44 protein-coding genes are annotated in these 56332 nt (G+C 51.7%); 12 read left to right on the top strand and 32 right to left on the bottom strand.

Annotated elements, in window-relative coordinates; translation table 11 throughout:
* The 6 genes from I2D94_RS13425 to I2D94_RS13400 form a co-directional block, all read right to left on the bottom strand.
* Positions 1 to 6707, bottom strand: a 6707-nt coding sequence (locus tag I2D94_RS13425; RefSeq protein ID WP_229056885.1) for a DUF6531 domain-containing protein, incomplete at its 3' end; no start/stop codon positions are given.
* The gene (locus tag I2D94_RS13420; RefSeq protein ID WP_072685610.1) at positions 6682 to 7092 is read right to left on the bottom strand and encodes a hypothetical protein; all 411 of its coding nucleotides are present in this window, start codon (positions 7090 to 7092) and stop codon (positions 6682 to 6684) included. The genes I2D94_RS13425 and I2D94_RS13420, both read right to left, overlap by 26 nt.
* Positions 7093 to 7529: 437 nt before the next feature.
* Positions 7530 to 8087, bottom strand: a complete 558-nt coding sequence (locus I2D94_RS13415) for an accessory gene regulator B family protein (RefSeq protein WP_072685609.1) — start codon at positions 8085 to 8087, stop codon at positions 7530 to 7532.
* On the bottom strand, positions 8080 to 9357 hold the full coding sequence (locus tag I2D94_RS13410) for a GHKL domain-containing protein (RefSeq protein WP_072685608.1): 1278 nt from the start codon (positions 9355 to 9357) through the stop codon (positions 8080 to 8082). Before I2D94_RS13410 ends, I2D94_RS13415 begins: the two co-directional genes overlap by 8 nt.
* Positions 9354 to 10055 (bottom strand): LytTR family DNA-binding domain-containing protein, encoded by a 702-nt coding sequence (locus I2D94_RS18720; RefSeq protein ID WP_072685607.1) that lies wholly within the window; start codon positions 10053 to 10055, stop codon positions 9354 to 9356. Before I2D94_RS18720 ends, I2D94_RS13410 begins: the two co-directional genes overlap by 4 nt.
* Positions 10056 to 10185: 130 nt before the next feature.
* Complete coding sequence (locus tag I2D94_RS13400) at positions 10186 to 12156, bottom strand: endonuclease/exonuclease/phosphatase family protein (RefSeq protein ID WP_072685606.1); 1971 nt, start codon at positions 12154 to 12156, stop codon at positions 10186 to 10188.
* A 166-nt stretch (positions 12157 to 12322) separates the two neighbouring features.
* Between I2D94_RS13400 and I2D94_RS13395 the strand changes: the two genes are divergently transcribed.
* Entirely contained in the window at positions 12323 to 13228 is a 906-nt protein-coding gene (locus tag I2D94_RS13395; RefSeq protein ID WP_072685605.1) for a LysR family transcriptional regulator, read from the top strand.
* 734 nt (positions 13229 to 13962) lie between these two features.
* Here the strand turns inward: I2D94_RS13395 and I2D94_RS13390 are convergent.
* The 9 genes from I2D94_RS13390 to I2D94_RS13350 all read right to left on the bottom strand — a co-directional run bounded on the left by I2D94_RS13390 (position 13963) and on the right by I2D94_RS13350 (position 24245).
* On the bottom strand, positions 13963 to 15711 hold the full coding sequence (locus tag I2D94_RS13390) for an alpha-glucosidase C-terminal domain-containing protein (RefSeq protein WP_195397287.1): 1749 nt from the start codon (positions 15709 to 15711) through the stop codon (positions 13963 to 13965).
* Positions 15712 to 15713: 2 nt separating this feature from the next.
* Positions 15714 to 16679, bottom strand: a complete 966-nt coding sequence (locus I2D94_RS13385) for a carbohydrate kinase (protein WP_195397286.1) — start codon at positions 16677 to 16679, stop codon at positions 15714 to 15716.
* A gap of 183 nt (positions 16680 to 16862) precedes the next feature.
* Positions 16863 to 18239 (bottom strand): hypothetical protein, encoded by a 1377-nt coding sequence (locus tag I2D94_RS13380; RefSeq protein WP_195397285.1) that lies wholly within the window; start codon positions 18237 to 18239, stop codon positions 16863 to 16865.
* Positions 18240 to 18461: 222 nt separating this feature from the next.
* Positions 18462 to 19563 (bottom strand): peptide chain release factor 2 gene (gene prfB / locus I2D94_RS13375; RefSeq protein WP_139248660.1). Its coding sequence is split into 2 segments (ribosomal slippage): positions 18462 to 19490 and positions 19492 to 19563, totalling 1101 coding nucleotides; the frame shifts between segments, so codons are not numbered across the junction.
* A gap of 2 nt (positions 19564 to 19565) precedes the next feature.
* The gene (gene secA / locus I2D94_RS13370) at positions 19566 to 21914 is read right to left on the bottom strand and encodes a preprotein translocase subunit SecA (RefSeq protein WP_072685600.1); all 2349 of its coding nucleotides are present in this window, start codon (positions 21912 to 21914) and stop codon (positions 19566 to 19568) included.
* An 87-nt stretch (positions 21915 to 22001) separates the two neighbouring features.
* Entirely contained in the window at positions 22002 to 22199 is a 198-nt protein-coding gene (locus I2D94_RS13365) for a cold-shock protein (protein WP_072685599.1), read from the bottom strand.
* A 26-nt stretch (positions 22200 to 22225) separates the two neighbouring features.
* Positions 22226 to 22435, bottom strand: coding sequence for a hypothetical protein (locus I2D94_RS13360; protein WP_139248659.1), 210 nt, complete (start codon positions 22433 to 22435; stop codon positions 22226 to 22228).
* Positions 22436 to 22450: 15 nt separating this feature from the next.
* Positions 22451 to 23110, bottom strand: coding sequence for a ComF family protein (locus I2D94_RS13355; RefSeq protein WP_195397284.1), 660 nt, complete (start codon positions 23108 to 23110; stop codon positions 22451 to 22453).
* On the bottom strand, positions 23097 to 24245 hold the full coding sequence (locus I2D94_RS13350) for a helicase-related protein (RefSeq protein ID WP_195397283.1): 1149 nt from the start codon (positions 24243 to 24245) through the stop codon (positions 23097 to 23099). Before I2D94_RS13350 ends, I2D94_RS13355 begins: the two co-directional genes overlap by 14 nt.
* 123 nt (positions 24246 to 24368) lie before the next feature.
* Here I2D94_RS13350 and I2D94_RS13345 point away from each other — a divergent pair, with 123 nt between their 5' ends.
* Both I2D94_RS13345 and I2D94_RS13340 read left to right on the top strand, forming a co-directional pair.
* Positions 24369 to 26147: a beta-galactosidase family protein gene (locus I2D94_RS13345; RefSeq protein WP_195397282.1), complete on the top strand. Its 1779-nt coding sequence runs from the start codon at positions 24369 to 24371 to the stop codon at positions 26145 to 26147.
* Positions 26148 to 26151: 4 nt separating this feature from the next.
* Positions 26152 to 26304, top strand: a complete 153-nt coding sequence (locus I2D94_RS13340) for a hypothetical protein (RefSeq protein WP_159432828.1) — start codon at positions 26152 to 26154, stop codon at positions 26302 to 26304.
* Positions 26305 to 26852: 548 nt separating this feature from the next.
* Here the strand turns inward: I2D94_RS13340 and I2D94_RS13335 are convergent.
* The 3 genes from I2D94_RS13335 to I2D94_RS18520 form a co-directional block, all read right to left on the bottom strand.
* On the bottom strand, positions 26853 to 27731 hold the full coding sequence (locus I2D94_RS13335; protein ID WP_195397281.1) for an MBL fold metallo-hydrolase: 879 nt from the start codon (positions 27729 to 27731) through the stop codon (positions 26853 to 26855).
* Positions 27732 to 27951: 220 nt separating this feature from the next.
* Complete coding sequence (locus I2D94_RS13330; RefSeq protein ID WP_195397280.1) at positions 27952 to 29226, bottom strand: DEAD/DEAH box helicase; 1275 nt, start codon at positions 29224 to 29226, stop codon at positions 27952 to 27954.
* A 122-nt stretch (positions 29227 to 29348) separates the two neighbouring features.
* Positions 29349 to 29471, bottom strand: coding sequence for a hypothetical protein (locus I2D94_RS18520; protein WP_255370403.1), 123 nt, complete (start codon positions 29469 to 29471; stop codon positions 29349 to 29351).
* A 60-nt stretch (positions 29472 to 29531) separates the two neighbouring features.
* Here I2D94_RS18520 and I2D94_RS13325 point away from each other — a divergent pair, with 60 nt between their 5' ends.
* The 4 genes from I2D94_RS13325 (at position 29532) to I2D94_RS13310 (ending at position 32355) form a co-directional block, all read left to right on the top strand.
* On the top strand, positions 29532 to 29738 hold the full coding sequence (locus I2D94_RS13325) for a hypothetical protein (RefSeq protein ID WP_072685591.1): 207 nt from the start codon (positions 29532 to 29534) through the stop codon (positions 29736 to 29738).
* A 26-nt stretch (positions 29739 to 29764) separates the two neighbouring features.
* On the top strand, positions 29765 to 30598 hold the full coding sequence (locus I2D94_RS13320; protein WP_195397279.1) for a bifunctional 2-polyprenyl-6-hydroxyphenol methylase/3-demethylubiquinol 3-O-methyltransferase UbiG: 834 nt from the start codon (positions 29765 to 29767) through the stop codon (positions 30596 to 30598).
* 246 nt (positions 30599 to 30844) lie between these two features.
* Positions 30845 to 31678: an RNA polymerase sigma factor gene (locus I2D94_RS13315; protein WP_195397278.1), complete on the top strand. Its 834-nt coding sequence runs from the start codon at positions 30845 to 30847 to the stop codon at positions 31676 to 31678.
* A complete protein-coding gene (locus tag I2D94_RS13310) occupies positions 31666 to 32355 on the top strand; it encodes a DUF2461 domain-containing protein (protein WP_195397277.1) in 690 nt (229 codons plus the stop codon). Before I2D94_RS13315 ends, I2D94_RS13310 begins: the two co-directional genes overlap by 13 nt.
* Before the next feature lie 132 nt (positions 32356 to 32487).
* Here I2D94_RS13310 and I2D94_RS13305 read toward each other — a convergent pair whose 3' ends face one another.
* A complete protein-coding gene (locus I2D94_RS13305) occupies positions 32488 to 33285 on the bottom strand; it encodes a Nif3-like dinuclear metal center hexameric protein (protein ID WP_195397276.1) in 798 nt (265 codons plus the stop codon).
* A gap of 199 nt (positions 33286 to 33484) precedes the next feature.
* On the opposite strand from I2D94_RS13305, the gene I2D94_RS13300 reads away from it, so the two are divergent.
* Complete coding sequence (locus tag I2D94_RS13300) at positions 33485 to 34237, top strand: GNAT family N-acetyltransferase (RefSeq protein ID WP_195397275.1); 753 nt, start codon at positions 33485 to 33487, stop codon at positions 34235 to 34237.
* A 954-nt stretch (positions 34238 to 35191) separates the two neighbouring features.
* On the opposite strand, the gene ispD is transcribed toward I2D94_RS13300, so the two are convergent.
* Positions 35192 to 35836 (bottom strand): 2-C-methyl-D-erythritol 4-phosphate cytidylyltransferase, encoded by a 645-nt coding sequence (ispD, locus tag I2D94_RS13295; RefSeq protein ID WP_072685584.1) that lies wholly within the window; start codon positions 35834 to 35836, stop codon positions 35192 to 35194.
* A gap of 109 nt (positions 35837 to 35945) precedes the next feature.
* On the bottom strand, positions 35946 to 37943 hold the full coding sequence (locus tag I2D94_RS13290; RefSeq protein WP_072685583.1) for an AAA family ATPase: 1998 nt from the start codon (positions 37941 to 37943) through the stop codon (positions 35946 to 35948).
* Between the two features lie 349 nt (positions 37944 to 38292).
* Between I2D94_RS13290 and I2D94_RS13285 the strand changes: the two genes are divergently transcribed.
* Both I2D94_RS13285 and I2D94_RS13280 read left to right on the top strand, forming a co-directional pair.
* A complete protein-coding gene (locus I2D94_RS13285; protein WP_083538658.1) occupies positions 38293 to 38799 on the top strand; it encodes an ATP:cob(I)alamin adenosyltransferase in 507 nt (168 codons plus the stop codon).
* 23 nt (positions 38800 to 38822) lie between these two features.
* On the top strand, positions 38823 to 41339 hold the full coding sequence (locus I2D94_RS13280) for a vitamin B12-dependent ribonucleotide reductase (RefSeq protein WP_195397274.1): 2517 nt from the start codon (positions 38823 to 38825) through the stop codon (positions 41337 to 41339).
* Between the two features lie 88 nt (positions 41340 to 41427).
* On the opposite strand, the gene I2D94_RS13275 is transcribed toward I2D94_RS13280, so the two are convergent.
* The 10 genes from I2D94_RS13275 to groES all read right to left on the bottom strand — a co-directional run bounded on the left by I2D94_RS13275 (position 41428) and on the right by groES (position 53317).
* Positions 41428 to 42057, bottom strand: coding sequence for a hypothetical protein (locus I2D94_RS13275; RefSeq protein WP_195397273.1), 630 nt, complete (start codon positions 42055 to 42057; stop codon positions 41428 to 41430).
* 107 nt (positions 42058 to 42164) lie between these two features.
* Positions 42165 to 42941: a hypothetical protein gene (locus I2D94_RS13270; RefSeq protein ID WP_195397271.1), complete on the bottom strand. Its 777-nt coding sequence runs from the start codon at positions 42939 to 42941 to the stop codon at positions 42165 to 42167.
* Positions 42942 to 43191: 250 nt separating this feature from the next.
* Positions 43192 to 44559 carry an MATE family efflux transporter gene (locus I2D94_RS13265; protein WP_072685578.1) on the bottom strand — a complete coding sequence of 456 codons (1368 nt, stop codon included), beginning with the start codon at positions 44557 to 44559 and terminating at the stop codon, positions 43192 to 43194.
* Positions 44532 to 45029, bottom strand: a complete 498-nt coding sequence (locus I2D94_RS13260; RefSeq protein ID WP_072685577.1) for a MarR family winged helix-turn-helix transcriptional regulator — start codon at positions 45027 to 45029, stop codon at positions 44532 to 44534. The genes I2D94_RS13265 and I2D94_RS13260 overlap by 28 nt, the downstream gene beginning before the upstream one ends.
* Positions 45030 to 45374: 345 nt before the next feature.
* On the bottom strand, positions 45375 to 47816 hold the full coding sequence (gene uvrA / locus I2D94_RS13255) for an excinuclease ABC subunit UvrA (protein ID WP_195397269.1): 2442 nt from the start codon (positions 47814 to 47816) through the stop codon (positions 45375 to 45377).
* A gap of 59 nt (positions 47817 to 47875) precedes the next feature.
* Complete coding sequence (locus I2D94_RS13250; protein WP_195397267.1) at positions 47876 to 48589, bottom strand: hypothetical protein; 714 nt, start codon at positions 48587 to 48589, stop codon at positions 47876 to 47878.
* Positions 48586 to 49728, bottom strand: a complete 1143-nt coding sequence (locus I2D94_RS13245; RefSeq protein ID WP_195397265.1) for a diaminopropionate ammonia-lyase — start codon at positions 49726 to 49728, stop codon at positions 48586 to 48588. The genes I2D94_RS13250 and I2D94_RS13245 overlap by 4 nt, the downstream gene beginning before the upstream one ends.
* A 26-nt stretch (positions 49729 to 49754) precedes the next feature.
* The gene (locus tag I2D94_RS13240; RefSeq protein WP_195397262.1) at positions 49755 to 51200 is read right to left on the bottom strand and encodes an MATE family efflux transporter; all 1446 of its coding nucleotides are present in this window, start codon (positions 51198 to 51200) and stop codon (positions 49755 to 49757) included.
* 183 nt (positions 51201 to 51383) lie between these two features.
* A complete protein-coding gene (gene groL / locus I2D94_RS13235; RefSeq protein ID WP_195397260.1) occupies positions 51384 to 53006 on the bottom strand; it encodes a chaperonin GroEL in 1623 nt (540 codons plus the stop codon).
* 29 nt (positions 53007 to 53035) lie between these two features.
* Positions 53036 to 53317 carry a co-chaperone GroES gene (gene groES / locus I2D94_RS13230; RefSeq protein WP_006057763.1) on the bottom strand — a complete coding sequence of 94 codons (282 nt, stop codon included), beginning with the start codon at positions 53315 to 53317 and terminating at the stop codon, positions 53036 to 53038.
* Positions 53318 to 53643: 326 nt separating this feature from the next.
* On the opposite strand from groES, the gene I2D94_RS13225 reads away from it, so the two are divergent.
* Positions 53644 to 54573, top strand: a complete 930-nt coding sequence (locus I2D94_RS13225) for an aldo/keto reductase (protein WP_195397258.1) — start codon at positions 53644 to 53646, stop codon at positions 54571 to 54573.
* Positions 54574 to 54968: 395 nt separating this feature from the next.
* Here I2D94_RS13225 and I2D94_RS13220 read toward each other — a convergent pair whose 3' ends face one another.
* On the bottom strand, positions 54969 to 55256 hold the full coding sequence (locus tag I2D94_RS13220) for a TetR/AcrR family transcriptional regulator (RefSeq protein WP_072685567.1): 288 nt from the start codon (positions 55254 to 55256) through the stop codon (positions 54969 to 54971).
* A 282-nt stretch (positions 55257 to 55538) separates the two neighbouring features.
* Here I2D94_RS13220 and I2D94_RS13215 point away from each other — a divergent pair, with 282 nt between their 5' ends.
* A complete protein-coding gene (locus I2D94_RS13215; protein ID WP_072685565.1) occupies positions 55539 to 56000 on the top strand; it encodes a DUF1307 domain-containing protein in 462 nt (153 codons plus the stop codon).
* Positions 56001 to 56332: the final 332 nt, after the last annotated feature.

Here is a 56332-nt window from a genome sequence, read left to right as displayed (position 1 = left end):
TCCGGATAGACAATCTTGGTACGGTTGCCATAGGCGTCATATTCATACTTGATCGTTTTGGCGTCCCGGACAACCTGTGTGGTGTTGCCTGCCGCGTCATAGGTATATTCGGTCTTGCCCTGATCATCGTTCATCGTGATAACCCGGTTGAGCGCGTCATAGGTAAATGCGGCATCCGGCTTGGAAAGCAGATTCTGATTAGCGTCGTAAGTATAGGTAATGACCGTTCCGTCTTTCTGCTTCAAGGTTAACAGATTTCCGTTTTTATCATACGTATATTCTTCCGACTTCTTATCTTCATCCGTCGCTTTGATCAGTTCGCCAGAAGTATTGTAGACGTACAGCACTTCCGTCTGATCATAATACCGCCGCGTGACCTTGCCCATCTTGTTCAACGTATAATTGATCTTAAAGCCGCGGGCGTCCTGAACGGAAGTCATGTTTCCTGCCGCATCGTAAGTATAGGTAACGATATGCTTCAGCGGATCTTTTTCCTGAATCAAGTTGTAGACTTCATCGTAAACCTTTTCATAACGCTTGCCGTTGGCGTCCACCGCTGCAATTTCATAACCGGCGGCATTGTATTCCACCGTTTGAACATGATCCAGCGCGTCAATCGTCTTAATCCGGCGCTGGTTCAGATCATATTCGTACCGGGTTGTGCTGCCCGTCGGATCGGTTTCGCTGAGCACCTGATTAAAGGCGTCATACGTCCAGCGCGTTGTCTTCGCGTTATTGACCTTTTCGCTCAGGACGTTGTCAGCCGCGTCATAGGTATAGACCGTCGTAATCCCGGCTTCATCCGTCTTGCTCAGCATCCGGTCTTCTTCGTCGTAGGTGTAGGTCTGCGTCTGGTTCAGCGCGTTCTTCTGCAGGATGACGCGGCCGGTCTTATCATACTGCCAGCTCGTCTTGTTGCGCAGCGCGTCATAGAATTCAATCTTATTGCCGATCGCGTCGTAAACGTTTTCTTCAATCAGAACATCATCCTGCCACGTTTTCAGCAGCTGATTGTAAGCATTATACGAATATTTCCAAACCGAGCCGTTGGTCTTCGTTTCACTGACCTTTTGATTTTTGGCGTTGTAGGTGAACGTTTCCACGCCGCCGTCCGGATAGGTCGTTTTCCTGACATTGCCGAAAAGATCGTATTCATAAGCTGTGACGCCGCCGATTTTCGATGTTTCCTTCACACATTGATTCAGCGCGTTGTACTGCCGCTGGATCGTATTTCCTTTGGCGTCTTTGCTGAGGGTCAGATTATCATGCTCGTCATAAGTATATTCCGTCGCGTAGCCCATCGGATCAACCGTCTTGGAAACCAGACCTGCCGGGTTATAAACCGTCTGCGTGACGCCGCCCAGTCCGTCGGTTTCCTTGATCAGCCGGCCGTCAGCGTCGTAGGCCCATTGCCGGATCGTCTGGTTATCGACCTTTTCCGTAATTTTCTGATTTACCGCATCGTAAACGGACTGTGTCGTATGGCCGTTGGCGGTCGTTGACAACAGATTGCCTTCTCCGTCATAAGTTGTTGCGGTTACATTGCCGTTGCGGTCGGTCAGCTGGGTGACATGACCGCGCAGATCATAAACGTAGAGAATTTCTGCGCCGTTGATCGTCTCGCTTGTCAGGCGGTTCAGTGCGTCATAGGCAAATACTTTGGTATTTTTCAGACTGTCTGTCTGACTCAGGCAGTTGCCGTTGGCGTCATAAGTATAATCCGTCGTTATCCCGTGACCCGTTTTCTGAAGAATCCGGCCGTCGGCGTTGATTTTATAGGTTGTCGTACTGCCGTAAGCGTCCGTTTCCGAAATCACCTGATCGTAGGTGTCATAGGTATAAGTGTGATTGATTTCGCCGTTCACTTTCACCTGCGTCAAACGATGCCGCTCATCCAGCACATTTTCCGTGACCAGACCGGTCGGCTCGGTCGTTTTGATCAGCTGGTCGTAAGCGTCGTAAACAAACGTCGTCGTTAAGCCCTGGACGGTCTGAGACGTCAGATTTCCAAACTGATCGTAGACATAGCTTTCAACGACCTTGCCATTGCGCGTCTTCTGCGTCAAACGGCCGTGGATATCATACTGGAAACCGGTTTTATTGCCAAGCGGCGTTGTCGTTAAGATTGTGCGGCCGCGGCTGTCGACAGTGGTCGTCGTCCGATTGTTCAAAGCATCCTTTTGTTCGATCAGCTGTTGATTGCCATTGTAAACGAAAGTTGTCGTCTGGCCGTTGGTATCTGTGGCGCTGAGGATATTGCCTTCGTGATCATAGCTCCAACGACGAACCTTCTTATCCGCGCTGGTTTCACTGATAACCCGGCCCAGAGCGTCATACGCGTAAATCGTTTCCTGCCCCAGGGCATCGGTCATTTTTGTTTTTAAGCCCTTGGAATACGTATACGTCGTCGTATGGCCTAGCGGATCCTTCACGCTGATCAGATGGCCCATGCCATCATAGCCCTTTTCCGTAACCTTGACCTGATTGTCGCTGGTCAGCGTCTGTTTGATTTCATGACCGAGCGCGTCATATTCATAGATGATTTTCTGCCGCGAGGTTGTCTGACTGGTCCGTTGTCCCTTCGCGTCATAGGCATACGTGGTCACGTTGCCGGCTTTGTCAGTCGTCGTCAGAACCCGGCCCAGGACATCATAAGTGGATGTGGTTTCCAGACCGTCGAAGTCCTTTGTTTTTACAATGTTGCCCAGCGCGTCATAAGTGAAGGTTTTCGTCTGATCGTGTGCATTGGTTTCCGTTGCGACGCCGTACTGATTGTACGTATAGGTACTCGTCAGTCCGTTGGCCGTCTGGGAAACTGTGCGGCCGCGGCTGTCCACCGTGCGGGTCGTCTCCGCACCGTCCGGATAAGTCGTCTTGATCAGATTCTGGTTTGAATCATAAGTATAAGTTGTGACGTTACCCAGCGGATCGGTCATTTTTACGACGTTGCCGTACAGATCATATTCGTAGACTGTGACGTTGCCGTTAAAATCGCTTTCCGACAGCTTGTTACCCGCGGCGTCATAGGTAAACGATTTTGTGCCGCCGTCCGGATTGATGATCTGCACGATTTCATTACGTGCGTTCAGCACATGCGTCGTTTTCCGGTTATCCTGATCTGTCGCGGTCAACAGATATCCGGCCGCATTATACGTATAAGTATAAAATGTACCATCCGGATAGGTGACCTTGCTTACCCGGCCCTGTTCGTTATATTCATAAGTCGTCGTATGCTTGAGCGGATCGGTTTCGCTGATCATCTGGTTGAGTTCGTTATAAGCGTAGGTTGTGGTCTGCCCCAACGCATCGGTATGACTGGTCTTGTTGCTGCGGGCATCATAGGTCCAGGCTTCGCTCTGTCCGGCAGTATTCGACTTTGTCAGCAGGTTGTTATTCGCGTCATACGTCCGGGTTTCCTTAAAACCATCGCTGCGCGCCGCTGTCAGCTGATTGCCGTTCTGGTCGTAAGTATAGCTCCAGCGAATGCCGTTTTCCAGTGTTTCTTCGGTTAACAAACCATTCACAAAGGTCTTTAATACCTGGCGGTTATCCGCGTATTCCACCTTGGTGGTCTGACCCTTGGCGTCAAACCAGGTGGTTTCCACATTACCTTTGGCATCCGTGGTTTTCGTGCGGCCTTCCAGATATTCCAGCGTCATGACATTGCCTTCGCCGTCAACCTGCTTGGTTACGCGGTGATTGGCGTCATACGTATTGGTGATGACCAGCGCTTCGTTCTGATTCTTCCACGAGGTCATGTTATGATCGGCGTCATAGGCATACTCGATCACCGCGCCGGTCTGATCGGTAAAAGAGATCAGATTCAGATTCGTGTCGTAGCCATAGCTGACCTTATCCTTTTCTCCCAGCCGGATCTCGTCAACCAGATTCTCGGCATTGTAATGGAAGGTTATCGTTTTGCCGTCTTTTAATGTAATCGTATCCGGCAAGCCCTGTTTGTAGGTATAGGTTGTTTCGCGGCCCTGCTTGTCCAGGTTCTTCGTCACAAATCCCTGTTCATTGTAAACCCAGGTCGTGTCTTGATTTTTCAAAACGAAATGATCGGTATCCCATGTCAGCTTAAAGACCGTCGTCAGGTTATTGACAAACGTGCCGTCGCTCTGCTTGGCAAAATAATACTTGGTACCGTCTTCTAAAATGACTGTGGCGCCTTGATCATCACTGGAAATCCGGGAAAGTCCGCTGAACGCCCAGCCCATGCCGAAAATACCGAAGACGCCGGCCGCGCTGCTGTTGTAGGCCCGGGAGAAAGTAAAGCTTTCCTCCAGGACGTTCATTGCGAAATCCTGACTTTCCAGAATGAAGTTGCCGGTGTTCAGGTTGATCGGCTCAAAACCGAATTCGCACTGCACATCCCGTCCGCGCAGCGCCGCGTCCACCTGCTTTTTCTGATCTGTCGATAAATCCTCTTCCACATAATCAACGTCTTTGTTTTTCTGCGGTTCGCGGATAAACAGGATATTGCCCTGGGTGACCAGCTCATCCTGCAGATTGTTATCCTGCATCAGTGTTTCCTTGGTGATGCCGTAGAATGAGGCGATCGAACTGACTAAATCAAACCCCTTGACCTCATAGGTTCTGAAATAGGTTTCTTTCACCGTGCTTTTCTGCGTTCCCTTCACCGACTGGAACTGCACGGTATATAATTTTCCCGGCTCAAAGCTGTCAAAGAACTTCCCGGTTTGGTAATTGCTGACCTTCGTTTCGTTGTAGCTCTGAGCTTTTTCAATTTCCGGATATTCCGGGTAACGGTAAAAGTTATCCACCGCTTCCATCGTTTCGGTGAATTTCACAGTTTCCCCGTCTTTGATCGTGACGGTTGTCTGGGCATGGTAAGGCGCGGTTCCGTCGAAACCCACGGCAACCAGATACGCCAGACCTTCTTTGAAATCGTACTTGACGAAAGGCCGGACATTCCAGGTAAACTGGTTGACGTCGGTCATGGTGATGTCCGGACTGTCATAGTATTCCGCTTCGACATACGGCGTGTTTTCTCCGGTACCGGTGATGTAATAGTATTCCGACGCATACATTTCCAGATAACTGGAATCCGGATCCTTCAGCGTCAGCAGCACGCCGTTATTCGGCTTGTTGTTTTCCGCGACATCCTTGACATACGGCGTAATATCCAGCGTATGCAGCCAGAAGCCTTCCCAGGTCCAGTCGCTGGTAAAGCAGTCGTAATTGGTCGGCATGTTCAGATATGTCGCTTTTGTAATATCGTAAGTACCCGGAATGCTGCAGGCGAGCAACTCATTCGTCGTGCCCGGTTTGGTTTTTCCCTGAATGATGTTCAACGTCGCTTTTTTGATGTATTTGCCTTTGAGCACTTCGTTCATCCGGTCATCGTTAATCTTATAGAAGCTGAAAGCATGGGAATAACGCGGATGATTGCCGATAAACAGGAATGCGTCGTCGTAGTTTTTCAACACCCAGTTATCGGCTTCCATATTCGGATTGCCGAGCGTCTTGGTCGGTCGGCTTTGCGATACGCTGACGTCCGTGCCGTTGTGCGCATAGCCGAAATAGTTGGGGTCGATGACGACCGGATAGACGCGGTCGTCGCTCATCAGCCAGCTCTCATCTACGCTGTATTCGATCTGATCGCCATTCAGCGCGACGCGGACTTCCGTTTCGTTGTCGGCGGCGTCTTTGGCTTTCGGCGCGCGGATCAGTAAGGCAAGCTGCCCGTTTTGATCCACGACGATTACCCCGTGTTCGTCGCCCGGTCGGACGGCGCCGTTTTCCACCGTGATCCGACTGGTAAAAGAAGCGGTCTGCGGCTTTTCATACAGAACAAGCTCCTCCTCGACCCAGGCCGGCATCACCGTATACCGCAGATTGATCTGATGCTCCATCGGATAGATCAGCTGGGCGCCCTCTGCGCTTGGTTCACCGATTTGCTTCAGCTGCGGAATCACGGTGACGCGGACATCGTCTTTTTCCAAGACAACGCCGGTTTGAGAATCCGCTGGATAATAGCTGCGGACAACGTTCGCCGTGTTCTGCACGAAAACATCGCGGCCTTCCTCTGAAAGCAGATTGACCGCCGGCGTCAGCTGGGTATCAATCGGGGCAAAGCCGTCTTCCGTTTTATAATTGCGAATGACGCCCATCACCATTTTCTTCAGATTCTGGTCTTCCTTGTTGGTATAAATAACGGTTCTTTCATCCACAATTTCCGGATCCGCAAAATCCTCTGGCTGCGGATCGGCGGGATTGGTTTCCGTCTGCGTAAATTCCAGCGGCGCGGCGCTGGCAGAGGGCGTGACCGTCGGTGCGGCAGACGGCGTGACGGCAGGCGTCATCGTCGGCTGCGGCGTCATCGTCGGAACGACCGTGGGTTCCGCAGTTGGCTCCGGAGCCGGTTCAACGGTAGGCTGAACCGTCGGCTCAGCTGTGATTTCCGGCGTCGGCTCCGGTTCGGCCGTAACTTGCGGACTTGACGAAGGCTGCGGTTCTCCATCCAGCGTCGTTTCCGGTTGGGATGGCTGTTCTTCCGACTCCTCATTGTTGACCGGATCATTCTCCGTGATATCCACATTGTAATACGGACCTGTCTGGTTGTACTTTTCAACAATTCGCCGCTCATTCACCGCCCGGATGCTGTCGGTATTCTGCACCAGCATACAAAAGCTGAACAAGCAGATCATGAGTTTCTTAATTCCACCGCTTAACGATTTCATTGACTTTTTCCCCATTCTTTCTTGCTTCGGACTTTAAGTTTTCCAATTCTTCAATCGCTTTCTCTGATTCCTGATTCTTCAAAGCTTCCGCGATAACACAAACCCTTTCACCCATCGTTTCATAGGCCTGCGCTAACGCCGCGACCTCTTCGTCGCTTCCGTTATACGATTCCTGGATCCGGCTCCACTGCCCGCCCAGGTCGCCGAGCTGCTGCAGCCATGCGGAAGATTGAGGCTGGCCGTTTTCAAATAAAGACGCGAGCTCTGCCTGTCCCCGCTGCAGCGTTTGCAAAAACTGCTGCTCCGCGCTCTTCTGCGCTTGAGGCTGACAGCCGCCCAGCAGACCGAGAATCAAAATCAGAATGAATATTCGTTTTCCCTGCATAAAGACCTCCTGAAGTGCATACTAAAAACGCCTATGAGCTATCATAGGCAAAAGGAGAAATGAATTATCTTATCGTCAACGCTCAGTCAACCTTCCTTCATCACGTCGGCGAACATTTCCCTGTTCTTTTCCCCCTGATGTTGTAAACTGCCAAGTCAGTCTTCTTCCGGCTGATACCAGCCCCATTGTGAAATCGTCAAACGGCTGAGCGCGCCGACAGCCAGCACAAGCGCCGCTGCCATTTTCCAGAAACGCTGCTTCATTCCCCTTTCCCCCTTTCTTCGACATTGATAATTTCATTATAGGGAATTTTTTAAAAATGTCTGCCGTTTGGGAGCCAATAGGCTGTTTTTGGGAGCGAATAGACAGTTCAGGCAGCCAATCGCTTTCTTTACTGATAATTTATAAAAAAAACAGCTTCCTGAAAACGAATCTTTTCAAGAAGCTGTCCGCTGAGCCAAGGCTAACGAAACCGCGGTGGCCGTCAGGGAACAGGCCAGAATCCGGCCCGGTCCCTGGTTAATCATTCCCATTTCAAAAAGAGAAAGCAGTGCTAAGGCAGTGGATAGAATCCGGCTGATATTTCGGGCGCGGCGGCGATCTTGTTCGGTTTTACGCCGCTTATACCGCATATCCGGAGCCCAGCGCCAAATGGCAAGTACGGCCAGACCTTCAAGCAGCCCGTAGAAAACAGGGGTTGTAAAATAAGCGCAGAGGGCAAGACTGCCAAAACAAAGGATGTTGGTCAGGATTACACATTGGTGAAATTGACGCAAATGAATTCCGCCGGTGAACGAGCGGACACCCACTAAGCTCAGCATAAACAGAAGCATCGGTCCGAAGACATGGAACAGGGCTGCGATCAGACTCATGCAAAGAACTAATATCATCTGAATCAGCAAATTCTCGATTCCAAATCGCAGTTCGTTCTCATTAACCGGTTCGGTTAAATGAGCGTTCAGCCGGCGGGCTAACCGCAAAGAACAGTTACGCATGATTTTCCTCCTTCGGCAATAAAATCCGGACCTCAAAACGATCTCCATTCTGATGAAGATCAAGTTCGCCCCGGGCTTGATTTACAATCGAGCGAATACTTTGAATACCATACCCGTGTTCTTTAAAGTCCGGTTTCGAGCTTCGATTCAGATTGACTCGCCGGCCGGGCATGACTGAATTGATCAAGGTCAGATAAATTACAGAATCATCTTCCTTCAAATAGAACTCAATCTCCTTTTGTGGTGATTGCCTGGCTGCCTCCACAGCGTTGCTAAGCAGATTGGAGATTAAAAGACAAGTGCTCCATTCTTCTAACGGCCATTGGATATGACCCGTTTCCAAATGAAACTGAACTTCTGGTTCGTTTTCCATCGTCCGGTTCAAAAGACTGTCGATAATCGGATCTCCAGTATGCTCCTTCTTCGAAATTGTCTCGACGACTTTCATGGTACTTCTGACATAAGCGAGCGCTTCCAGATTCCGCTGCTCTTTTAAATAATATTCAAGCATTCCTAACAGATGCTTCAGATCATGCCGTTGTTTCCGGAATTTTTCCTGATTTTCAAGCGTTTCCGCAAGCCAGTTTTCCTTCAGGGTATTGCAGTTATGCTCGAGCTCAAGCCGTTTCTTACTTTCAGCGACGCGATAATACTGCTGGAACATCCATGTCATCAAAACGAAACAGCCGAATAAGACCGCGCTGATCAACAAGGATAGAATACGGATGCGGTCATCGCTGAAGATGCCGCAGATCTGATAATTGATATAAACACAGAGGAATAACAGAAACGCGCAACATCTGAAACTCCAGTCAAAACCTTCGTCCTGCGGCAATTCCGGCTTTCGCTTCATAAACAAAATGGGAATCAGAACCGCGAACTTATTAAAGTAGCCGCCAAGCGTCCGCAGCCAGCTTTCCTGCATCAGCTCCGCTGCGGAAACCTTCGCTGTCAAGGTCAAAAACTGAATAGAGACGGCAGACAGAATTCCTTCAACGATGTAAAACACCAAAATAATCGCAATGAGCGTTCTTGTTTTGCCGGGAAAAAAGAAGCGGATCATCACCATCATATTCATAAGCATAAACGGAATCAACAGCGCCGGATCCACCGTCCAGAACTCCATCGAATATTCGATAAGCGCAAATCCCAGAATGGACAGTACAACGACAAACCCCTGCCTGCGCAGAACAAAAAACTTCTGAACGAGCAGCGTCACGCTGATCATTTCCAGCAGACAGAAACTGAATTCAATGGCGGCGCGAATCATGTTCTCACCTTAAAGTCAGAGAAACGCCGGAGTACCTCTGACTTCTGATACTTACTGGCAAGCAGCGGCCGGTTTAATCCGCAGAGATAAACGGAATTATCTCTAATCTTTTCCACATTCATCAAATTAACTACTTCAGAGCGATTAATCTGGACCAAAATTTCATCCATGGCCAGGGCTTTCACAGCTTCGTTTAAAACGCGGCCTTTCAATTTTACCATTGTTCCACTTTTCAAATAGAGCGTGATGCTTCGATTGAAACAACTGAGATAAAGAATCTGATCCTGCCTGATCATGAGCCGGCCCATTTCAGTTTCAACGCTGACCTGATAATAAGCCGCTTCTTCACGAATTTTCTCAATAAGTCTTGGTAATTGAGTTTTCAGCTTTGATTTTATCAGAAATCCGACGATATGCGAGCCAAAGGCTTCAGCCATGTACTGTTCCTCAGCCGTAACATAAACAATTATCGGCGGCTGAGATAATTCCCGGCAGACTTTGGCGACGAAGAAACCATTCACATTTGGCATTTCAATATCTAAAAATAAAACATCTGGAGAATCCTGATTAAGCTTGGCGAGAAACTGTTGAGGATCGTTGGATGTTTTAATTTCGGTGAATACCATCGTTTTCTCAAGCTCATGGGCCATGACTTCCAGAAATTCCAGATCGTCGTCGACTATCGCTGCTTTGATCACGTTTTTATCTCCTTCTCTTTCAAGTTATCTTATAATTCTATTTATAACATAAATTTTAAAAGACTACAAAAAAAAGCTGAACCTCCAAATATAAAATTCGAGAGTCCAGCATTATTCAAACACTAATATTTTATTCTTCCACACTCATCAACAAGGAAGACTCCACATTCAGTTCGCTGTCGCCGCGCACACCGATATAAGCTTTACCCGGCTGAATCGCCGTCACGACACCCTGCTCATCCACGACCGCCACGCTCTCGTCGCTGGAAAACCAATGCAGCGGGACATCATCCGCGGATTCCGGCACAACTTCGCAGGTGACACGGGTCGTTTCTCCCGGCTTCAGTCCGCTCTTTTCCGCGCTGAGAAACAAGTTCTGAACCGGCGTCACTTCCCGGATCTGCACGTCATCCAGCCACAGTGTGCCTTCAGCGCCGCCCAGCTTAAAGCCCAGCTCCAGCGTCGAGGCAGAATACGCCGTAACAAAATCATAGCGGTAAACCGCCCAGTCTTCGCTCATGCACAGATTATCGTTCAGCTGGACCTGATGCGTCGGGATGATCTCGCCCGCCGCCGTTTTCTGCGTCATTTCCAGACCGAAGCTGTCGCTGTTCAAGCCGGCTGCTTTATGATGGAAAACCAGTTGATAGGTGGTATTCGGCTTTAATTCCAGCTCTGTGCTGAGCACCACGGCGGCAGAAGCGTCGGTTCCCGCTGCTCTCAGCGCCAGCGACTGACTGCCTTCTGTCTGAGTCTGCGTATCGACCGCAGCTGTCAGCGCCGCAGAACCCGGCTGATCTTCCTTCAGACGCCATCCTGACGGCAACACATCGCCGGCTTCCTCAAAGCTGCCGTTCGCCAACAAATCAGCGGGATCCGCCGATCTTCGGACCGGATCGCCAAAGATCTCAATTTCCGTGATTTCATAACCTTGATCCGCAGCCTGCTTGCCTGACAAGTCCAGGCGCACAAACTTCACTTCCTGCTTTTCAGCGGAAATCGCATCGCTGTCCGTCACTTTTTCAACGGCAGCGATTGGTTCAAAGGTTTCCCCATCGACCGATCCGGACACCGCATAGTCTCCCGCACGGACCGCGCCCCACAGAACGTTGATTTGTTCCACGGTGATCACCTCGTTCAGCTCAATCGTAATCGTCTGCGCCTCCGCAACGTCAGAAACCCACGGCGTCTTTCTGTCATAATCGACTAAAAGATACGGTGAACATTCTTCGTTGACAGAAGAAACCACGACGCTCTGACCTAAGGCCCGGTTGCCCGAATTGGCCGTGCCTTCCACTTCGCCTAACAATTCAAATTCAGCGTAAAACAAATCATGATCGGACAATTCACTCTCCACCCGCTGGATATCCGTAATCCGCATATTCTTCGTGCACAATACATTGTCGATTGTCAGCACCTGCATCGACGGATCGTCGCCTTCGCGGTAGGTATCGTACCACATTCCGTTATACCCGTTGGCAAGATTGAAATTATCCAGAAACATCGAATATTCGTAAGCGTGCTGATCGGTATTAAAATCCGCGGTGATGATTTTATATTCTATCGGATCCGCATTCACCCGCTCGATCACCTGCGCGATCTGACGGCGACGCAAATCCAGGTTTTCCCAGCTTAAATGGGTGTTGTATAAGGCGATCTGAACGCCGTCCTTATCAATGACGACGCGCTCCAGCGTCTTGGTCGCCCGGCTGCCGGTGCTTTCTAACGGGATCGAGCTGACGGCCTGCGGTTCATAGCGGGAAAGAATGCCGACCCCGAATGCGCCGTTAGCGAAATCGCGGCCTTTGGCAAAATGAGCATAGGGATAATCCTCATTTACAAAGCTCTGGACCATATCCACCGGATTGCGGTCGTTGAGCACGTCAACTTCCTGAATGCCGACGGCGTCCAGATGATGCCGGGCAAAGAGTTCAGCCATCGCCTGGGTATCGGGATGATTCTTCGCGGCGATATTCCACGTCCCAATGCGCAGCGTAACCGGGTTAGAGCTTCCTGATGAAGTCTGTGAGGAAGCGCTGCAGCCGGTGACCGGCAGCATCAGCAGCAGTAAGCCCAGCGTGAATTTCATTATTTTTTTCATGGTATCCTCCTGTTGTTAACGAATGCGAGCAGGTTGACGTCTGCCCTTAAATATAGTGTACTCATCTTCGCCGCTGTTGTCTATTCATGATTCTTATGGATAAGTAAGATTTCGTTATTCATAAATTCGTCTTATGGTATAATAAGATCAGAATCGAGGGGATAGCATGCTGGATTATCGCTTAAAAACCTTTCTGCTTCTCAGCAAGACGCTGAATTACACGAAAACAGCCCAGCAGCTGCACATGAGCCAGCCGGCTGTGTCGCAGCATATCCGCTACCTGGAGCAAACCTACAACATCAAGCTGTTTGAATATTATAATCGGCGGCTGCAGCTGACGGAAATGGGGCAGCGGTTTTATCAGCAGGTTTTAGCGTTGGAGGTGCAAAGTCAGGACATCATCGAACGGCTGCGGCAGGAACAGGAGCACCGGCGTCTGCTTCGGTTTGACTGCACCTTCACCTTCGGCGAGTACATCATGCCGCCGTTAGTCTGCCGTTGGATGAGGGAGAATCCCAATACCGAGCTGTGCATGCGAATCTCAGGGACGACGGCCTGTCTGGAAGCGCTCGATCAGGGCGAGATCGATTTCGCGTTAGTCGAGGGCTTCTTCGACAAAGCGGTGTATGAAAGCCGGCTGATCAAGATGACGCACATGGGGCTGGTTGTCCCGGTCGGCCATCCGCTGACGCAGAAGAAAGACGTCATGCTGAACGACCTGATCGATTATCCGTTAGTTGTGCGGCAGAAGGAATCGCGGATGCGCGGAATCCTGCCGACCGGTCTGGCAGAACACAATCTTTCTTACGAAAGCTTCGCCGGTTTAGTGCAGTGCGGAAGCATGAACGTCATGAAGACATTGATCAAAAACGGCTGCGGCATCGGTTTTTTGCACGCGGATATCATCCATCCGGAACTGCTTGAGGGCACGTTAGTTGAAATCCCGGTGAATGATTTTGTCCTGAAGCGGGAACTGAATATGGTTTATCTGCCGCATCATGCCGATCCGGGCATGCTCGATCAGATTTATCAGGATCTGGCGGAGCATCTCAAACAGCTGGGTACTCATTAAAGCAATTCTTCCGGCTAATCTTGGAATGAAGAAGAGATGACAAACAGAGATTTCGCATAAAAATAAAGCAGGATCCGACATAAATTGCAGGAGTGATAAAAGCAGGAATATTGTTTATGAAAGTATTGCCTGCTTTTTTGCATTTCTGCGAAGAGTTATTCTTTTTGAAAAACAGAAATTTAAGAAAAAAACGAAAGAAAGAGATTACGAAGCGTATTTCATCTTCTCGGCTATCCCTCATTATTCCGTTGAAATCTTTTCCATCAACTTCTATTCGATCCTCTCAATCCGACTGCTTTTCATCTCTGGCATCTCCTTATAGACCTGATTTGGATTACAGGCGTAACAGAAGATGCTCAGCTTGCTGTAGAGCTGCGAAAAAGCAGCGTAAAGAGGTGGTTTAAGTTCAGCAATGCTGTATCGAAATTCCTTGTCACTCCTGGATGCATGATCATTTCATTCTACGAGAATTAAGGGCAAGATTATGCCTTCAGGCTGTCCTGAATTTTTCAATAAGACCCTTTTAATTCCGCAGTTCACTCATGGAAATATACTATATTTTTGAACGGATTGAGGCTACAATTCTTACATTTTTAAAGATATGAAAAAAGACAGTTGTATCAATTTACAACTGTCTTTGTGATTGTTCAGGGGACTCTTTCGGTAGTCTCTAGTAGCCTCTTTTCATTTTTTAAACTGGAAAAGAGGTTATCTTTTAAATAAGATTTAATTTCTCAGGCTTCGACGATCAGCCACAGAAATTCGTAAGCCTTCAGGTCCAAGCTCTCCTGACTGCCGCGGATTCTTCGGCCCGTCAGCAATTCCCGCGCCTGTTCCTCCTTATTAAATAAGGAAGTAAGCGCACAGTATTGCGGCGATTCTGTAAAGTTGAATAAAAACAACAGCCGACGCTGTTCAGCGGCACGAACGAACGCCAACACTGCGTCGTTGCCAACATTCCCAATCTGTTCCCGACCTTCATTCCAATCCGGGTCCGCCGCCCGGACTTGCAGCATGGCTTTCAGGCTTTGGAAAATCCGGTATTCCACAGTCAGCGGCTGATAACGCCGCCGGGCTTTGTCTTCCACATAAACCGGTCTTTGCAGCCAGCGGCGGTCGCCTTCCTTTTCCGGATCCAGTCGGAAACTGGCGTCGTTGAGCGCGCCAAGTTCATCCCCATCCTGAAGCAGCGGCATCCCCCGCAAAGCCAGGTTCAGTCCCAGCAGCAGTAAAATCCGCCGACAGCTGTTTTCCAACTCATAAGGCTCATGTCCGTCCAAAGCCCGGCCGCAGCCAGCCCAGCTGGCCAGCGTTCCATAACACCGTCCGCTTTCCCGATCGCTTTCCCCTTCGGCAAAACTGCCCAGCGCCTGTCCTGTATAAAAATCCATCAGAAACTGCCGGTGACAGTCCGGATCCCAGCCCCGCATCCGCGCCGCTTCCTCATTAAAATTCCAAACTACCCCCTGATCTTCGCCCACCGGATGAACCGCGATCGCTGACGAATTCAAGGCGTGGAAAACAAGATCGCCCTGCAGCATTTTCGTATCGCGCGTCGCCAGAGAATTCCAACCGTTGATCATCAATCCCTGATCGACGATAGCGGTTCCCGCCGGCGTCCGTTGGGAAAGAATCTGTAAATCCTTCGCCCCCGCTTCACTGTGACCCATGACCAGAACATCCGGACACACCAGTTTTCCGGCCGCCGCGAAGAGCGCAAACAAATCCGGAACCTGCGGATACAAGCGCTGAGCTTTGCATTCCTTCCACATTGAATCCAGTTGTTTCAGCTCAATCACATCCGCCCCGAAACTGACAAGTTCACAGAAACGTTCCAACATGCCCGCAAGCACCTGCGGATTCTTGTAGTCGAGCAGCCAGCCGCCGGTTTGCGGATGACGATATACATATTGTCCAATCTCATCCAGCCGCAAAAAGTCGCCGTTTTCTTTTTCTTTAGAAAACGGACTGAACAGCGCCGCCAGCTTCGGATCGGAAATCATCCAGTACCGCTGCTGCATCGCGCTGTCGCCGCGGATTGCCTGAAGCGCCCACGGATCCTCTGCCGGGGTGCTGGCGACGTCGAAATCCAACCCGACCGCCAGCCCCTCCTCATGCCACAGATCGATCCTCTGCCGAAGTGCTTGCCGCAGAGATTCCGTGTGAGGAAAAGGCACGTCGCTGAACTGCACCCAGCCGACGCCCAGCTCCTTCAGCTCCTGTGCTCGCGCATGAACCTGCGCCGGGGTCTGTACATCTGAATAAATAAGCCGCATGCCCGCCGGTCCCTGTTTAATCCACGGCATTGGCCGATTGGTTCTCTGTAAATTTAAAGTTCGCTTCTGTGCTTGTTCATCCAACAGCGCCAGCAGCGCGTCAAAGTCTTCTTCCCGGACGTGAAACGGCTGATAGACGCGGAAGTAAGCCGTCTCCATGCCCGCTTTCAAAGGTTGAAGCCGCCGTAAAAATTCATCCGCTTCCATTGTCAGCGCTCCGGATGTTGATCGAGCAGAGCCTGCGCTTCTTCGGTTGTGACTAACGAGGGCATTCCGCCTTTTCGAGTCACCGACAACGCACCGGCCGCATTCGCTAACCGCAGCATTTGATAAACATCATCGCCGTTGAGCTGTTCCAATGTTTTCCCTGATTTTAAGAAACTGGCCAGGAAACAGCCTAAGAATCCATCGCCGGCCCCGGTCGTATCCACGACGGAGACCGGGAAGGTCGGGGCGTTAATGTAATAGCCGTGGATCAGCGCATGACTGCCTTTTTCTCCTTCGGTGATTAAAATCAGCGGCGTTTTGTATTTCTTCGCGAGCTGCCGCGCGCCTTCTTCCAATGTTTCGCAGCCCGTCAAAAAAATTAATTCGTCTTCCGCAACCTTGAGGATATCGCAGAACTGCAGCCCATGCCGGATCTCATGCCGTGCTTCTTCCTCACTGTTCCACAGCGGCATCCGCAGATTCGGGTCAAACGACAAAATCTTGCCTTTCTGCTGGGCATATTTGACTAATTCGAACGTTGTGATCCGCGCCGGGTTATGCGTCATCGACACGGAACCATAATGAAACAGATCGCACTCGTCGATCGCGCGCAGATTTACTGCCTGACTTTCGATCATTGTGTCCGCGCCAGGATTGCGGTAAAAGCAGAACGACCGTTCCCCCTTCTCGTCTAACTGCACAAACGCCAACGTCGTCTTATAACGGGAATTGACAACCATGTATTCCGTATCGACGCCTTGATTGCGCAGCTTTTCCTGTAAAAACTGACCGAAGATATCGTCGCCGACCTCGCCCACAAAGCAAGCTTGCACGCCGTGCTTCACCGCCGCTGCCGCCAAGTTCGCCGGCGCGCCGCCGGGATTGCGTTCAAATATGATATTTCCGTTTTCGCTGACGCCTACCGGAGTAAAATCGATCAATGTTTCGCCAAATGAACATATTTTCATCTTAAGTGCCTCCTGCCCAAGATCATGAGTCCTTCTTATCTTATTCTAACACGAACCCAACTTTTCCCAAACACTAATCGCAAGCGTTTTCATTCACTTTTTCAAAATTAAAACAGGAATTTCGCTTCTTCAAACAAAAAGAAAAGGATTCCTGATAAGAAATCTCTTTTCTGATTGAGTGTCTTACGACGCGGAGCCTTTGATCACCTCATCGCCGACCCCGATTCGGATTTTATCCGTTCGCTGCAGCTGATCGTCATTCAGCATCAAGACGAAACAAACTTTTGTCCGGGTCTGAGGTTCTAATGTTTTGCTTTGTAAAAAATCATTTCCTTCCGGAATCATAATCCAGCCATATACAAATTCGGAATTTTCCTGCCACAGTATCCCCAGGCGTTCCTCCGCCTTGACCGTTTCAGAGCCAAGATTTTCAAACAGTCCCTCAGCCACATAAAGCTGCATACCCGGATCCGCCTTCATGTAGGTATAATCGCCGGTGGTATTCGGCGGGTCCAGACGGGTTACTGTGCTGATTTTCTCGATCGTCAGACGATCTTGCGCTGTTTCAATCACATCGCCTTCCTGATAGACCGGATAAGCGTCCAAGTCATCACCCACCGTATAATCCATCCCGAAGCAATGGCCGTTCACCGCCAACTTCAGCCTTCCTGAAGAAGCTGCGTCAGCATCGAGTTTAATGAGCAGACGCAAGATTTTTTCTGTTCCCGGATCGAATGAGTCATAGACTTCCAGCTCCGTTTCCCCTTCCTCAGCAAACAGATCATAGCCGCCGATTTCAACTTCCTCGTTATGATAAATCAAACTGAACAACAGAAGATGAAGATCATAGTCTTCTCCATTTTTGACCTTAAGCCGTAAACTGATTCCTTGTTCCCCATCTTCCAGACTCATACCGGAATCGCTGCGATACATCAGTACCGAATTTACCGTCTTAATTTCTTCCACCGTCAGCTCTGCCTTTCCCGCCAGAAGTGGCTCACCGATTTTCAATTCAGCATCCTCCGATAAAACAGAATCGTTGGGCTGCGGTATTTGAAATTGGATTTCTTTCTGCGCTTCCTTTTGATCCTTGTACGCTAATCCCATCAGCATGGGGTCGCTTGCTTTCGTGATCAAAATCCATCCCCGGCTGCTTTCCTGTCCGGCCAGGGGCTTTATTCCCTGAAACCAGTTTCCCGGATAGATGGCCCAAGACTCGTAAATGGGTTCGTCCTCTGTTTCCTCTGTCTGAAAAGAAGCTTCCCACTCCTGGGTCAGATCTAAAACCTCCCGGCCTTCCAGCTGATTCATCGTGACTTCCATCTCGACTGCGCCGACCACCGCTTCTTCCACATACAGGTCGTAATTGCGCAGCTGCTGCACCTGATCCGCATTGAGATAACCTGTCAGCTTCACGCTCGCTTCATACGTCGTTCCATCGCTCAGTTTCCCTGCGATCACCGCCGCTTCCCCCGGCCTGGTTGGTTCTGCCTTCTGACTGCATCCGCTCACTAAGGACAATGCCAGCAGCGCGGCTAAAATTGTTCGTAAACCCTTCATGATTTTCCCTCCCTGGTTTTCTTCTTTAACTTCATTATACCATCCCCAGATTTTTTGAAAACGGGCGAAATGCGCGAAGTCACAGAATACATAAAATCAGGATAACCAAGCCAGAAGTAAAGATTATTCGAACAAATAGAAGCGTGCCAGCGGAATTGAAAATCAACGTCGAAGCCACAAAAAAACAAGCGCTCTCCGACTTTCGGAAAACGCCTGCTTGTTTTACTGAATCTGACTTTTCAGATAACTGAAGATGAACCCGTCCAGATCGCCGTCCATGACGTTCTGCACGCTGCCCATTTCATAGCCTGTGCGGTGGTCCTTGACCATCGTGTACGGACAGAAGACATACGAGCGGATCTGCGATCCCCATTCGATGTTTTTCTGTTCGCCGCGGATCGCTGCCAGCTTGGCTTCCTGTTCCTCGATCATGCGCTGATACAGTTTTGATTTCAACATGTTCATGCAGCGCTCGCGGTTCTGGATCTGGCTGCGCTCAGTCTGACAGGAAACAACGATGCCGGTCGGCTTATGCGTCATCCGCACGGCGCTGTCGGTCTTGTTGATATGCTGGCCGCCGGCGCCGCTGGCCCGCATCGTGACGACGTCGAGATCTTTCTCATCAATCGTGATTTCAATTTCGTCGGAGAACTGCGGCATGACGTCCAGCGAGGCAAATGAGGTATGTCGGCGTCCGGAGGAATCAAACGGGGAAATCCGCACCAGCCGGTGCACGCCCTTCTCCGCCTTCAGATAGCCATACGCCATATCGCCTTCGATCAGGATACTGGCGGACTTGATGCCTGCTTCATCGCCTTCCTGATAGTCCAGCACGGTGACCTTGTAGCCCTTCCGTTCCGCCCAGCGGCAGTACATCCGGTAAAGCATGCTCGCCCAGTCCTGACTTTCCGTTCCGCCCGCGCCCGGATGCAGCTCCAGGATCGCGTTGTTTTTGTCATACGGATGGGAAAGCAGCACCATCACCTCGAAATCCTCGAATTGATTCAGCGTGTCCTGATATTCCATGTCCAACAGCTCTTTCAATTCCTCGTCGAAATTCTGGTTCAGCTCGTCGACAGTTTCCTGCAGCGAAGCCAGCGCCTGTTCCATCTGATGGTACTTCGCTTCCAGCTCTTTCATTCCGTTGCACTGGCGGATCACATTCTGGGCTGCTTTCGGATCGTCCCAGAAATGTTCCTCGTTCATCTTCGCTTCCAGTTCTTCAATTTGTTTTTGCTTCGCAGCCAGGTCAAAGAGAGTCGCCTAACTGCTTTAACTTCGTTACCGAAGCGGTTAGGCCTTGTCGAATCTCATACAATTCCATAGTTATTTCTTTCGCTCCTCTATTACAATTCTGACATTCAGGCAGAAGGTGACAACCTCCTGCGCAATCCGCGCCATCATGTCCTCAAACAGCTGATAGCCTTCGGAGACATACGCCTGCAGCGGATTGGACTGCGCGTACGAACGCAGATGAATCCCGTCGCGCAGCTTGCTCATAGTGTCGATGTGATCGACCCAGTTGCGGTCGATAACCTTCAGCACCATCGTCTTTTCAATCGGCAGCACATGCACCTTGATCGGCTCAATCTTGCTTTCATAGACATCCCAGGCCGCCTTGCAGCACAGCTCGCTGATCTCCGGAATGCTCTTGCCTTCCAGGTCGGTTTCCGTCAGGCTTTCATGGAAGCCCATCTTGCCTAACGATTCCAGCAGCTCCGCTGTGTTGACCTTTTCTTCCTTGCCGTCATGCTCGGTATGCGCCGAAACCAGATTGCTGACGACGCGGTCGAACATATCCTTGACGATGCTGTGAACGTCTTCGTGATCCAGGATGAAGTTGCGCTGTTCATAGATAATCTCGCGCTGCTGACGCAGGACGTCGTCGTATTCCAGCAGTGTTTTACGAACGTCGAAGTTCACGCCTTCGACCCGCTTCTGCGCGCTGCCGATGGATTTCGTTACAACCTTGGATTCAATCGGAACGTCGCCCAGCTGCGAAAACAGGCTTTCCATTTTTTCCGAACCGAACCGCACCATCAGGTCGTCCTGTACGGAGACATAGAACCGGGAATAGCCCGGATCACCCTGACGGCCCGAACGGCCGCGCAGCTGATTATCAATACGGCGGGATTCATGCCGTTCTGAACCGATGACGGCCAGACCGCCCAGTTCGCGGACGCCCTCGCCCAGCTTGATATCGGTACCACGGCCGGCCATGTTGGTCGCGATCGTCACCGAACCCTTCTGCCCTGCCTTTTTGATAATCTCCGCTTCACGCGCATGATTCTTCGCGTTCAAGACTTCATGCGGGATCTTCTTATCTTTCAGCATCTTTGAGATAAATTCGCTGGTTTCAACGGCGATCGTGCCGACCAATACCGGCTGGCCCTTTTCATGGCATTCCCTGACCTCGTTGACCAGCGCCTCAAACTTGGCTTTCTTCGTGCCGAAGATCGCGTCCGGATAATCGATTCGGGCAACCGGACGATTGGTCGGGATTTCCATGACGCGCATGTTGTAGATGCTTAAGAATTCTTCTTCCTCGGTCTTGGCCGTACCGGTCATGCCGGCCAGCTTGTTGTAAAGGCGGAAGAAGTTCTGATAGGTGATCGTCGCCAGCGTCGTCGTTTCCTGTTTGATCGACACGCCTTCCTTGGCTTCAATCGCCTGATGCAGACCGTCGGAATACGCGCGGCCCTTCATCAGACGGCCGGTGAACTGGTCGACGATGACGATCTCGTCGTTGTCCACGACGTACTCGACATCCTTCATCATGATGTAGTTGGCTTTTAACGCCTGCGAAATATGATGCACCAGCTGGGTGTGATCCAGCTCGTACAGGTTCTTGACACGGAAAGCTTTCTCCGCCTTGGTCACGCCGGAATCAGTCAGCTGAACCGTCTTGCTTTTGACGTCGATCTCATAGTCTTCGTCCGCCTTCAGCGATTTGACGAAGCGGTCTGCCTGCAGATACAGGTTGGCCGTCTGCTTCTGACCGCCGGAGATGATCAACGGCGTCCGCGATTCGTCGACCAGAATCGAGTCGACTTCATCGACCAGCGCGAAATTCAGCGGACGCAGGACGCGGTCCTCAACGCGGGTGACCATGTTATCGCGCAGATAGTCGAATCCGACTTCCGCGTTGGTCGTGTAGGTGATATCGCAGTTATACGCCGCACGCTTCTGCGCCGGGGTGAGCTGACGCAGGTTCAGGCCGACCGTCAGGCCCAGGAAGCGGTGAATCTGCCCCATCCAGTCGGCGTCGCGGCCGGCCAGGTATTCGTTGACGGTGACGACGTGCACGCCGCGGCCGTCCAGCGCGTTCAGATAGACCGGCAATACGGAGGTTAACGTTTTTCCTTCGCCGGTTTTCATCTCCGCGATATCGCCGCCGTGCAGAACGATGCCGCCCATCAGCTGAACGAGATACGGATATTCGCCGATCACCCGCTTCGCCGCTTCGCGCACAACCGCGAACGCTTCCGGCAATAAGTCGTCCAGCGTTTCGCCGTTCTTCAAGCGAGCCTGAAATTCCGGGGTCTTGGCTTTCAGTTCCTCGTCGCTCAAGCCTGCCATCTGGGAAGCCAGCGCATCGACTTCGTGAGCGCGTTTCTCGATTTCTTTCAATCGTTTTTTATCGTAATTAAATAGTTTGTCCAAAAAAGTTGCCATTGTGGTCCCTCCATCGCTCCTATTGTATCGTAATTGAGCGAAAAACACAAAGAAAAAGGCCGTCAAACCCGGCCTTTGATCGCTGTTTTACAGTTTTTTGACGTTGTGGGCCTGATAGCCCCGGTCGCCTTCGACCAGATCGAATTCCACCTCGGCGTTTTCCTCGATCGTCTTGAAGCCGTCCATCACCAGTTGGGAATAATGGAAAAAAACATCGCGGCCATCGCTGAGCTTGATGAAGCCGTAACCTTTTTCCTTATTGAACATCTTTACTTTACCTTGCATCTGCCTTAAACCTAACCCTTTCTTCTTTATTTATCCGCGGCGGTCTTCTCCGCCATGTCGCTTCGACGGGAACCGGGATCGCTGCCCGTCGTTTTGATGCTTTTCTGCTTCACCCCTTCGTTCGCTGAACCCGGGGAATTCCGCTTCGACTGATCCTGATTTTCGCTTGTTTCCGCCGCTAGAATTCCGCCGCTCCCGTCTACTTTGAGTATAGAGAGGATCGGCCGCAAACTCAAATCTTTTCCTTCGTCTTATTCCGCGCTTTTTCGACAACGGAGCTTACGGAATGGAGCGAAAGGGGGCGAAAGGAAGCGTTGATTGACGGCCAGCACCAGCGCTTGGTCGGCGGCAGGAAGCAATGCGTGAGCGGCGTTGAGCGTACTGCCGGTCGTGAGCACATCGTCGATCAACAACAGCTTTCCATCCGGAATTGGGACGCCGGGGATCAAGCGAATGTGGGTGGCAGCCTGCTGCCGCTGGGAGGCGCTGCCCTGCTGCACGTAATCCTCCGTCTTTTCCAACAGCTCCACGATCGGCAGCCGCAGTCCGGAAAACAGCTGGGGAATCGTATCGAAGCCGCGTTTTTCCCGTTTAGCGCGGGATGAGGGCATCGGCACCAGCGTGAAATGGCGGTACCGCCGGCGCAGCCTATCGCGCCGAGGCAGAAGGAAAACATCCTGCAGCGCTTCGTCCATGCATTCCTTGTACTGCACAAGCATTTTCATGAACGCCTCATCATAGACAACCAGCCCCCGCACGCTCAGCTCGCCGAGCTTCACTTGATGGGAAACAGGCGTCAGCTGACTGCGGCAGAGGCCGCACAGTGAATCGTCGGCGAACATCATTTCGGGGATCGTGCATCCGTTTAACAACGGGCCGCCGCACCACAGGCAGCGCTCAGCCGTCAGCATTGGCTTCCTCCAGACGTTTCACGCAGCGTTCGACCTGTTCGCTGCGCCTGCGGCACAGAAACAACCCATCGCCATCCGGACAGGCAAAGCTGCGCCCGACCCGGCCGATCATCTGGGTCAGCGAAGCTTCATCGAACACGCCATGATCGGCATCCATCACGCACACGTCGACGCCCGCGATCGTCACGCCCCGTTCCAGCACCGTCGTCGCAAAGCAGAACTGCAGTTCCTTTGCCCGGAGCTTCCGCAGCGTTTCATCCTGATCCGGCGACTGACTGGTCAGCTCACCGCAGGAAAATTCCAGTGAAAACAGAACTTTCAAGCGATGACAGCCGCGAATCGTCGGCACAAAGATCAGCGCCTGCTTGTCCGCCTTTTGTTTGCCTTTCAGCCAGCGATAAAGCCGCAGGATCAACAGGAACTGAGGACCGATCAAAACCCGGGGCACCGTCAGATCATGACCATGCGGACGGCGGTTGAGCTTGAGCTGCCTCAATGTCCCCGCCTTCACCCGTTCCTGCAGCTCCGCATCCGGCGTCGCCGTCGTGTAAACGATCTGGCCGCGGCAGCTGGTGCGCGCGATTCCATGCAGAACCGGGTCGCCCTTGTAGGGAAAAGCGTCCGGTTCATCCAGAATCAACAGATCGAACCGGTGGGGATAGCGGTAGAGCTGGTGGGTCGTACAGACGATCAGATCCGCTTCGGTCTTCTTGGTATAACCCTGACAGACCGGGATCACCGACAGGTTTGGAAACGCGTCCGCCAGCCGCCGCGCCAATTCCAGCACGACCTGCCGCCGGGCGACCGCGACCGCCGCCCGCTGTCCCCGCTGCAGCCGCCTCCGCAGACAATCCATTACAATTTCCGTTTTTCCCGCGCCGCACACCGCGTCGACCAGAACGTCGTGGGTTTCGGACAATTCGCACAGCTGATCGGAGATCTTTTTCTGATTCGGAGTCAGGGGATAATCCAGTCGCAGCTGCGGATCCAGCGGTTCACTGAGCTCGGGCACGACCGGTTCCTTGGCCTCGCACGCCAGCATCCGGGAAAAGCCGACGCAGCGGCGGCAGTACCAGCCCTTGCTGCCAAGATAGAACCAGGACGGATCCTCATTTCCACATCGCGGACAGCGCATAATTTCACCTCCCACTTATAATATTGCGGAAAATTGGAAAAAGCCCCGCAAAAAACAAGAATTCCTTTCTTTTTTACGATTTCTTTTCTACAATAAAAGGTAGAGAAAGATGAGGAAACAATCATGACTACCTTTGCGATTCAAGATGATTTTATGCTTAACGGCCAGCCTGTCAAACTGATCTCCGGCGCGCTGCATTACTTCCGGATCGTTCCTGAATACTGGCAGGATCGTCTGGAAAAATTAAAAAATATGGGCTGCAACTGCGTGGAAACCTATATCCCATGGAACTACCATGAACCGAAAAAGGGCCAGTTTGATTTCAGCGGACGCAAGGACGTCGCGCGCTTTGTCCGCTTAGCTCAGGATTTAGGTTTGTGGGTCATTTTACGGCCGACGCCGTACATCTGCGCGGAATGGGAATTCGGCGGTCTGCCGGCATGGCTGTTAGCGGACGATTCGATGCGCGTGCGTTCGACTTATCAACCTTATCTTGATGCGGTCGACGCCTACTACGCCGAGCTGTTCAAGGTGATCCGGCCGTTGTTTTTCACTCACGGCGGACCGGTGCTGATGTGCCAGATTGAAAATGAATATGGCTCCTTCGGCAACGACAAGCAATATCTGAAGGCGATCAAGCGTCTGATGGAAAAGCATGGCTGCGATGTGCCGATGTTTACATCCGACGGCGGCTGGCGCGAAGTGCTCGACGCCGGAACCTTACTCAATGAAAGCGTGCTGCCGACTGCCAACTTCGGCTCGCGCACCGACGAACAGATCGGCGCGCTGCGTCAGTTCATGGACGACAACGACATCCACGGCCCGCTTATGTGCATGGAATTCTGGATCGGCTGGTTCAACAACTGGGGATCGCCGCTGAAAACCCGCGACGCAAAGGAGGCGGCAGACGAGCTGGACGCGATGCTGCGTCAGGGCAGCGTCAACATCTACATGTTCCACGGCGGCACCAATCCGGAATTTTATAACGGCTGCAGCTACCACAACGGCATGGATCCGCAGATCACCTCTTACGACTATGCCGCTCCGCTGACGGAGTGGGGTACGGAAGCAGAAAAATACGCCGCTTTCCGCGAGGTCATCGCCAAATATCATCCGATCACTCCGGTGCCGCTGTCCACGCCGATCACCTTTAAAAGCTATGGCGAACTGCGCTGTGAGAACAAGGTTTCCTTATTTAATACACTTTCCTCGCTGGCAAAGCCGATCGAAACCGACATTCCTCAGCCGATGGAAAAGCTGGGGCAGGGCTACGGCTACATCCTGTACCGCGCGCATGTCGGCAAAGCGCGCGAGCTGGCCAAAGCCAAGCTGGCGGATTGCGACGACCGCGCTCAGGTATTTGTCAACCAGAAATTGATCGCCACACAATACAAGGAAACGATGGGAAGCAACATCCCGCTTACGCTCGATCATCCGACTGACAACGTGATCGACATTCTGGTGGAAAACCTCGGCCGCATCAACTACGGCGCAAGTCTGGTTTCTCCGCATCAGCGCAAGGGCATCAAAGGCGGCTTCATGCTGGACCTGCACTTCCACACCGGCTGGCAGCAGTATTGCCTGGAGCTGAACAATGTCGATCAGGTTGATTTCATCGGCGATTATCAGGAAGGTGTTCCGGCATTCTATCAATTTACCGTAGACATTGAAGAACCGGCGGATACGTTCCTGAACCTGAACGGCTGGGGCAAAGGCACAGCGTTTTTGAACGGGGAAAATCTTGGGCGGTTCTGGGAGCTGGGCCCGACGCATTATCTGTATATCCCGGCGCCGTTATTGAAAAAAGGTAAAAATACGATTGTCCTGTTTGAAACAGAAGGCAGAACCGGAACAGTCTCGCTGGACGACCAGCCGCTGATCGATCAGCCGCAGGAAGCCTGAGCCGATGGTCTGGGGAATTCTCTTTCAGCTTCTCATCCTCTTGATCGCACTCACCCTCGTTTATGAAATCATCCGATGTGCGGTGAAACAGGGAATCCTTGACGCCAAAGCGGAGCTTGAGAAAACTGACAAGAAAGACCGGCAAGATCTCCAATAATCAAAGTCCTTTAAAAAAACAGAGCTATCAGCACGTCCTATCATGAGGAGTTCAGAAACTCCCGGACAGGTTTAAAAGCTCTGTTTTTTAATTTAATGGTTTTCTTATTTTCCTATTATTCAAGGTATCTCAGGCTTCATCCGCAATCAGCCAATCCACAACGTTCACCGATTTTATTTTCTTATAAGAAGCGTTCAGTCCCGGATACAGGGATACAATTATCTTCTCATAATGATCAAAGAAACAGGCTTCTGATAATAAGATAGATATCACAGTTGAAATCGATCTGGAAGGCGTTGACCGCCTCTTCCCCAGCGGGGATCCATTGAACTTCATCGAAAAAGATACATTTTTTAATCAATGTAGTTCCATATAACTCACTTATTCCTTCTATTCTATATATTCCCTTGCCTTCTCCAACCACGGTGACTGAAACAGTTCTTATGACTAACAAATTTCTCCAAAGTTCTCATTCACAAGTAGAAAAAAGCCGGACATCAAAGTCCGACTCTTTCATCATCTATCTGCAGATTCCCGATTAATCGTGGTTATTTGCCCTGCGCCGCCGCGACGTTGTGTTCGCACATTGCATGCAGCGGCGTAGCTGGAATGACTTTAGAATTCTGTGTTCTGTCGGTCAGGCTGTCGGCACAGTACACTAACGAAAAGCCTTTCCATGACGCCCGCCGGTAATGAGCTTGGTGATAGGGGAAATGCCGATCCCGGGCGCTGTAGGTCGCGGAGCTGCAGTCGAGACAACCTTCTTCTCCGGCCAGAATCCGATCGCAGAGTTCGATCATGATTGTCAGGACTTCCGGTTTCAACGGTGAACCGTTATGACCGGTGCAGATCCAGTCAAATTCTTCACGCCGCAGATCAAGCTGGATCAACAATTTCCGGTAATCGCTCACCGTCGCCGCCGGCTCGCTGTGAAACTGCCCCGCTTTTTCCGCAAAGCCCGGCAGAAGCAGCACCTGATCCACGTCCAGTTCATCGCCGGCATAGAGGATTCTTTCCGTGTGATCAAAAATCATGATATTGCCCGGAGCGTGACAATCGCAAAGCAGAATTTCCAAGCACCGTTGTCCGAGTTTAAGAATCTGATGGTCCTGCACAAATACCGGCGTATAATCCAAATTCAGCTTCGCGGGATCCTCGTCCATCGCGTTGCGGCTGGACGCCGCCGTTCTTTCCGTCATATACACTTGATCAAACAAGCCGCATTGACCGGTATGATCAATATGGGCATGGGTGCAGATCACCGTCCTGACTGGTTTCTGAATTAAAGCTTCACAGAACTGACGGATCTGGACTTCCCCGCAGCCGCAGTCGATCAGCGCCGGGACCTCTCCGTCCAACAGATAACAGTCGCAGCCGCAGCCCCTTATCCGCCATGTCGTTTTTGTGATCGGTTCCGCCTGAATCATCCTCATGTCCTCCTTGTTTTTAACATTGATTTTCCTCTTCTTTATTGTAAAGGGGAAAAGCTCAAATGCCAACTCCGCACAGGGAGAAATTCGCGGTGAAAGTCCCCGGGCTAGCGCGAATCCTCGCTGTGACATAATTTTCCCTGAACAAAAGAAAGAACAAAAGAAACAAGAAAAAAGATCGAAAACGGAAATGCTTTCGATCTCATATTCTTCTTCCTTACTTCGCCGCCTCGCGCGACTTCTGCGCGTGAGCTGGACGGCGCCGGCGAGCTGGCCGATGACCGGCTGGTTTATTCGCCGGACTGGCTGGCGCCTGGTTCGGGGAACCCACCGTTTTGGACTCCGCCGCCTGCGGCTGAACCGTAGTTTTACACTCAGGATCCTTGACGACCGGAATCGTATATCGGATCAGTTTTTCAATATCCTTCAAATAAGCGCGTTCGTCATTCTGGCAGAAGGAGATCGCAATCCCTTCCTGCCCCGCCCGGGCTGTCCGGCCGATCCGGTGAACATAGGTCTCGCTGATATTGGGAATGTTGTAATTGATGACATGAGAAAGCTTCTCAATGTCAATGCCGCGCGCCGCGATGTCGGTCGCCACCAGCACCTGGATCTCATGATTCTTAAATGCGGCCAGCGCTTTCTGCCGGGCGTTCTGCGATTTGTTGCCATGGATCGCCATCGCCTGAACATGCCCCTTGGTTAAAAAGCGGACAACGCGGTCAGCTTCATGCTTGGTCCGGGTAAAGACCAGCGCCGAGGTGACTTCCTCCTTCTTCAAGACCCGCAGCAGCAGGTCGTTCTTTTCGTGCTTTTCCACATAGTACACACGCTGTTCGATCTTTTCAATCGGCGTGGATACCGGCGTTGCTTCCACGCGGATCGGATTCTTCAGCAGCGAAGCGGCCAGCCCGGCGATCTCCTTCGGCATCGTCGCCGAGAACAGCAGCGTCTGCTTTTTGTTCACCAGCAGCGCGCTGACGCGTTTTACATCGTGGATAAAACCCATGTCCAACATCCGGTCGGCTTCGTCGAGCACAAAGATTTCCACCTGGCTCAGATCCAACAGACGCTGGCCGACCAGATCGAGCAGACGGCCCGGCGTCGCGATCAGAATATCCGCGCCCTTTTTCAGCTGATCGACCTGCGCGCCCTGCTTGACGCCGCCGAAAATCACGACGGTCTTCAACGGCAGGCCCTGGCCGTACAGCTGGAAGTTATCCACAATCTGGATCGCCAGCTCGCGGGTCGGGGTCAGCACCAGCGCCTTGATCGCCCGCTTGCCTTTCTGCGGCTGTTTCATCAGCTGGTCGAGAATCGGCAGTGCAAACGCTGCAGTTTTGCCTGTGCCGGTCTGCGCCAGCCCCAGCAGATCGCGCCCCTCCAAGACCGGCGGGATCGCTTTCTGCTGAATCTTGGTCGGGGTCGTATAGCCCATCCGCTGGCAATTTTTCAAGATTGACGGATGGATTGGTAATTCGTTAAATTTCATGGTTCACTCTTTCTATTCCTAATTCAAAAACAGTGCTTCGGCGCACTGTCAGGATGTCATAACACAATTATGCATCAAGAAATGGGACTTACGGTACATAGTATAGCTCATCTTCGTCTATTTTACCAGAAAAAAGCGCGGAACCCCTTTTCCTGCAGCGCCTCCGCTCCTAAAAACAGGACGGCTTCATTGTCAAAATCCATGCCGCAAGAAACGAACAGTCCCGGAATGATCGCGATTGCCATCAGGCTTATTTCCCGTTACAATAAAGGCGCAAGCTCACAAAAAAGGATGGATTCTGTCCGGTGTCCGGTCCTGAAATCTGCGTCCAGCAAAACGTGGAAAAAGAAAATATCATCGCCGGCTGCTGTCAGGAAAGTATGTTACAAGCAGCTCTTTTGGGGTGCGATGGGATTTTCCACAACGATTTTTCGTTGATCAACAAGCGTTTCCCAGGCGTTTTCGAGGAAAAAGCGTTCCTCGCTGCCCCTCAAGCTCATTCCCACGGTTAAAAATCCGAAAAGAAAGGACAAAATTCATGAAAAACTTTATTTCTCAGATCCAAACCCGGCCGGCCTTATATCAACAGAGTCAGGCGAATATCTGGACTGATCCCTATCTGTCGCAGAAAATGCTCGAAGCTCATCTGGATGAAACGACCGATGGCGCGACACGCCGGGGAGACTTCGTCAGGCAATCCGCAGCCTGGATCGCATCCCAGCTGCCGCCGGATCAGTATCCCCAGCTTCTGGATTTAGGCTGCGGGCCGGGAATCTATGCGGAGCTCTTTGCCCGGCAGGGATATCAAGTTTCCGGAATTGATTTCTCCGTCCGCTCGCTGGATTACGCGAAGCAGTCCGCGGCAGAAAAAGGCCTCTCGATCCAATATCGTCAGGGGGATTACACCCAGATCGAATTCGGCGGGCCATTCCATGTGATCACGCTGATTTATTGTGATTTCGGCGTGCTGATGCCTTCCGCCCGAACAGCCTTATTAAAGCAGATCTACGCTTCCCTGCTTCCCGGCGGTGTTTTTCTGTTCGACGTGTTTACACCGCTGAACTATGAGGGCAAGCCTGAAACGAAGCATTGGTTCGTTGAAGAACAAGGCTACTGGAGCGAGGAGCCGGCGTTGGTCCTGCACGCGTTTTATCGGTATGATCAGGACGCTTCGTATTGTAACCAATATGTCACGATCAAGCCTGACGCGTACACAATCTATCACGTCTGGGAACATGGATTTACCGCTGCAGAATTAGAGCGGGATTTGACCGCGGCGGGCTTTCAGTCCGTTACGTTTTATGGCGATGTGGCAGGCGGGCCGCTGGAAAAAGACAAAACAACGCTGTGTGTGCTGGCAAAAAAGGAATGACGGCTGCGAAAAAAGAACCAATACATTGTCAAAGGATAAGAAGGAAGACCGCTGACTACCACTCTTATCCTGTGACGCGCTGTCCCTTGTTCGCCGCTATGCGAGCCAGCGCTATCCCCAAAACGGATTTTCCGCCTATCCTCGTCTCATGCGGTATCCTGAATTTAAAAATTTTTACAAAAATAACGCAAAAAAATGTCACACAAAGAATTCCCTTCCGTCTAATTATTGAAAGGAGAAATTCAGATGGACAATCAAACTCAACCGCTATCCCCCGCTTTGATTGAGGAGGTGCTGGCGCATAAACCACAGGCCGCGGCAGAATTAGTCCGGCAGCTGCAGACGCCGATCTTTAACCTGGCGCTGCGGATGCTTGGTAGCGTGGCTGACGCCGAAGACGCAACGCAGGAAATCCTGCTTCTGGTTTTGGAAAAACTGCCGGGCTTCCGCGGGGAAAGTGCCTTAAGCACCTGGGTCTACCGGCTTGCGGTCAACCGGCTGATCGACGAAAAGCGCTCGATGTTCGCCACGCATCCGCTGAGCTATGAGGCCTATGCTCAGGATATTCAGGCATACCAGAAAGAATCGCAGCGGGAAGATAAGCAGATTCTGGCCCGGGAACTGAAATATTCGTGTACCAACGTCATGCTTCAATGTCTGAAGCCGCAGGATCGCTGCATCTTCATTCTGGGCACAATGTTTAAAGCCGACAGCCGGCAGGCGGCGGAAATCCTGAACTTAACGCCGGAAGCTTACCGCCAGCGGTTATCCCGCGCCCGTCGGAAAATGGCCGATTTCATGTCGCAGTATTGTTACCTGGCTTCCGGCGGCTGCCGCTGCACCTGCCGGATCGACTTTGCGATTGGCACGCGCCGGCTGGATCCGAACAATCTGGAATATTCCAAGCTGCCGACAGCTGAACCGCAGGTTTTACATCAGCATTTAGAAGCGATGGAAAAAATTGAGGAACACATGACGGTATTCGATACCCTGTCCGCCTACGCGCTGCCGGAAGAAAAGCGGCAGAAATTACAGGAAGTGGTCGCTTCCGTCTGGATGGAGAAAGTATGTCAGAATTAAATTTTGATCTGGCCCTGACGCAGCAGTTTCTTGGCGATCTGGCCCGCAGCAACAGTCTGGACTGGATGCATGCGCATCAGACAGAATACAAGCTGGCGCGAAAACAATTTGAAAATCTGGCCCGCGCAGTCAACGAACAGCTTGCGGTAAACGACCCGCGGCATCTGGACATCGACATTTCCCGCCGGATCAGCCGGCTGAACCGGGACACCCGGTTTTCCAACGATAAGTCGCCCTACAACCCGGTCTTCCGGATTCATTGTTCTCCCTGGGGATCCCAGCCGATTCCCTGCGATCTGTTCCTCGCTCTGACACCCGCTGCCTTGCTTGTGGGCGGCGGCTTGTTTGCTTCGCAGTTTGCGGAAGCGACCATGCTGGTCCGTCAGGCAATTCTGGAACAAGCTGACGTTTTCAGCGCGCTGATCCAGACGCCGGACTTCGCCGTCTGTCTGCCGGTTAAAGGAGAAAGCCTGAAACGAGTGCCGAAGCCATTTCCTGCCGATCATCCGCTGGCGGATTATCTGAAGATGAAGTCATGGTATCTCGAATGCTACATCGAGGGCAATCAGTCCGCTTCAGAAGTCGTCGGTCAGATCGTAAGACTGGCTGAAACCATGCGGCCGTTCAACGAATTCCTGAACCGCGCGCTGGCTTCCTTCACGATGCCGCAGCGCTGAGACCGTCCTCATTGAATCGTTATAAAAGCCGGGGATCTCGGATACTCCCGGCTTTTCTTCTCTGTTCTATTTCGTCAGGCTCGTATTTTACCAACCTTTGGAACAATAAGCTTATAACGGATTCCTTTTCACTCAATCTTCTGCCGGAGCCTCGATCAGGGTAAACTGAAATCCCTCGTCCAATTTAACGAATCGGCAATCAGGAAATACTTTGCTTAAATAGTGGACCATGCCGGCCATGCCTTCCATCTCATTGGTAGAATGATGGCAGAGAATGCAGGGAATTTTGGCATCCAGACACCATTGCAGATCGATCCAGTTCGTGAAGCCATCGTCAGCCAGGATCATGCAATCCACATTCTCCAGCATCATCACCTGCGAATTCATCGCTGCGCCGACGCCCATGCCTAATTTCGTTACCCGCTGATCCGGATTCCCCAGAATTTCCACATAACCGCAGCCATGCGGCTTCAAGGCTTTCGCCAGTTTTTCCGCCAGCTCTGAAACGGTTTCCTTCTCAATCGCCGCGTAATGATAAAAAGAGGAAACCGGGCGTTCGTCAAAGGGAATCCCGGTACTGCGCGCCAGCGAATCCGCCACACCGTAGAATGGAAACTGATCCCAGCCGTCATGACAGCGGTATATGGTAATCTGATGTTTTTGGCAAAGCTTGATCTTTTGATCGCGCAGGTCTTTCATCGTCTTATACGGCGCGGTTGTTTCCACATAGAGGCAATTTTCGTGTGAAATGATAAAATGAATATCCTGTCGGATGCATTCCTCGATCACTTTCATCGTTGCGACCCAGCAGACAGCCACTTGACTGACCTCGGAACTCCCTCCCTCAATCAGGATAAAATCCCGGGTTTTGCGGTAATCCACCCAGGGCGTATGACTTTGAATATGATCAATTATTGTTTGTATTTGCATAAACGAACCTCCTTTGTTTTCATTATAAGCCGAAATCGGTGTCCGATCTTATCAATTTGACTCTATTGTATTTTTTTCAATGTTCTCTCTGATTTCATGCGTCCATCATTATTGCATCACTTTCTTACAAAATCCGCGGCGCTCTATGTTTCTGTCATAAAATCTTATATAATTTCCTTAAAAGAAATGAGGATCCGTAATGGAATTCAAATTTGTAACCTTAACGCCGGATAATCTTGCATCCGAGCATCTCAGCTGCATTATCCGCACGAAAAAAGCACATCCGGGAGTGGAAGCCAAACGCCGGTGGCTGGCTGAGCGGCTTCCGGAGGGCCATATTTTCCGCAAACTGGACGCAAAAGAAAAAGAAACAGCCTTCATTGAATACGCGCCGTTAGAAACTGCCTGGGTTCCGATCAACGGCGATCATTATCTCTATCTCTACTGTCTCTGGGTTACCGGCAGCTTCAAGGGAAAAGGGATTGGTCAGGCTTTGATGGATTCCTGTCTGGCTGACGCAAAACGTCAGGGGAAAGCCGGCGTCTGCATGCTGGGGTCGCACAAACAAAAATCCTGGCTGTCCGATCAGGCATTCGCCAAGAAACAGGGCTTTGAAGTCGTCGATCAAACTGAAAACGGCTATGAGCTTCTGGCTTTGTCGCTGGATGGAACAAAACCGCGATTCATGGAAAACGCTAAACAAATGCGAATTGAGAATCAGGAATTAACACTCTTTTATGACGATCAATGTCCGTTTATCGCGCAATCTATTGAAAGGGTTAAGAAAGAGTGTGAAACTCAGGCTATTCCGTTGACGCTCAGGCATGTTGATACCTTGGAAAAAGCCAAAGCCCTGCCCTGTGTTTTCAACAACTGGGCCTGTTTCTACAAGGGAAAATTTGAAACGGTGAATTTGCTTAACCCTGAGATGCTGAAAAGAATATTAAAATAACAGGACAGGATTTCATAAATCATTTATTCACTTACCGCAAACGAACGTTGAGTTTCTCAGCGTTCGTTTTCTATTTTCAGCTTTTATTTCTTGATTGAATTGTCCAAAAAAAGTGCCGCAATCATCACAAAGAAAACCGGCGCTGATCTGTCCGCCACTTCTCGAATACGAGATCGTGTCTGACAGGGATCGCTTTTTCAAGCATCCCTGCACCTAAAGTCTATTCCTTCTTGAGTTAGTTCATGGCCGTGGTTGTTTTCACAATCTTCATTTCTCTAGTAAATAAATTTTTGTATATCTTTTCCCTTTGTTTCTTCTCTGTATTTAAAAATGTTCTGAAAGCAACCTGTTCAGGTTCAATCAACTCAAACGTGCCATGTTTATGTAATTAAGCATATCCGCTCATTTTTCGCTTAGTTTCATTCGTTTTCACAAAAGATCCCAGGTAATCTTAGCTTTCTTCTGTTTCCAGCAAGGCTATTTCTACTTTTGCGCAATATTAATAGTGTAGGGTCTTTGATGAAGCGGCTGCCCGTCCGGGATGGATCTTTCTTTGGATTCATTTGTTTTTCGAGCTGGATTGTTCAGCTCTGGAAAGGAGGGGCTTTCTATGAATTTTTTCATGGAACTCTTGTTTTCTCTCTCTTTTTCTGAATGGATGTTGATGATTCAAACAACGATCATGATCATTGAATGCAGAATCAGAATTATAGAATTCAAAAGAAAAAACGCCGTCATCCGTCACAAAGATCACCGGCGTTTATCTGTCCACAGCTTCTCTTCGATGAAGAGATAGCTTACGACGGGTGCCGCTTTTTCAAGCGTCCCTACACCCTTAGTATATTCCGTTCCTGAGTTATTTCAAGGGCGTGCGGTTATTTTCATAATTTTCATTTTCAGACACTTTGCTCCATAAAAAAACCGGACAGCGATGCTGGCCGGAATGATTCGTTCTTAACGCAGATCTTCCTGCGTCGTAATCTTGATATTTTTATACGATCCCAGCACCGCGTACACCGCTTCGCCGGTTAACAGTTCTACGACCTGCGCGTCGTCGGTCGCCTGTACCTTTTCCTGACGCGCCTTGCGGTACGCCCGCAGAATCAGCGACGTCTTAAACGCCTGCGGCGTCTGCGCCTGCACCAGCTGGCTGCGGTTCGGCGTTTCCTTAATCTTTCCGTCTTCAATGACCTTGATCGTATCCTTGCACGGCACCGTCAACAGACAAGCGTCATGCTCGCTTAAGCTCTGGCAGAGCCGGTCCAGACATTCCTGTTCCAGAAACGGCCGCGCGCCGTCATGGATCAGCACATAATCCTCACTGACCGCCATTAATCCGTTGAATACGCTCTCCTGACGGGTTGTGCCGCCTTCCACAAACACAACGTTCCCCCGTTGTGTCCGGTTGCGCATACAGCGCACGTAATCCTCACGCTGAGTCACAATCACGATTTGTTTGCACCGTGAGTCCGCCTCGAAAATGCTCATCGTCTTTTCCAAAACATTCTTTCCGTCCGCAAAGGTGTAGAACACCTTGTTGTAGCCAAGATTCATCCGGCGCCCCTGTCCGGCAGCCACGATCAATGCTGAATATTCCATCCTGTTCCCTCTTTTTCGCCCTTATGGTAGTGTTTATTTTATCACACCCCGATAAGTCCGGCAATGGACTGAACCGGATTTCACAAATCCCGGCGGATTTTTACAGGATTCAGCCCGCGGATTTTTTAAAATGCCGCGTTAGATAAGAGCGAATCTGACGATCGATCTTTTCCGGGTCTTCCCCTTCCACATCAAACGGCGTATCCTCGCCCAGCTCCATTGCCAGCTGCGGCAGTTTGCGCGTCATCTCCTGATAACGCCGCCGCGCCAGCGTCTCCATTTCCGTGCTGTCCAGCGTCCGGAAATCCAGAACTGCATCGGCCAGCGCCGTCCAGCCTTCCTCTTCGGTTTTTACCGTCACTGCCTGATAGCCCAATCCGGACACGGCGTGACTTTGTTCGCTGTCCAGAAGTATCAGACAATGCCGCAGATCCACCTTCCGCCCCGCTTCTTCCTCGATCATTCCCTGTTCGATGCCTTTGCGCAGGATCGCCGCACATTCCGGACGGGCAGCGTCCAGATTGCGGATCAACAACAGCGAATAGGGCGAACGCCGCAGTTTCTCCAGCCACAGCGAATATTGTTGATCTACGCCATGAACGAAGCGATAACCAGCCTGACTGTCCTGGTAATCCATCATATCTACTTCAATCCGCCGCTCGTTTTGACCAAAGTACAGCTGCGCCAGCACCTTCGCCAGCCGCTGCTTCAAGGAAAACTGCTTTCCGCAAAGCAGCCATACGCCTAACGGACGTTCCTGTACGACGCCCAGCTCCATCCACTGCAGCTGCTGATCAATCTGCGTCAGAATGTCTTCCTGACCGATCAGCTCCATGCGCAGCCGCTGCATCACCCGGTCCTTGCGGCAGCGGTCCTGTAACGGCACATCGGTGAGTTGTTCTAAAATCTGATCAATATCCCGCTGCTCCACTTCTTCACGACAATCCATCCGCGCGCTGGCGCAGGCCAGATCAATGACATCCAGCGCCTTGTCCGGCAGCTTGCGCGAGGGCATGAAATATTGTGTGCTTTCCATCAGCGGGCCAACCAGCCTGAACGGAAATCGAATCTGATGATGCTGCTCGTATTCGGGAATCTTCGCTTCGATCATCCGCCGGGCGGAATCCAGATCCGGCTCTTCAATCATGACCGGCTGAAAGCGCCGCTGCAGCGCCCGATCCTTTTCAATGAACTTCAGATATTCATCATAGGTCGTCGCGCCGATGCAGCGGATTTCTCCGCGCGCCAAAACCGGTTTCAGCACACCGGCCACGTCGATCGAACCCTCCGCCTTGCCGGCGCCGATGATCTGATGAATTTCGTCAATAAAAAGAATGACCTGGGGAAATTGCCGCAGGGCATCCAGGATTTTCTGAATCTTCTCTTCAAACTCGCCGCGGTACTTTGTACCTGCCACCAGACCGTTGACGCTCAGTTCAAAGATGACGCTGCCGCGCAGACAATCCGGCACCTCATTCTCGTCGATGCTTTTGGCCAGCTGTTCCACCAACGCCGTCTTGCCGACGCCCGGATCCCCCAAAAGCAGCGGATTCGCTTTTTCCTTACGGCACAGGATCCGGATGATCGAATTCATCTGCGCCTGCCGTTCAACGATATTGGAAGGCCGGCGGGTCATCCACTGGTTCAGGTTGCGCAGCTCGCGGATGGCATTCAGACTTTCGATATCCTGCCGGTTCAGCTCCGCGATCAATCCGGCGATATCCACATCATACCGTCTCAACAGCTCCGAAGCGACGTTATTGGGTGTTTCCAACAATGTCCGCGTCAACATTTTCAGCGTGATCACCGGCGGCGTGGAACGGGCCGCTTCCACCAGACATTTCTCCAGAATTTCCTGGACAGTCTGCGTATATTCCGTCTGTCTTGTTTCTTCCTCATTAAAACCAAACAGCACCTGAATATCCTCTTTCAGCTGTTCGGCGGTAATTCCGCGTTCGCTCAGCAATTTCTGCAGCGCGGAGTTGTCCGTCTGCAGAATGCCGATTAATAAATGCTCCGTCCCGATAAAGGTGTTTTTCATCTGCCGCGCCACCGTGCGGGCAGCCTGGATCGCCTTTTGAGCCTGAGGATCAAAATTGGTTTTCATCCTCGCGATTCCTCCTTCCAAACCGTTGAACTTCCCAGTTCAAGTTCAGTGATAGTATTGCCCCGGCCCGAGATCACTACACCACGGCCGTCTGTTCCAATTTTTAGGATTTCCCCTGGCGTTTTCAACATGCTTCATTTCAGTTTATCATCCAGGGAGAAAACTTATGCCCGGATCTTCGCTTTGTCCCTGCCTGAATCGCTTTCAAATTATGAAACTGAAATGAAACCAGGTAAGTTTACCTCACTTTTTTTCGAATAAATTATGAAAATCGTTCCAATCGCGATTTCTTTATGACTTCTGGACAAAAACATTTTATAATGGAAGCAATGGCCCGTAAAAGGCAGACATGAAGCGAGGTGAAAACATGATCGTTACAACCAAAACCGGGGATCAGGGAACGACCGGGATTCAGGGTGAGCGGATTTCCAAAGCAGATCCGTTAATCGAAGTCCTGGGCGATCTGGACGAACTGAGCGCTGAATGTCTGTTGCTAGCCAGCGGATTTGCCAGATATAGAAAACCGATGGAACAGATCGTGAACCAGATCAGCGCCGCCAGCGCGAAGTTGGCCGGGTATGGCAGCGCGGATTTGGAAAGTTATACCCGGAAGCTGGAAACGGAAATTTATTCGCGGGTCTCAGCGGCTGGTGAATTCCGGTTTCATTATCCAATCGACAATTCCGAAAGCGCGATGCTGAATCGGCTGCGGGCAATCAGCCGGCGCGTCGAGCGGCATTGGTGGAAGCTGCAGGAAACCCGGAAGACAGATCCGTCGCTGGGCGTCTATCTGAACCGGATCAGCGATTATTTTTACGCGCTGCAGATTCAGAGTGCGAAGGGTTCGGAAATTTAAGCATAGGAGGAAGCATTCATATTATGGGATATCGCAAGGAAACAATCGCTAAACTCAATCAGGACATCCGGGAATTTTTTCCCTATTTAACTGAAATCCAACCGGAAGATCACACGATCCATTCCGGTGTTTCACGGCTGGTCATGCTTGACCGCTACGCCCAAAAGGACCGCGAACTCAGAACGCTGGGCATCGGCGACATCGTGCTGACCGTCATCAAAGAGGACCCGAAATATCCGGCCCGGGGCGTCGGCGTCGTCAAAGCGATCGACTGGGAAAATGAGAGCGTGACGATTGAAATTGAAGAAGAATTCCGCGGTACGCTGGAAGACGAGCAGGAGTCGATCACGGGGATGATCCGCCGGCCGTTTGCGGAAATCGACAAGCCGATGGAAATTTACTATGAACAAATCGCGCGCCGGGTCGGCACCGCGCTGGCGGAGCCGGAAACCGATGAAGAACAGCGGAAAAAATATGCCGGCTTGTTTACTGAACAGTTAAAGAAACTCAACGTCATCCCGGCCGGACGCGTCTTGTTCGGCGCGGGCAGCGGTACGCAGGTTACCTATTTCAACTGCTTCGTTATGCCGTTTGTCGAGGATTCCCGCGGCGGCATTGCGGAACATCGCAAGGAAGTCATGGAAATCATGTCCCGCGGCGGCGGGGTCGGGACCAACGGTTCGACACTGCGTCCGAAGCATGCCCCGGCCAAAGGCGTCGGCGGCCGCAGCAGCGGTGCGGTCAGCTGGCTGAACGACATCGCCAACCTGACCAATCTGGTCGAGCAGGGCGGTTCGCGGCGCGGCGCGCAGATGATCATGTTGGCGGACTGGCATCCGGACATCATCGAGTTCATCATTTCCAAAATGCAGAATCCGCGCGTGCTGAAATGGCTGAGTGAAAACAGTAAAGACGAACAGGTACGCGAACTGGCTCAGCGCAAACTGAAATTTATTCCGCTTTCCCGGCTGGAACGGCAGATGCTGGAAACCTTGATCGAAAGCAAAAACACGCCGGCTGACGTTCTGGACTATGCTCAGCAGACACTGTTGGAAGGCGGTCGTCTGGAAGTGGTCAATCCGGAATTCTTAAGCGGCGCCAACATTTCCGTAACACTAACCGACGAATTTATGGAAGCGGTGGAAAAGAACGGGACCTTTGATCTGCGGTTCCCGGACATCGCCAATTATACCCCGCAGCAGAAAGAAGCCTACGATACCCATTGGCACAAGATCGGCGACGTCCGCGAGTGGGAAGCACTGGGTTATCCGATCAAGACCTACCGCACGATCCACGCCCGCGATCTGTGGGATCTGATCTGCTTCTGCGCGACCTACTCGGCGGAACCGGGCATCTTCTTCATCGACAACGCCAACAAAATGACCAACGCTAAAGCCTATGGTCAGAAAGTCGTCGCCACCAATCCATGCGGGGAACAGCCGCTGGCGCCGTATTCCGTCTGCAACCTGGCCGCCGTCAATCTCGCCAACTTCGTCGACAAGAAAGACGGCCGGATCCTGTTTGATGAACTGGCGGAAACGGTCGCACTGACCGTGCGGATGCAGGACAACGTCATCAACAGCACCCCGTATTTCCTCAAGGCCAACGAAAATCAGGCGCTGGGCGAACGGCGCGTCGGTTTGGGCGTCATGGGCCTGCACGACATGTTGATCTGGAACCGCAAGCGCTATGGCTCGCCGGAAGCGCTGGAAACGATCGATCAGGTCTTCCACTGCATCGCCCGCGCGGCTTATCAGACGTCGGTCGAGCTGGCGAAGGAAAAAGGCAGCTTCCCGTTCTTTACCAGCGGTGAAGCGTTCATCAACACCGGATACATGAAGCAGATGGACGAGGACATCCGGCAGTCCATCCTGAAATACGGAATCCGGAATTCGCATCTGTTAACGATTGCCCCAACGGGTTCGACCGGCACGATGGTCGGCGTCTCCACCGGTCTGGAACCGTATTTCAGCTTCTCTTACTTCCGTTCGGGACGGCTGGGCAAGTTCATCGAAGTCAACGCGGCGATCGTCGATCAGTGGCTGGCGCTCAATCCGGGCTACACCCGCGATACGCTGCCGGAGTTCTTCGTCAGCGCGATGGAGCTGACGCCGGAAGAACACGCCGATACCCAATGTGTAATCCAGCGCTGGATCGATTCCTCCATCTCCAAGACAGTCAACGCCCCGCGGGGCTTCTCGGTTCGGCAGGTTCAGCACATCTATGAACGGCTGTACGCGGGCGGCGCAAAAGGCGGGACGGTGTACGTTGACGGTTCACGTGATTCCCAGGTACTGACCTTGAGCAACGAGGAAGAAAACAGCTGGGATCAGATGGATATTGAGCGTGATTTCGGTGTTCCGGTTAAAAAGACGCAGGAAGCGGAAAAGAAAATCGATCTGCGCGCGGACCGGCAGGACCGCAATATCGGCGTGGAGGTCGGCGATATCTGCCCGATCTGCCTGGAAGGCATCGTCGAAGAAATCGGCGGCTGCAATACCTGCACCAACTGCAACGCACAGCTGAAATGCGGCTTGTAGACGTCTTCTCCTGCTTTGTTTTCCATTCAAAAAGCTAAAAAAGGATTGCGTACTGTGATGACCTGATCACGGTACGCAATCCTTTTGTTTATTCGGCAAGAAACGGCAGCAGCTGGTCCAGCGCGGTTTCCCAGATCTTCTGGTCATGTTCCCAATCCCCATTCATGGCGGGATCGTGATATCTCAGTTCGCCAAGATAAAAGCAGTCGTCGTGTTTGACATGAAACTGACCGCGGACAGTCTGGCCCACCTGTTGATAGTCCAGGATCGCCGCCGTTGACCCAAGCCAGCCCAGCTGCCGCTCTGGCCCCAGCCAGGTAATCATTTTTGACAGCGGCATAACCGAACTCAAATCGCGGTCGCTGATATAAAGCTCCAGCGAGATTCCGCGGCCGTCCGGGCTGTTTCCCTTTCCTTCATACAGAAGACCAATCGGCTGAGGCGTTTGGGTAAAATGAGCGGCGTAGTCAATGGTATAACATTCCCCCCGAAAGTCCACCTCGGCAACCGCCGGCGCAATTTCACGGTTCAGCTCAGCGCGGAACACTTCGTTGATCAGCGTGATATCAAGGCCAACTTTCTCACGCAGCCAAACGCGGGACAGCGTGATCGGCGTCAGTGAATACGGATGGTGACTTAAAGTTTTAAACGTCCAGAACCCGGCGGTGTAGAGAATCATCAGCGCAATCAGCGCGATCTCCAGTTTTTTCCACTTCATACCTCAACCTTCATTTCTTTTAAACCCCGGGGCAGCGGGAAGCATCCGGAGCATAATTCAGACGCCTCTGCGCAGCTTTTTCTTATCCGGCCTGGCTCCCTTGCTTTTTACATTGCCCAAGCTGACAGATCTATCGTGGTCATCGGCTGGTCCGTACGGACGCTCACGTTGATTTCAATACCGAAATTCATCGTCGTCCCTTCGGCTTCGCTGGTCGCGTCGATGGCGATCAGTCCGCCGGTCATCTGATAATCCTTCGAGATCTGGAAGCTCATCTTCCATTGGTTTAAAGTCACCGTCTGATCAATCGTTTCAAATTGCCGCTGCAATTCCTGCAGGGCGTCCAGATCGGGTTCGGCATCGCCTAAAGCCCCTAACAAATCCGCCAGCTCGGCAAAGCTCTGCGCTTCATAGATCAGCTCATAACCGGTCCCGGTTTTCTTCACGGAGAAAGCGTTAACCATCTTCTCCATATTCCTGTTCTGCTGAAGTTCCTGGATCGTTTCCGGCGTGTAAGCGTAAGGCTGGCTGCTGCGTTCGCCATTTACTTCGCTGTACATCATCTGATCCTGAACACAGTATTTCATATCCATGGATTGCCCCATAAACGAGGTTGTAAAACTAAAGTAAACGACAGGTTCGCCCTGTTTCTCTGCCGGCTGCGTCTGGATGACGAGATCCATCGGAAATTCCAGCGTCATTCCCTGCGTGGTCATCTTCAGCTGACCGTTCATGGCGACGGATTGAACCGCTTCGCTTTCCATTTGCTTCGCCTGGACTTTTGCCATAATCTCAGACGCGCTTTCTGTTTTAGCACAGCCGCTGAGAGCCAGGCAAAGCCAGACTGCCAGCCAAAGAATCCTGCTTTTCTTCATTTTTCTCATGTTCTGTTCCTTTCTCCTCCTCAAATTCTGCGTATTGCAAGCTCCCTGCCGCAGATCATTCAAGGTATTCTTTACTTTAAGCATAGCATATTCTTACTTCAATTCCGACATCGAATCGTTGCGGAAACTGGAAAATTTATGAAATCGTCAGAAACGGACTTTCTATTTTCTTAAATCTTTGTTTAAAATCAAAATAAAAACGACGCGAAGAGCGTCGCTTTCTTCACAGACTTGTTTTCTCTGCTTCGGCTTAAGCGTGAATCTGTTCGTGCTCCACCGCGCGGAAGAAGCGGAAGAACAACGTGATTGTGACCAGTACGGAAATTGTATCGGCAATCGGTTCCGCGACGAATACTGCAAACACCTTATTCTCAAAGAAATTCGGCAGAATATAGATCAGCGGAATCAACAGGATAATCTTTCGCAATAACGCCAGAAAGGTTGAAATCTTGGCGTTGCCCAGCGCGATGAAGGTTTGCTGGCAAGCCAGCTGCGCGCCCATTAAGAACACAGCCGCGATATAAATCCGCAGCGCCCAGACCGTAATTTGCGTCAGCGCCGGATCGCCGGTAAAGATCGCCGCAAACATCTGCGGGAACAGCATGCACAGCACCCACATGACGGAGGAATAAACCAGACAGCTCACCAGCAGCAGATGGAACGCTTTCTTCACCCGGTCAATATTTCCCGCGCCATAGTTGAAGCTGATGATCGGCTGCGCGCCCTGGGTTAAGCCCTGCAGCGGCAGCATCGAGAACTGCATGACGCTGGACAGGATCGTCATTGCGCCGACCGCCAGATCGCCGCCGTATTTCAATAAGGAGGAATTAAAGCACAGCACTAACAGACTTTCCGTTGACTGCATGATAAACGGCGCAACGCCCAGCGCCAGCGCCGGGAACAGGATCTTGGCGTCGATGCTGAAATATTTCGGATGCAGCTTGAGCTGACTTTTTTTACCGCTTAAAAACTGCAGCACCCAGACGGTCGAGACAGCCTGCGACAGCACCGTCGCCAGCGCCGCCCCGCGCACGCCCATATGGAAGCCGAAGATCAGAACCGGATCGAGCACAATGTTGGTGATCGCACCGATGACGACCGTCAGCATGCTGACGCGGGAAAAGCCCTGCGCGGAAATAAAAGCGTTCATGCCCAGCGTCAGCTGAACGAAAATTGTACCGGCCGCGTAAATCATCATATACGCTTTGGCATAAACGATCGTGTTCTCACTGGCGCCGAACATCATTAACAACGGCTCGCAGAAGATCATCGTGACTGCCGTCAGGGCAAGGGCGGTGATCACTAACGCCGTAAAGCAGTTGCCTAAAATCTTATTGGCCTGTTCGTTATCACCTTTGCCCATCATGATCGAGGCCCGCGGCGCGCCGCCCATGCTGACTAAGGCCGCAAAAGCGGAGATAATCATGATTAACGGGAAGGCAACGCCGACGCCGGTTAACGCCGCAGCGCCTGAGCCTGGAATATGGCCGATATACATCCGGTCGACCATGTTGTAGAGTGCGTTGACGACCTGGGATGTGATCGCCGGAACCGCCAGCGCAAAAAACAAGCTTCCGATGCGGTCCTTCCCTAAATTGGTTTCTTTCGATTGAAGCATAATTCGTCCCCTTTCCGATTGGTCATCGCTTCGATGTTCGCATAAATCTGATGCTGAACCCGGGTATACACCGCCAGTTCTTCCTCGCTGATATTCCGGGTCACCGCTTCGGAAAAGCGTGTCTGATTGACGCGCATCTGACCGATTACCGGAGCGGCTTTCTGCGTCAGCCTGAGGTGCAGGATCCGATGATCCTTCGCGTCTTCCTCGCTGGTCAGATAGCCCCGGCGCATCAGCGTATCCACGCTGCGGCAGACCAGACCTTTGGATACGCCCAGAGTGACGGTCAGCTCTTTGGCGGTGTTGATCGACGGGTTGTTGGACAGGAAGATCAGCACGTTCATTTCATTGGGAGAAAAAGCTTCGTCCGCGATGGAATGAACGCAGAAACGGCTGTAAGCCTCGCGCAAACGGGCATAGCCTTTCAGCATCTGTTCGACGTTGAAGATGGGTATTCGTATTTTACTCATCAGCGTTTCTCCTTGGCAATTAGTTTACTTGTATACGATCATTCCTAAGTATACTCCGGATCTGCCGCAAGTCAAGCGCTCTTTTCCCTTATCTCTATTCTTTTCCCGACCAATATGTTCCCATACCGAAGATCTCTTTATCTGACAAAAAGCACGCAGATCCTGGGATTGAACGCTGTCCGGCAAAGTCCTCCCGCGGCTGAAGCCGTTCTTTTTCGAACAGACGTTCCTGGGTACAGAGAAGAAAAAGCGGCTGATTTGTATTTTTATCAACCGCTCTCTGATTCGCTGAAATCACTGAACATCTTTCCTATCAGAATTCTCATCGTCTTAAAACTTGTTTTGTTACAAATAACGGGCCGTCGCCCTTTTCATTTCGGCTTTGAATGCCTGCGGCGTACCGGCGAACATCAGCTGCCCGCCCTGATCGCCGCCCTGCGGTCCCAGATCGATCACCCAGTCGCACGCCCGGATCAGCTGCGGATTGTGTTCCACTACGATCACGGTATGGCCTGCGTCCCGCAGCCGCAGAAGCAGTTTCAGAAAATGTTCGACGTCGGCCGGATGTAATCCCGTCGTCGGTTCGTCCATTAAATACAGCTTAGCTTTTCCGCTGTGATTTTCGATCAGCTCCACCGCCAGCTTCAAGCGCTGCGCTTCACCGCCGGAGAGAGTCGTCAGCGGCTGCCCCAGCGGCAGATACCCCAATCCCGCCTCCGCTAACCGCTTCAGCATCCGGCCTAATTTCGGCTGCCCGGCAAAGAAAATTATCGCTTCCTCAACCGTCAGTTTGAGCACTTCGTCGATCGAGCGGCCGTTGTATTTGACGCTCAGCACCGTATCGTTAAAGCGCTGTCCATGACAAACGGGGCAGACGACCTCAACGTTGGCAAAAAACAACATGTTGTTCTCCACCACGCCCATTCCCTGACAGTTCTCGCATCGTCCGCCTGGGGTATTGAACGAAAAATAAGAAGCCGGGCAATGCGCGGCGCGGGCTGCCCCGGTCTTCGCAAAGAGAGTGCGGATCAACCCGTAAACGCCGCTGTAAGTGGCGACATTGGAACGCTTCATCCGGGTGATCGCGGATTGTTCAATCGTCACGATCCGTTCAAATTGTTCCAGGCCCGTGATCTCAGCCCGGCCGCCGCGGTTTGCCGCAAGCACTTCAAATACCAGCGTGGATTTCCCCGAGCCCGAAGGTCCGCTCACCGCGCACAGACATCCGGTGGGAAAAGCGACGTCAAAATGGCGCAGGTTATACTGACAGGCATTTTTAATCGTAATCCAGCCTTGCGCGGATCGGGTCTGCGAAGGAAACTCAGCCGGTGCAGCCAGCCAGAATCCGGTTAAGGAATCGGGATTCGACCGAAGCTGTTCCGGGGGTTCGCAGGCGATGAGTGTTCCGCCATGAATCCCGGCGCCCGGCCCGAATTCAACCAGTAAATCCGCAGCCCGCATCACATCCGGATCATGTTCGATCACCAGCACGGTATTGCCCAGATCACGCAGATGGTTAAGGATTGCGATCAGCCCTTCGGTATCCTGCGGATGCAGACCGGCCGTCGGTTCATCCAGCATGATTAAAAGTCCGGACATCTCCAGATCCAGCGCCGCCGCCAGCCGCAGCCGCTGACTTTCCCCGCCGGAAAGCGTGATGATTTGCCGATCCAGCGTCAGATAACCCAGGCCGACCCGGATCAGACGGTTCAGCTTGGTTTGAATATCGCGCAGATAGGCATCGGCCAGTTCGCGGGCACTGCCGGTTAACGCTGGCTCCAGCCCGGCAACCCAATCCCGCAGACGGTTTAAGGAAAAACCAGATAATTCCGGCAGGCGGGTTCCGTTCACAGTGACCTGAGCGCTCAGCGCGTTGAGCCGCTCGCCATGACAGGCCGGGCATTCAACCGTCTGAAAATACGCATCCAGCGCCGTGGCTTGCCCGCCCTTTTCAGCCCAGCGCCGCCGCAGATTCGCCGCGACGCCTTCAAACTTTTTGCCCGCAGCCGCTTTTGGCGGCAGGTTTCTGGCCAGCTCAGACAACAGCGCAGGACTGTCGCTGCCTTCCCACAATAACATCCGCTGCGCTTTGGAGAACTGACATACCGGGATATTTTGCGGTTCGTCCAGACCGAAAGCGCGGCAGGCGGCATAATACACGGATATTTCATATTCTCCATAGCGTTTTTCCCAGAAACGGACCGCCCCTGCCTCTAAGGAAAGCGCCGGATCCAACATCCGTTCCTCATCGACGGTATGAATTTTCCCCAGCCCCTCGCAAACCGGGCAGGCGCCTTCCGTTGTATTGAACGAAAAATGGGTGCGGGTCAGTTTCTCCATGCGCTGACCGCAGCGGCTGCAGCGCATGAAAACATGGAAATCGCCGTCGCGCTTTTCCGTTTCTTCCCTGCAGTCAGCCGCGTCGATCACCGCGCGGCAATGAGGGCAAATGCGGCGGTGTAATTTTTCATAAATCATCCGCAGATCGGTATAGATATCGCTCAGGGTCCCGACCGTGGAACGAGGATTCCTATTCGCCGCCGTCTGCGGGATCACGACCGCCGGACTGGCGCCGCGGACTTTATCCACCTTCGGCTTGGGAATTCCCTGCATTCCCATCGCTTCCAGATACTGCCGCTGACATTCGTTAAACAGGACGTCGATCAGAAACGTCGACTTGCCGGAACCGGAAACTCCGGTCAAAACGATCAGTTTTTCCTTCGGCAGCGTCAGCGAGACATTTCTCAGATTTCCCTCGTGCGCGTTAAATACTTCAATTTTACGCATACCTCACCTGCTTCCTGCTTTCCTTATGACGACGATTCTGCGGCGTTCGCACCGCCCCCTCATGACAGCGGAACTTCGATGTCGATCAACGGCCGGATCTTATTGATGATAAACGGATCCGTAACGTCCAGCAAGGTCATTTCATCAGAGGGCTCATGCGGGATCAGCACATCGGCGATATGAAACATGAACAGACGCTCGCCCACAGTGCCGAAAACCTGATGATCAATTTGAACAATCTGATCGACGCGCCAGGCTTGTGCATCCAGAGGAAAAGCATAATCCAGAATGTTGTCTTCCGTGATTTCAGTTTCGCTCAGCCGGATACAGTGATAAAAACAACCGGCATATTGAACAAGCCGCTGCCATTTCATCATTTCCTTCGTAAGGGCCTGCTGCCGGAGAACTGGATCGGGGATGATCTGAATCTCCATCGAAAAATGGATTTCCTTTGTGTTGATCGAGCCCAGTCCCTGTTCCTTCAGAATCTGATCGGCTTCGCTCAGTTCATTGATTTCACATTGATAAGATTGGTCTAAATACACAATTCCGTCTTTCTCAGCAATCGTCAGGGTATTTACTTCGTTGCGCAGACAGCCGTCGAGAAAAGAGGGCAGCTCCCGCACATTCGGTGGCGGCATTGGGGGATCTGGCTCCAACAGCTGGGGAAAGAACACATCCAGATTTTGCAGGAAGATTCCCAAAGCTATGAAAACAATCAGAATGGCGGCGATCACCCCGGTGGAAACCGATCGGCCCCGCTCCCCATTCATTTTCCGACCAACTGCGGATCGCATCCGACAACGCGCCGATAGTCGTCCGGGTCCGTTGCTCCTTCCGTATTCAGAAGCAGCACGACGGAATGTTCATCCAGTCCCAGCGCCTGCTTCATCGCTTCATAATGAGGATCCTGACACAAGCTTAACAGAAGTCCCAGTCCGACAGCCCCGGATTCGCCGGAAACAATCGCTTCATCGCCTTCCAGCGGTTGAGCGTACTGCCGCATCCCGGCCTCCGTGATTTCATCCGCACAGGCGAAGTAGAACGACGCGTAATCGCTCAGCACCGGAAAGAGATCCGGATTGACTTCCCCGCAATTCAGACCGGCCATGATCGTCGGCGTGATGCCGGCCTTTGAGACCAGCGTGCCTTGCGTACAGGAGGCGAAGACACAGGCGGAGTCCGTCGCTTCAATGATCGAGACGACCGGCATCTCTGCTTTCAATGTATCCGCCAGCCAGCCCAGCACGCCCCCGGCCATCGAACCGACGCCGGCCTGTAAAAATACATGCGTCGGCTTGTCCAGCGCCTGTTCCGCGATCTGTTGAACAACCTCGCGGATCATCGTCGTATAGCCCAGCACGATGTTCTGTGGAATTTCATGGTAATTCTCCAGCACCGTGTCCTGCACTAAAACATAGCCGTTGCGCTGCGCATAATCGCGCGTCCAGCGCACGGTATCGTCATAGCCCCATTCCGTCACGGTGACTTTGGCGTTGCCCAGCGCCTCGATCGCCTGCACGCGGCTAGCGACGGTGCCTTTAGGCATGAAGATCTCCGCCCGGCAGCCGGCCTGCAGCGCGGCCCAGGCCACGCCTTTGCCATGATTGCCATCGGTCGTCGTCACAAATACCGGCCGGGTGTGAGGGTGCTGCTCAAGATATTGATGCACTGCATAGCTGGCCCCCAGAGCCTTGAAGGCATTCAGACCGAAACGATGCGATTCGTCTTTCACTAAAATCGCCTGAATTCCCAGTTTTTCCGCCAGTTTTGATAAATTGATCAGCGGCGTCGGGGCGTATTGCTTCAACGTCTGATGAAAGTCAGCGACCTGTCGGTAATGTTCAGAATTGAACATGGCCGGCAGCGGTCCGCGCGCCAGTTTCCCTTTTGCCATTTGAATTTTATCCATGTGTTTTCTCCTCCGTTTTTCCCAGTTTATGCCGCTTCGCCCTTCAGCTTCATCAGCTGCCATTGGCCGCCGCGGTAGCGCATCCAGATCAAAAGCGTGCGCAGCAGCTGATCCGCAACCAGCGCGATCCAGGCGCCATACAGACCCCAATGCAGCTCGTATACCGTCAGCATCGCCAACAGCGGGCGCACGATCAGCGTCGTGACAAAGATGACCACGGCGGTGGTTTTCGTATCCCCGGCTCCGCGCAGGACGCCGGCCAGAATAAACTGCGTCGCCTGAAACGGCTGGATCAGCGCCAGAAACATCAGAATCCGCGTGCCCTGTTCGATGACTTCCGGTTCGCTGCTGTAAAGAGAGACGATCGGACCGCCGATCACAAAGAAAACAAACGCCAGCACCAGCGAGAAGCCGATCCCGATCTGTTGACTGACCTTGCCGTAATGATGCGCCATATCAGTCCGCTTTTTTCCTAACGACTGGCCGACCAGCGACGTCGAGGATACCGCGAAGCCCTGACCGATCATAAACGACAGCGATTGAATGTTCATGCAGACATTATGCGTCGCAAACGCGACCGTGCCTAAGGAAGCGACAGTCTTGGAATACAGGATCACGCCGAAGCGCATAAACAGCTGCTCGACCATTGCCGGCAGACCGATCGCAAAGATATTGCCGAGAATTTCCCGGTCAAGATGAAACTTCTTTCGCCAATGGAATTCGAGATATCCGCCTTTTTTCATCAGCGCCCAGCCCGCCATGAAGAACGCCGCCGTCTGGCCGATCACCGTCGCTAACGAGGCTCCGGCCACACCCATTTTGGGGAAGCCGAGATGGCCGTAGATCAGAAGCCAGTTCAGAATGATATTGATCACATTGGCTGCGACGTTGTATTCCATCGCCGTCTTGGAATTGCCGACCCCGCGCAGCACCGCCGTGATCGTCGTGGTCAGCGCCATCAGCACAAAGCCGGCCATTTGTATTTGTAAGTAAACCGTTCCGTTGGTCAAGCTCAGTTCGTCCGTGGCCCCCATAAACCGGACCATCGTTTCCGAAAAGAGAAAGCCGACGATGGAAGCCGCAAGGGACATCACCAGCGTCAGCATGAGTGCCTGCCGCACCGCTTCATTCGCCTTCGCCGGCTGGTCCGCACCTTTATAGCGGGCAACTAACGCTGTCGCCCCGACGTTCATCGCCATGAACATCGTCATCATTAGAAATTTCGGCTGCGTCGTCAAGCCGACCGCCGTGATCGCCCATGCCCCCAGCTGTCCGACCATCATCAGATCCGCCATCGACGTCAGCTGTGTCAGCGTCAGTTCGACAAACGACGGGCCCGCGATTCGAAGCACATCCTTCATCAACAGGCCGCGCGTCAATCCCGGCGGCAGCGCCGTTTGTTTCTTTGATATTTCCAGACTCTCGCCGGCTTCCACCCGATCTAAAGCCAGCTGTCCACTTCCCCCTGTCATTGTGATTTGTCCTCCCCTTGATTGTATTTCCTATTATACCATGAAGCGCCCTTTCGGAAAACGCTTTCAGCAAGGTTGAAAGCGAATAAATCAGTTGGGAAAAAGAAAAAACAGACAGCACCGGGGGATTGTGCTGTCTGCGTGAAACACAGAGTTATGATCGTTGATGAATTCAGTTATGGCTTAGTACATGCCGCCATCCGGCATGGCTGGCGCCGCCGGAGCATTCTTTTCCGGCAATTCAGCGACCGCCGCTTCGGTTGTGATGAACAGCGCCGAGATGGATGCCGCGTTCAGCAGCGCGTTGCGGGTAACCTTGGTCGGATCTACGATACCGGCTTCAAACATATCGACCCATTCGCCCTTCTTGGCGTCGAAGCCGATATTCTTGCCTTCTGTCAGCTGACGGGAAGTGATCTGATCGCCGTCATAGCCGGCGTTTTCCGCAATCTGATACAGCGGCTTCAGAATTGCTTCAAAGACAGCGCTGATGCCCTTCTGTTCATCCGGAGTTTCGCCCTTCAGCTCGTCGCGGTATTCGCGATAGATCGAAGCCAGAGCTGCGCCGCCGCCGATGACGATGCCTTCGACAACAGCCGCCTTCGTCGCATTCAAAGCGTCTTCGATCCGCAGCTTCTTTTCCTTCATTTCGCTTTCTGTCGCAGCGCCGACCTTCACGATCGCAACGCCTGTTGTCAGCTTCGCCAGCCGTTCGTTCAGACGCTTTTTGTCGTATTCCTGCGTCGTGTTTTCGATCTGCTGCTTCAGTTCTGCGATCCGCTCGTTCAGTCTTTCCTTGTCGCCTGAACCGCCGACGATAGTTGTGTCATCTTTCTTAACAACGACGCGGTTCGCATGTCCGAGATCTTCGATTTCGCCGTCTTTCAGTTCCATCGCCAGATCCTTGGCAAAATACTTCGCACCGGTGACGATCGCGATATCTTCCAGCATTGCCTTCTGATTGTCGCCGAAGCTTGGCGCCTTCGTGCAGACAACATTGAACGTGCCACGCAGCTTGTTCAGAACCAGCGTCGCAACGACTTCCTGATCAATATCGTCAGCAATGATCAGCAGCGGCTTGTTGGTCTGGACGATCTTTTCCAATAACGGCAGGACTTCCTGAATCGTGTTGATCTTCTGATCGGTAACCAGAATATACGGATTTTCCAGCACCGCTTCGTTCTTTTCGCGGTTGGATACCATGTATGGGCTGATGAAGCCCTTGTCATACTGTAAGCCTTCGACTGTTTCCAGTTCAGTTTCAAAACCATTGGACTCGTCAACAGTGATGACGCCTTCGCGGCCGACTTTTTCCATCGCCTGCGCAATGATTTCACCGACTTCCTGAGAACCGGAAGAAATTGCGGCAACCTGAGCGATATCCTGGTTTGTTTCAACCTTATGCGTCTGTTCCAGCAGCTTGTCCGCAATGAACTTCGCCGCTTTTTCCATGCCGACTCTCATCAGCACCGGATTCGTGCCTTTTTCCACACTGCTCATGCCTTTGTGGATCATCGACTGCGCCAGCAGCGTCGCTGTCGTGGTGCCGTCGCCGGCCGTATCATTGGTCTTGGAAGCGACTTCCAGAACCAGCTTCGCGCCCATATTTTCAATCTTGTCTTCGCATTCAATTTCCTTGGCGATCGTCACGCCGTCATTGGTGATTAACGGTGAACCATAGCTTCTTTCCAGAACGACGTTGCGGCCTTTCGGACCCAACGTAATCTTGACCGCATCGGCCAGTGTATCGACACCCTTCATCATTGCGACCCGGGCATCTTTAGAAAAACGGACTTCCTTTGCCATATTCTCATTCCTCCTTTAATTGTTTGTTGTTATTCAATAACCGCCATGATCTTGGATTCCGGAACTAATAAATATTCCTGTCCGTCGATCTTGACTTCAGTTCCGCCATACTTTTCGTAAATGACGCGGTCGTTGACTTTGACGCAGCATTCGACATGCTTGCCGTCGACCTCATGACCGTTATTGACTGCCAGAACCTTGCCTACGGTTGGTTTTTCTGTGTTTTTGTCAGTCAGGATAATCCCGCTGGCGGTTTTCTCTTCTGCCTTTTCTTTCTCTAAGAGCACAAAATCATTACATGGTCTGATCATCGTAATTCCTCCTTATCGCTCAATTTAGCACTCTTGTCTTACCAGTGCTAGCACTTATTATTATAGTCTGCCAAGTCTCTTTGTCAACACTTCTTCGCGACTTTCTGCAAGAAATTCTGATTTTTTCTCTGCCTGCTTTATTTTAGCGGCAGCAATCGGCGAACCCTCGAATATTTTGACGGACAAATCCGAAATGATCGACTTTCACGAATAACGCTTGCTTGTAAAAGAGCTGAAGACCCTTGCCGCAGAGGACGATCATCGGGCATATATCAAAAAAGGCGGCAGTGGATATGGTATAATAAGGAAAAATCAGGAGGTTTAGCATGCTGAAAAGAAAATTTGGAAAAACCGGGATGGAGGTTTCCGCCGTGGGAATGGGAACCTGGAACATTGGCAATCAATGGGGCGCACTGGATGATCAACAGGTTTACGAAACGATTCAGGCCGCCTATGCAAGCGGGATTACGGTCTTTGATACCGCCGATGCTTACGGCATACCCGGCGGTTGTTCAGAAGAACGGCTCGGCCGGGCATTGGAGGGAATCCGCGAAAACGTCGTTCTGATCTCAAAATTCGGCAACTGGGCGAAGCGCTTCGGAGGCGCGATGCAGTTCACCTGCGCCGATATCGTGATCGAAGCCTGCCATGCCTCGCTGTTTCGCCTGCGGACAGACTACCTCGACATTGCGCTGTGTCATCTCAACGATTTACAACCGGCGGAAGTCGAGCCATGGCTGGAAGGGTTTGAGGAGCTGAAACGACGGAGACTGGTGCGTCATTACGGCATATCGACCGATCATCTGGACGTGCTGAAGGAATTCAACCGGCGCGGCAGCTGCGAGGTCGTCGAGCTGGATTATTCGCTGATCAACAAGACGCCGGAAACTAACGGAATGCTGGACTACTGTCTGGAAAACAACATCGGCGTGCTCGTGCGCGGACCGCTGGCGCAGGGGATTTTATCCGGGCACTATACCCGTGATACGCATTTCACCGATACCATCCGCATGCCGTTTAATGAAGGCGGCAGCGCACGGGAAGTCTATCTTCAGAAAATGGACCGGCTGGACCGTGTGCGCGAAGTGGCGGGCAAAGAGAATCTGGTTCAGACCAGCCTGCGCTATATCCTTTCTCATCCGGTTAGCCCGGTTGTCATTCCCGGGGCGAAATCGCCGGATCAGGCTAAGGCTAACGCCAAAGCCGGCAGCGCTTGTCTGGACGACGAACTGTACGCCAGGCTGAAAGCGTGCTGACTTCTTCCATAAATCAGCGTTCAACCCGTCGGCGCATGCCAGCGGGTTTTTGTTTGAGGGCGTTTCTCCTGCGCATGCTTCTTAATATCCTTTCTGATCCAGCCTCTTCCCTGCCTTGCCGCTTCAACTGAATTCATATTCTTAACGAAGTTGAAATTTCCACAGACAAGCCCTGAGCCCCTACGGTCATTGGCCTGAGGTCTGCCCTTGTTTAACCCGAAACTTTAACCGCTCAGCGCTTAAACTGAAATCAACGATCCGCAAACAGGCATGCCTGCAGCCTGACTCTATGGGATTCTGTTTTTTGTCGGGATTGGGTTTCTTTTATCCGCGGCGATTAAGAAACCCGCCGCCCGCGGTTGATTTCTGCAAATTACAATTCATCAGCCGGAAACTCAACTGGTAATAAAAAGCGGCGGACCGGCAGGGATTATCCCGCTGCGGTCTGCACCGTTTTCGTTTCTGTTTTCATTTTTTGATCTTCGGCAAAAAGATTCGGTTCTATAAATTTTGGTGCTGGCGGAAACCAATGCCTTTTTAACGTAATAATAAAGCGGACCACGGGTCATTCCGGCTTCCTTACCGATCGCCTCCAGATTGGTTCCGGCATACCCGTAACGGGAAAAGTGTTCCCTGGCGATCGTCATAATTTTTTGCCTGGTCTGTTTTTCTGCGTTTCCCATAGTGATTCCCCTTTATGCGTTTAACATATCACTTTGCGGCGCTGCCTGAGCTCGAGTAAGCTGGCGGACCGATGATTCTTGTTTTTTATTGAAATCCATTAATGAAAACTTCATTCATTCGCTGAACATGTACGGATTTCTATTTTGGAATACAAAAATTTCTATTTATCGTTTATAATACAGGAAGCAGTAGTCCGCGCCGATCTGATTCAGGGACTTGCCAAAGGCAAGCGATCGGTGGGGAAACTGTAAGATTGCGGAATTCCGCTTCATGGAGGAAAAATGAAAAAGATTATTACGCCCCTTCTCGCCTGCTTACTGATCGCAGGCTGTTCCAGCGCACCAAAAACGAAGACCGAGACGGCTTCCTGCAGCTATACGCAGGAAGGCTTAATGACGGCTACCTATGATCTGACGGCTGAAAACAACGATATTACCGTTCTTTCTTTAAAGATGATCTACGATAAATCAATGTTCGGCGACATTGACTTTACAACGATCACGGAAGAAGAAAAAACACAGATGATCGACGCCATCCTTACCCAGTCCGGCATCACGGAAGACATGAAGGGCGTCACAACCAAGGTTGAAATCGAAGACACGATCATCGCTACGATTGAAATGAACCTGAAGGAAGCGGATCCGGATACGTTAAAGAATCTGGGATTTGATTTCTCCAACACGGACATGAGCTTTGACAAGGTTGTTCAGGATATGAAGGACCAGGGCTTCGATTGCAAATAAACCTATAAACTGAAAATCAAAATAAAGATGAGAAAGTTTCTTCCTTGGGAGAAACTTTTCTCTTCTTTTTTCTTTTTCAACGTAAATAAAAAGAGCAGGACGGTTGACTGAACCGAACTGCTCGTTTTTGGTTTGTTTCGTATTTTAGGTTCTATAAATTTTGGTGTTGGTAGAAACCAACGCCTTTTTTTCTTGAGCATAAAAAAAAGAGACATAGGTAAGAATTTCCGTTACAATAAAATCACCACAAATTACAGAAAGGAAATCTCACTATGTCCATTACTCATTCTATCGTATCTGTTCTCAATTTAAAAGATCCTCATCTTCATTTC

Source organism: Holdemania sp. 1001302B_160321_E10 (assembly GCF_015552275.1).
Lineage (GTDB): Bacteria > Bacillota_I > Bacilli_A > Erysipelotrichales > Erysipelotrichaceae > Holdemania.
This window is presented reverse-complemented; position numbering and strand designations above follow the sequence as displayed.

Bases quoted from the DNA above. Each gene is read 5' to 3' on its own strand.
- secA (WP_072685600.1), bottom strand. From the start codon at position 21,914: ATGGCAACTTTTTTGGACAAACTATTTAATTACGATAAAAAACGATTG.
- I2D94_RS13290 (WP_072685583.1), bottom strand. From the start codon at position 37,943: ATGAAAACCAATTTTGATCCTCAGGCTCAAAAGGCGATCCAGGCTGCC.
- I2D94_RS13345 (WP_195397282.1), top strand. From the start codon at position 24,369: ATGACTACCTTTGCGATTCAAGATGATTTTATGCTTAACGGCCAGCCT.
- I2D94_RS13380 (WP_195397285.1), bottom strand. From the start codon at position 18,239: ATGAAGGGTTTACGAACAATTTTAGCCGCGCTGCTGGCATTGTCCTTA.
- groL (WP_195397260.1), bottom strand. From the start codon at position 53,006: ATGGCAAAGGAAGTCCGTTTTTCTAAAGATGCCCGGGTCGCAATGATG.
- groES (WP_006057763.1), bottom strand. From the start codon at position 53,317: ATGATCAGACCATGTAATGATTTTGTGCTCTTAGAGAAAGAAAAGGCA.
- I2D94_RS13305 (WP_195397276.1), bottom strand. From the start codon at position 33,285: ATGCAAATACAAACAATAATTGATCATATTCAAAGTCATACGCCCTGG.
- I2D94_RS13340 (WP_159432828.1), top strand. From the start codon at position 26,152: ATGGTCTGGGGAATTCTCTTTCAGCTTCTCATCCTCTTGATCGCACTC.
- I2D94_RS13245 (WP_195397265.1), bottom strand. From the start codon at position 49,728: ATGGATAAAATTCAAATGGCAAAAGGGAAACTGGCGCGCGGACCGCTG.
- I2D94_RS13315 (WP_195397278.1), top strand. From the start codon at position 30,845: ATGGACAATCAAACTCAACCGCTATCCCCCGCTTTGATTGAGGAGGTG.
- I2D94_RS13330 (WP_195397280.1), bottom strand. From the start codon at position 29,226: ATGAAATTTAACGAATTACCAATCCATCCGTCAATCTTGAAAAATTGC.
- I2D94_RS13415 (WP_072685609.1), bottom strand. From the start codon at position 8,087: ATGCGTAACTGTTCTTTGCGGTTAGCCCGCCGGCTGAACGCTCATTTA.
- I2D94_RS13270 (WP_195397271.1), bottom strand. From the start codon at position 42,941: ATGAGAAAAATGAAGAAAAGCAGGATTCTTTGGCTGGCAGTCTGGCTT.
- I2D94_RS13275 (WP_195397273.1), bottom strand. From the start codon at position 42,057: ATGAAGTGGAAAAAACTGGAGATCGCGCTGATTGCGCTGATGATTCTC.
- I2D94_RS13265 (WP_072685578.1), bottom strand. From the start codon at position 44,559: ATGCTTCAATCGAAAGAAACCAATTTAGGGAAGGACCGCATCGGAAGC.
- I2D94_RS13320 (WP_195397279.1), top strand. From the start codon at position 29,765: ATGAAAAACTTTATTTCTCAGATCCAAACCCGGCCGGCCTTATATCAA.
- I2D94_RS18520 (WP_255370403.1), bottom strand. From the start codon at position 29,471: ATGGCAATCGCGATCATTCCGGGACTGTTCGTTTCTTGCGGCATGGAT.
- I2D94_RS13350 (WP_195397283.1), bottom strand. From the start codon at position 24,245: ATGCGCTGTCCGCGATGTGGAAATGAGGATCCGTCCTGGTTCTATCTT.
- I2D94_RS13285 (WP_083538658.1), top strand. From the start codon at position 38,293: ATGAAGCGAGGTGAAAACATGATCGTTACAACCAAAACCGGGGATCAG.
- I2D94_RS13250 (WP_195397267.1), bottom strand. From the start codon at position 48,589: ATGAATGGGGAGCGGGGCCGATCGGTTTCCACCGGGGTGATCGCCGCC.
- I2D94_RS13280 (WP_195397274.1), top strand. From the start codon at position 38,823: ATGGGATATCGCAAGGAAACAATCGCTAAACTCAATCAGGACATCCGG.
- I2D94_RS13395 (WP_072685605.1), top strand. From the start codon at position 12,323: ATGCTGGATTATCGCTTAAAAACCTTTCTGCTTCTCAGCAAGACGCTG.
- I2D94_RS13390 (WP_195397287.1), bottom strand. From the start codon at position 15,711: ATGGAAGCGGATGAATTTTTACGGCGGCTTCAACCTTTGAAAGCGGGC.
- I2D94_RS13220 (WP_072685567.1), bottom strand. From the start codon at position 55,256: ATGGGAAACGCAGAAAAACAGACCAGGCAAAAAATTATGACGATCGCC.
- I2D94_RS13365 (WP_072685599.1), bottom strand. From the start codon at position 22,199: ATGCAAGGTAAAGTAAAGATGTTCAATAAGGAAAAAGGTTACGGCTTC.
- I2D94_RS13240 (WP_195397262.1), bottom strand. From the start codon at position 51,200: ATGACAGGGGGAAGTGGACAGCTGGCTTTAGATCGGGTGGAAGCCGGC.
- I2D94_RS13385 (WP_195397286.1), bottom strand. From the start codon at position 16,679: ATGAAAATATGTTCATTTGGCGAAACATTGATCGATTTTACTCCGGTA.
- I2D94_RS13335 (WP_195397281.1), bottom strand. From the start codon at position 27,731: ATGATTCAGGCGGAACCGATCACAAAAACGACATGGCGGATAAGGGGC.
- I2D94_RS13400 (WP_072685606.1), bottom strand. From the start codon at position 12,156: ATGAAAAAAATAATGAAATTCACGCTGGGCTTACTGCTGCTGATGCTG.
- I2D94_RS13420 (WP_072685610.1), bottom strand. From the start codon at position 7,092: ATGCAGGGAAAACGAATATTCATTCTGATTTTGATTCTCGGTCTGCTG.
- I2D94_RS13215 (WP_072685565.1), top strand. From the start codon at position 55,539: ATGAAAAAGATTATTACGCCCCTTCTCGCCTGCTTACTGATCGCAGGC.
- ispD (WP_072685584.1), bottom strand. From the start codon at position 35,836: ATGGAATATTCAGCATTGATCGTGGCTGCCGGACAGGGGCGCCGGATG.
- uvrA (WP_195397269.1), bottom strand. From the start codon at position 47,816: ATGCGTAAAATTGAAGTATTTAACGCGCACGAGGGAAATCTGAGAAAT.
- I2D94_RS13310 (WP_195397277.1), top strand. From the start codon at position 31,666: ATGTCAGAATTAAATTTTGATCTGGCCCTGACGCAGCAGTTTCTTGGC.
- I2D94_RS13260 (WP_072685577.1), bottom strand. From the start codon at position 45,029: ATGAGTAAAATACGAATACCCATCTTCAACGTCGAACAGATGCTGAAA.
- I2D94_RS13410 (WP_072685608.1), bottom strand. From the start codon at position 9,357: ATGATTCGCGCCGCCATTGAATTCAGTTTCTGTCTGCTGGAAATGATC.
- I2D94_RS13355 (WP_195397284.1), bottom strand. From the start codon at position 23,110: ATGCTGACGGCTGAGCGCTGCCTGTGGTGCGGCGGCCCGTTGTTAAAC.
- I2D94_RS13225 (WP_195397258.1), top strand. From the start codon at position 53,644: ATGCTGAAAAGAAAATTTGGAAAAACCGGGATGGAGGTTTCCGCCGTG.
- I2D94_RS13300 (WP_195397275.1), top strand. From the start codon at position 33,485: ATGGAATTCAAATTTGTAACCTTAACGCCGGATAATCTTGCATCCGAG.